This is a genomic window from Arthrobacter silvisoli (assembly GCF_003369445.1).
GTDB lineage: Bacteria > Actinomycetota > Actinomycetes > Actinomycetales > Micrococcaceae > Arthrobacter > Arthrobacter silvisoli.
In genome coordinates, this window is the sequence record NZ_QRCU01000059.1 from 1 (window position 1) to 56,109 (window position 56,109).

Annotated in this window: 52 protein-coding genes, 1 tRNA gene, 1 other RNA gene and 1 pseudogene; 34 read left to right on the forward strand and 21 right to left on the reverse strand. The window is 67.0% G+C overall.

All coding sequences use genetic code 11. The features are described 5' to 3' along the window. Positions 1 to 58 precede the first annotated feature (58 nt). On the reverse strand, positions 59 to 763 hold the full coding sequence (locus DWV11_RS13340) for a FadR/GntR family transcriptional regulator (protein WP_115789414.1): 705 nt from the start codon (positions 761 to 763) through the stop codon (positions 59 to 61). A gap of 184 nt (positions 764 to 947) precedes the next feature. On the opposite strand from DWV11_RS13340, the gene DWV11_RS13345 reads away from it, so the two are divergent. The 3 genes from DWV11_RS13345 (at position 948) to DWV11_RS13355 (ending at position 3,452) form a co-directional block, all read left to right on the forward strand. After that, complete coding sequence (locus DWV11_RS13345; protein WP_115789415.1) at positions 948 to 1,475, forward strand: gluconokinase; 528 nt, start codon at positions 948 to 950, stop codon at positions 1,473 to 1,475. A gap of 131 nt (positions 1,476 to 1,606) precedes the next feature. Continuing rightward, positions 1,607 to 3,013, forward strand: coding sequence for a GntP family permease (locus tag DWV11_RS13350; RefSeq protein ID WP_115789416.1), 1,407 nt, complete (start codon positions 1,607 to 1,609; stop codon positions 3,011 to 3,013). A gap of 103 nt (positions 3,014 to 3,116) precedes the next feature. Further along, a complete protein-coding gene (locus tag DWV11_RS13355; protein WP_168404699.1) occupies positions 3,117 to 3,452 on the forward strand; it encodes a hypothetical protein in 336 nt (111 codons plus the stop codon). Between the two features lie 18 nt (positions 3,453 to 3,470). Here DWV11_RS13355 and DWV11_RS13360 read toward each other — a convergent pair whose 3' ends face one another. Beyond that, positions 3,471 to 4,910: a purine-cytosine permease family protein gene (locus tag DWV11_RS13360; RefSeq protein WP_115789417.1), complete on the reverse strand. Its 1,440-nt coding sequence runs from the start codon at positions 4,908 to 4,910 to the stop codon at positions 3,471 to 3,473. Between the two features lie 371 nt (positions 4,911 to 5,281). Between DWV11_RS13360 and DWV11_RS13365 the strand changes: the two genes are divergently transcribed. The 11 genes from DWV11_RS13365 (at position 5,282) to DWV11_RS13415 (ending at position 14,329) form a co-directional block, all read left to right on the forward strand. Next, on the forward strand, positions 5,282 to 6,571 hold the full coding sequence (locus DWV11_RS13365) for an adenylosuccinate synthase (RefSeq protein WP_115789418.1): 1,290 nt from the start codon (positions 5,282 to 5,284) through the stop codon (positions 6,569 to 6,571). 468 nt (positions 6,572 to 7,039) lie between these two features. Next, positions 7,040 to 7,594, forward strand: a complete 555-nt coding sequence (locus DWV11_RS13370; RefSeq protein WP_115789419.1) for an RNA polymerase sigma factor — start codon at positions 7,040 to 7,042, stop codon at positions 7,592 to 7,594. Beyond that, on the forward strand, positions 7,591 to 8,394 hold the full coding sequence (locus tag DWV11_RS13375; RefSeq protein WP_115789420.1) for a hypothetical protein: 804 nt from the start codon (positions 7,591 to 7,593) through the stop codon (positions 8,392 to 8,394). The genes DWV11_RS13370 and DWV11_RS13375 overlap by 4 nt, the downstream gene beginning before the upstream one ends. Positions 8,395 to 8,488: 94 nt before the next feature. After that, entirely contained in the window at positions 8,489 to 8,914 is a 426-nt protein-coding gene (locus tag DWV11_RS13380; RefSeq protein WP_115789421.1) for a CoA-binding protein, read from the forward strand. A gap of 19 nt (positions 8,915 to 8,933) precedes the next feature. Beyond that, positions 8,934 to 9,329, forward strand: a complete 396-nt coding sequence (locus tag DWV11_RS13385; protein ID WP_115789422.1) for an MmcQ/YjbR family DNA-binding protein — start codon at positions 8,934 to 8,936, stop codon at positions 9,327 to 9,329. A gap of 82 nt (positions 9,330 to 9,411) precedes the next feature. Further along, positions 9,412 to 10,041, forward strand: coding sequence for a tetratricopeptide repeat protein (locus tag DWV11_RS13390; protein WP_115789423.1), 630 nt, complete (start codon positions 9,412 to 9,414; stop codon positions 10,039 to 10,041). Between the two features lie 232 nt (positions 10,042 to 10,273). Next, positions 10,274 to 11,677, forward strand: coding sequence for an N-acetylglucosamine/diacetylchitobiose ABC transporter substrate-binding protein (ngcE, locus tag DWV11_RS13395; RefSeq protein ID WP_115789424.1), 1,404 nt, complete (start codon positions 10,274 to 10,276; stop codon positions 11,675 to 11,677). Positions 11,678 to 11,769: 92 nt separating this feature from the next. Further along, complete coding sequence (locus DWV11_RS13400; protein ID WP_115789588.1) at positions 11,770 to 12,669, forward strand: carbohydrate ABC transporter permease; 900 nt, start codon at positions 11,770 to 11,772, stop codon at positions 12,667 to 12,669. Positions 12,670 to 12,674: 5 nt separating this feature from the next. After that, entirely contained in the window at positions 12,675 to 13,553 is an 879-nt protein-coding gene (locus DWV11_RS13405) for a carbohydrate ABC transporter permease (protein ID WP_245953655.1), read from the forward strand. A gap of 126 nt (positions 13,554 to 13,679) precedes the next feature. Beyond that, positions 13,680 to 14,000 carry a putative quinol monooxygenase gene (locus DWV11_RS13410; protein ID WP_115789589.1) on the forward strand — a complete coding sequence of 107 codons (321 nt, stop codon included), beginning with the start codon at positions 13,680 to 13,682 and terminating at the stop codon, positions 13,998 to 14,000. 35 nt (positions 14,001 to 14,035) lie between these two features. Next, positions 14,036 to 14,329, forward strand: a complete 294-nt coding sequence (locus tag DWV11_RS13415) for a DUF503 domain-containing protein (RefSeq protein WP_115789426.1) — start codon at positions 14,036 to 14,038, stop codon at positions 14,327 to 14,329. Between the two features lie 78 nt (positions 14,330 to 14,407). Here the strand turns inward: DWV11_RS13415 and purL are convergent, their stop codons facing one another. The 3 genes from purL to purS are packed head-to-tail and all read right to left on the reverse strand — an operon-like array spanning position 14,408 to position 17,722. Then, the gene (purL, locus tag DWV11_RS13420; RefSeq protein ID WP_115789427.1) at positions 14,408 to 16,717 is read right to left on the reverse strand and encodes a phosphoribosylformylglycinamidine synthase subunit PurL; all 2,310 of its coding nucleotides are present in this window, start codon (positions 16,715 to 16,717) and stop codon (positions 14,408 to 14,410) included. Next, complete coding sequence (gene purQ, locus DWV11_RS13425) at positions 16,714 to 17,469, reverse strand: phosphoribosylformylglycinamidine synthase subunit PurQ (RefSeq protein WP_115789428.1); 756 nt, start codon at positions 17,467 to 17,469, stop codon at positions 16,714 to 16,716. The genes purL and purQ overlap by 4 nt, the downstream gene beginning before the upstream one ends. A gap of 1 nt (position 17,470) precedes the next feature. Continuing rightward, positions 17,471 to 17,722, reverse strand: a complete 252-nt coding sequence (gene purS, locus DWV11_RS13430; protein ID WP_074590667.1) for a phosphoribosylformylglycinamidine synthase subunit PurS — start codon at positions 17,720 to 17,722, stop codon at positions 17,471 to 17,473. 219 nt (positions 17,723 to 17,941) lie between these two features. On the opposite strand from purS, the gene DWV11_RS13435 reads away from it, so the two are divergent. The 4 genes from DWV11_RS13435 to DWV11_RS13450 all read left to right on the forward strand — a co-directional run bounded on the left by DWV11_RS13435 (position 17,942) and on the right by DWV11_RS13450 (position 24,328). Further along, positions 17,942 to 18,148, forward strand: coding sequence for a hypothetical protein (locus DWV11_RS13435; protein WP_115789429.1), 207 nt, complete (start codon positions 17,942 to 17,944; stop codon positions 18,146 to 18,148). 115 nt (positions 18,149 to 18,263) lie between these two features. Beyond that, positions 18,264 to 18,554: a DUF1540 domain-containing protein gene (locus DWV11_RS13440; protein WP_115789430.1), complete on the forward strand. Its 291-nt coding sequence runs from the start codon at positions 18,264 to 18,266 to the stop codon at positions 18,552 to 18,554. Between the two features lie 285 nt (positions 18,555 to 18,839). Then, positions 18,840 to 21,992 carry a S8 family serine peptidase gene (locus DWV11_RS13445; protein ID WP_425452062.1) on the forward strand — a complete coding sequence of 1,051 codons (3,153 nt, stop codon included), beginning with the start codon at positions 18,840 to 18,842 and terminating at the stop codon, positions 21,990 to 21,992. A gap of 197 nt (positions 21,993 to 22,189) precedes the next feature. Then, entirely contained in the window at positions 22,190 to 24,328 is a 2,139-nt protein-coding gene (locus DWV11_RS13450) for an elongation factor G-like protein EF-G2 (RefSeq protein WP_115789431.1), read from the forward strand. Between the two features lie 39 nt (positions 24,329 to 24,367). On the opposite strand, the gene DWV11_RS13455 is transcribed toward DWV11_RS13450, so the two are convergent. From DWV11_RS13455 to DWV11_RS13470, 4 genes are read right to left on the reverse strand one after another with little or no spacing between them, the layout of a single operon-like run. Beyond that, positions 24,368 to 24,727, reverse strand: coding sequence for a subtilase-type protease inhibitor (locus DWV11_RS13455; RefSeq protein WP_115789432.1), 360 nt, complete (start codon positions 24,725 to 24,727; stop codon positions 24,368 to 24,370). Further along, positions 24,724 to 25,683, reverse strand: coding sequence for a 3-methyladenine DNA glycosylase (locus tag DWV11_RS13460; RefSeq protein ID WP_115789433.1), 960 nt, complete (start codon positions 25,681 to 25,683; stop codon positions 24,724 to 24,726). The genes DWV11_RS13455 and DWV11_RS13460 overlap by 4 nt, the downstream gene beginning before the upstream one ends. Continuing rightward, a complete protein-coding gene (locus DWV11_RS13465) occupies positions 25,667 to 26,269 on the reverse strand; it encodes an SSI family serine proteinase inhibitor (protein WP_115789591.1) in 603 nt (200 codons plus the stop codon). Before DWV11_RS13465 ends, DWV11_RS13460 begins: the two co-directional genes overlap by 17 nt. Positions 26,270 to 26,294: 25 nt before the next feature. After that, positions 26,295 to 26,759 carry a MarR family winged helix-turn-helix transcriptional regulator gene (locus DWV11_RS13470; protein ID WP_115789434.1) on the reverse strand — a complete coding sequence of 155 codons (465 nt, stop codon included), beginning with the start codon at positions 26,757 to 26,759 and terminating at the stop codon, positions 26,295 to 26,297. Positions 26,760 to 26,875: 116 nt separating this feature from the next. On the opposite strand from DWV11_RS13470, the gene DWV11_RS13475 reads away from it, so the two are divergent. Together DWV11_RS13475 and DWV11_RS13480 are read left to right on the forward strand one after the other, a co-directional pair. Continuing rightward, positions 26,876 to 27,100, forward strand: coding sequence for a hypothetical protein (locus DWV11_RS13475; RefSeq protein WP_115789435.1), 225 nt, complete (start codon positions 26,876 to 26,878; stop codon positions 27,098 to 27,100). Between the two features lie 167 nt (positions 27,101 to 27,267). Then, complete coding sequence (locus tag DWV11_RS13480; RefSeq protein ID WP_425452064.1) at positions 27,268 to 27,468, forward strand: hypothetical protein; 201 nt, start codon at positions 27,268 to 27,270, stop codon at positions 27,466 to 27,468. Positions 27,469 to 27,523: 55 nt separating this feature from the next. On the opposite strand, the gene DWV11_RS13485 is transcribed toward DWV11_RS13480, so the two are convergent. Continuing rightward, entirely contained in the window at positions 27,524 to 28,870 is a 1,347-nt protein-coding gene (locus tag DWV11_RS13485; protein ID WP_115789437.1) for an aspartate kinase, read from the reverse strand. A gap of 241 nt (positions 28,871 to 29,111) precedes the next feature. Here DWV11_RS13485 and DWV11_RS13490 point away from each other — a divergent pair, with 241 nt between their 5' ends. The 3 genes from DWV11_RS13490 to DWV11_RS13500 are packed head-to-tail and all read left to right on the forward strand — an operon-like array spanning position 29,112 to position 32,413. Beyond that, positions 29,112 to 30,071 (forward strand): ABC transporter ATP-binding protein, encoded by a 960-nt coding sequence (locus tag DWV11_RS13490; protein ID WP_115789438.1) that lies wholly within the window; start codon positions 29,112 to 29,114, stop codon positions 30,069 to 30,071. Next, positions 30,068 to 31,225: an ABC transporter permease gene (locus tag DWV11_RS13495; RefSeq protein WP_210725752.1), complete on the forward strand. Its 1,158-nt coding sequence runs from the start codon at positions 30,068 to 30,070 to the stop codon at positions 31,223 to 31,225. The genes DWV11_RS13490 and DWV11_RS13495 overlap by 4 nt, the downstream gene beginning before the upstream one ends. A 6-nt stretch (positions 31,226 to 31,231) precedes the next feature. After that, positions 31,232 to 32,413 (forward strand): hypothetical protein, encoded by a 1,182-nt coding sequence (locus tag DWV11_RS13500; protein ID WP_115789439.1) that lies wholly within the window; start codon positions 31,232 to 31,234, stop codon positions 32,411 to 32,413. Between the two features lie 27 nt (positions 32,414 to 32,440). Here DWV11_RS13500 and recR read toward each other — a convergent pair whose 3' ends face one another. The 3 genes from recR to ffs form a co-directional block, all read right to left on the reverse strand. After that, positions 32,441 to 33,040, reverse strand: coding sequence for a recombination mediator RecR (recR, locus tag DWV11_RS13505; RefSeq protein WP_115789440.1), 600 nt, complete (start codon positions 33,038 to 33,040; stop codon positions 32,441 to 32,443). 82 nt (positions 33,041 to 33,122) lie between these two features. Then, positions 33,123 to 36,101 carry a DNA polymerase III subunit gamma and tau gene (locus tag DWV11_RS13510; protein WP_115789441.1) on the reverse strand — a complete coding sequence of 993 codons (2,979 nt, stop codon included), beginning with the start codon at positions 36,099 to 36,101 and terminating at the stop codon, positions 33,123 to 33,125. A gap of 34 nt (positions 36,102 to 36,135) precedes the next feature. Further along, positions 36,136 to 36,232, reverse strand: an RNA gene (gene ffs / locus DWV11_RS13515) — signal recognition particle sRNA small type. A 460-nt stretch (positions 36,233 to 36,692) separates the two neighbouring features. Here ffs and DWV11_RS20560 point away from each other — a divergent pair. Together DWV11_RS20560 and DWV11_RS20565 are read left to right on the forward strand one after the other, a co-directional pair. After that, positions 36,693 to 37,436: pseudogene (locus tag DWV11_RS20560) on the forward strand (DUF222 domain-containing protein); the annotation flags it as partial. Between the two features lie 404 nt (positions 37,437 to 37,840). Continuing rightward, positions 37,841 to 38,311, forward strand: a complete 471-nt coding sequence (locus DWV11_RS20565) for an HNH endonuclease signature motif containing protein (RefSeq protein WP_342767747.1) — start codon at positions 37,841 to 37,843, stop codon at positions 38,309 to 38,311. A gap of 93 nt (positions 38,312 to 38,404) precedes the next feature. Here DWV11_RS20565 and DWV11_RS13530 read toward each other — a convergent pair whose 3' ends face one another. Then, positions 38,405 to 38,728, reverse strand: a complete 324-nt coding sequence (locus DWV11_RS13530; RefSeq protein ID WP_115789444.1) for a YqfO family protein — start codon at positions 38,726 to 38,728, stop codon at positions 38,405 to 38,407. Between the two features lie 342 nt (positions 38,729 to 39,070). Between DWV11_RS13530 and DWV11_RS13535 the strand changes: the two genes are divergently transcribed. Next, positions 39,071 to 39,155 (forward strand) — tRNA-Ser (locus DWV11_RS13535). A 207-nt stretch (positions 39,156 to 39,362) separates the two neighbouring features. Here the strand turns inward: DWV11_RS13535 and DWV11_RS13540 are convergent. Continuing rightward, entirely contained in the window at positions 39,363 to 40,262 is a 900-nt protein-coding gene (locus DWV11_RS13540) for a LysR substrate-binding domain-containing protein (protein ID WP_115789445.1), read from the reverse strand. Between the two features lie 121 nt (positions 40,263 to 40,383). Here DWV11_RS13540 and DWV11_RS13545 point away from each other — a divergent pair, with 121 nt between their 5' ends. Continuing rightward, positions 40,384 to 43,851, forward strand: coding sequence for a proline dehydrogenase family protein (locus DWV11_RS13545; protein ID WP_115789446.1), 3,468 nt, complete (start codon positions 40,384 to 40,386; stop codon positions 43,849 to 43,851). Between the two features lie 67 nt (positions 43,852 to 43,918). On the opposite strand, the gene DWV11_RS13550 is transcribed toward DWV11_RS13545, so the two are convergent. Continuing rightward, positions 43,919 to 44,827 (reverse strand): oxygenase MpaB family protein, encoded by a 909-nt coding sequence (locus tag DWV11_RS13550; RefSeq protein ID WP_115789447.1) that lies wholly within the window; start codon positions 44,825 to 44,827, stop codon positions 43,919 to 43,921. Positions 44,828 to 44,929: 102 nt separating this feature from the next. After that, entirely contained in the window at positions 44,930 to 46,387 is a 1,458-nt protein-coding gene (locus DWV11_RS13555) for an MFS transporter (RefSeq protein ID WP_115789448.1), read from the reverse strand. A gap of 97 nt (positions 46,388 to 46,484) precedes the next feature. Here DWV11_RS13555 and DWV11_RS13560 point away from each other — a divergent pair, with 97 nt between their 5' ends. From DWV11_RS13560 to DWV11_RS13580, 5 genes are all read left to right on the forward strand, one after another. Further along, complete coding sequence (locus DWV11_RS13560; RefSeq protein ID WP_115789449.1) at positions 46,485 to 46,859, forward strand: MarR family winged helix-turn-helix transcriptional regulator; 375 nt, start codon at positions 46,485 to 46,487, stop codon at positions 46,857 to 46,859. A 98-nt stretch (positions 46,860 to 46,957) separates the two neighbouring features. Continuing rightward, positions 46,958 to 48,265: a M23 family metallopeptidase gene (locus tag DWV11_RS20490; RefSeq protein ID WP_115789450.1), complete on the forward strand. Its 1,308-nt coding sequence runs from the start codon at positions 46,958 to 46,960 to the stop codon at positions 48,263 to 48,265. A 122-nt stretch (positions 48,266 to 48,387) separates the two neighbouring features. Continuing rightward, positions 48,388 to 48,873, forward strand: coding sequence for a glutathione peroxidase (locus tag DWV11_RS13570; protein WP_115789451.1), 486 nt, complete (start codon positions 48,388 to 48,390; stop codon positions 48,871 to 48,873). Between the two features lie 107 nt (positions 48,874 to 48,980). After that, entirely contained in the window at positions 48,981 to 49,739 is a 759-nt protein-coding gene (locus DWV11_RS13575) for a nuclear transport factor 2 family protein (protein WP_115789452.1), read from the forward strand. A 143-nt stretch (positions 49,740 to 49,882) separates the two neighbouring features. Continuing rightward, positions 49,883 to 50,815, forward strand: a complete 933-nt coding sequence (locus tag DWV11_RS13580) for a phosphodiesterase (RefSeq protein ID WP_115789453.1) — start codon at positions 49,883 to 49,885, stop codon at positions 50,813 to 50,815. On the opposite strand, the gene DWV11_RS13585 is transcribed toward DWV11_RS13580, so the two are convergent. Continuing rightward, positions 50,782 to 52,365, reverse strand: coding sequence for a stealth family protein (locus tag DWV11_RS13585; protein ID WP_168404701.1), 1,584 nt, complete (start codon positions 52,363 to 52,365; stop codon positions 50,782 to 50,784). The two genes, DWV11_RS13580 and DWV11_RS13585, sit on opposite strands and share 34 nt — an antisense overlap. 56 nt (positions 52,366 to 52,421) lie before the next feature. Next, positions 52,422 to 53,351, reverse strand: coding sequence for a Cof-type HAD-IIB family hydrolase (locus tag DWV11_RS13590; RefSeq protein ID WP_115789454.1), 930 nt, complete (start codon positions 53,349 to 53,351; stop codon positions 52,422 to 52,424). Positions 53,352 to 53,491: 140 nt separating this feature from the next. Between DWV11_RS13590 and DWV11_RS13595 the strand changes: the two genes are divergently transcribed. Both DWV11_RS13595 and DWV11_RS13600 read left to right on the forward strand, forming a co-directional pair. Continuing rightward, complete coding sequence (locus DWV11_RS13595; RefSeq protein ID WP_074590616.1) at positions 53,492 to 53,791, forward strand: type II toxin-antitoxin system VapB family antitoxin; 300 nt, start codon at positions 53,492 to 53,494, stop codon at positions 53,789 to 53,791. Further along, a complete protein-coding gene (locus DWV11_RS13600; protein ID WP_115789455.1) occupies positions 53,784 to 54,449 on the forward strand; it encodes a LytR C-terminal domain-containing protein in 666 nt (221 codons plus the stop codon). Before DWV11_RS13595 ends, DWV11_RS13600 begins: the two co-directional genes overlap by 8 nt. 20 nt (positions 54,450 to 54,469) lie before the next feature. Here DWV11_RS13600 and DWV11_RS13605 read toward each other — a convergent pair whose 3' ends face one another. Beyond that, positions 54,470 to 55,123, reverse strand: coding sequence for a TetR/AcrR family transcriptional regulator (locus DWV11_RS13605; protein ID WP_115789456.1), 654 nt, complete (start codon positions 55,121 to 55,123; stop codon positions 54,470 to 54,472). A 130-nt stretch (positions 55,124 to 55,253) separates the two neighbouring features. Then, positions 55,254 to 55,952: a DsbA family oxidoreductase gene (locus DWV11_RS13610; protein WP_115789593.1), complete on the reverse strand. Its 699-nt coding sequence runs from the start codon at positions 55,950 to 55,952 to the stop codon at positions 55,254 to 55,256. Positions 55,953 to 56,109: the final 157 nt, after the last annotated feature.

Below are 56,109 nucleotides of genomic sequence, written 5' to 3' on the forward strand. Positions count from 1 at the left end.
CGCCCCGCACCAAGAGGTGCGGGGCGCCGTCGCCGTTAAGGCGCCGTCGTCGTTAGTCCTAGTCCAGCCCCATCGCCTGGCGGACTTCCACCACCACGCGGTGCATGGCTTCCTCGGCCTTGTTCGTATCCCCGCGCGAGACCGCTGTGGCAACATCCTCGTGCGCCTTGAGCGCAGCTTCCTCCGGTCGGAACGGCATGAGCCCCTGCTGGGTGCGGCTGGTCAGGACCTCGGCCACCATCTGGTCGATCGCGGCGAACATCTCGTTGCCGCTTGCGTGCAGCAGTAGGCGGTGGAAGGCGATGTCGACGGCGAGGAAGCCCTCCAGGTCCCCGGCCTCGCCCAGGCGCCGCAGCTCCGCGGCCATCGCTCCCAGTTCTCCGCGTTGCGCGTGCGTGGCCCGGCGTGCGGCGGCCGCGGCGGCAATGGGTTCGACGGCGATACGCAGTTCGGTGAGGGAGGCGTACTGGGCTTCGCGGCGCGTGGAGGCCAGCCGCCAGTGCACCAGCTTGGGGTCGAAGACGTTCCAATGCTGCGGGTCCTGGACCACGATGCCTACCCGGCGCCGTGAGTACACAAGGTTCATGGATTCCAGCACGCGCATGGTGTCCCGGGCGACGGTGCGGGAGACGCTGAATTCCTGCTGGAGGTCTTCGAGGGTCAGCCGGGATCCGGGGGCGAGGCGGCCCGAGGCGATCGATTCGCCGAGGGTGTCCAGCATGCGCTGATGCAGGCCGCCGCCATCCGCAGTCGCCGTCGACATATCCCGCCCTTCCCGCGCTGATTCCATCCCCAGCGTAGTGCCTTCGGCGTAAAAGTATGACCAAAAGCACATTAAGTACTACCAGTGACCCTCTAATGGTGTTATCTTTTTCAGGAACACGGCGCATTGGCGCCACCCCGAGCTTCTTCGGAAGCCAACGACGTCTTCCTGCGGAGGTAGGGCAATGGAGTCATCTGCAATCCACGTGGTCGTCATGGGCGTTGCCGGCGCAGGCAAGTCCACGATCGCCGGGGCACTCGCGTCGGCCCTCGGCTGGGACATGGCCGAAGCCGACCGCTTCCACCCTTCGGCCAACATCTCGAAAATGGCCGGTGGCATCCCGCTCACGGACGAGGACCGCTGGCCCTGGCTGCGCAGCATCCGCGACTGGATGACCTCCGAGGCCCGGGCGGGCAACAGCACTGTGCTGACGTGCTCGGCCCTCAAGCGCGGTTATCGGGACCTGCTGTCCGGCGCCGAAGGCCGGGTGGTCTTCGTCCACCTCGACGGCAGCGCGGAACTTCTTGCCGAACGCATGGGCAGCCGCGAGGGCCATTTCATGCCCACCACCCTGCTGCCCAGCCAGCTCGCCACCCTCGAGCCCCTTACGGCGGAGGAATGCGCGGCAGGAAGCATCCGCCTGGACATCGCACAGGACCCGAACACCCTGGTGCGCACCGTCGTCGACGTCCTCGCACTCCAGGCCGCCTGAGCTTCAGCCGCCTCAAAGCCCCCTGAACACCAGGCCGCCTGAACACCGGGCGGCCTGAACACCAGAGCGCCTGAAATCAAGACGGCCTCAACACCCCCCCAACACCGCATCACCTGTTTCAAAGGAGAACCATGACTGCCATCGAAGGATGGACCCAAACCCTCGGCGCCGGCCCGCTGCTGCTCATCGCGGCCGCCGCCATCGCCGTCCTGCTTGTCCTGATCATCCGCTTCAAGATGCATGCGCTGCTTGCACTGATCACGGTCAGCCTGGCCACGGCCTTCGCCACCGGCATCCCCGCCGACAAGGTGGTGGGCGTGCTGGTCGGCGGCTTCGGCACGACGCTCGGCACCGTTGCCCTGCTCGTCGGCCTGGGCACCATGCTCGGCCGGATCGTCGAAACTTCCGGCGGCGCGAAGGTACTGGCCGACTACCTCATCAAGCTCTTCGGTGAGAAACGTGCACCGTTCGCGCTCGGCCTCGCCTCGCTCATCTTCGGCTTCCCGATCTTCTTCGACGCCGGCCTGGTGGTCATGCTGCCGGTCGTGTTCGCAGTCGCCCACCGGCTCGGGGGCGGAGTGCTCCGCTACGCCCTGCCCGCCGTCGGAGCGTTCTCCGTGATGCATGTGTTCCTGCCGCCGCACCCGGGGCCGGTCTCGGCCTCCGCCATCCTCGGCGCGAACGTCGGCTTGGTGACCATCGTCGGCCTCATCGCCGCCATTCCCACCTGGTACCTCACCTGCTACCTCTACGGCCTGTGGACGGGTCGCAAGCTCGAGCTTCCGGTGCCGGAAATCCTTGGCCACGCTTCGGCCGAGGCTGAAGCCCACCCGCCCCGCTTCCGTACCGTCGTGGGCATCCTCCTGCTGCCGCTCGTGCTGATCTTCCTCAACACCGGCCTCAACACCCTGGCCACCTCGCACCTCCTGCCTGACGCCGTGAAGGAACAGCAGTGGTTCCAGATCATCCGTGCACTTGGTGACACGCCTGTTGCCCTGCTCATCTCCGTGTTCGTCGCCGCGCTCGTTCTCGGCATGCGCCGCGGCCTTCACGGCGAGCGGCTCGAAGGCCTCCTCGAGTCCTCCCTCGGCCCGGTCTGCTCGGTCATCCTCATCACCGGTGCCGGCGGCATGTTCGGCGCGGTGCTGCGGATGTCGGGCATCGGCAAGGCGTTGGCCGATGTGCTGGGCGACGCCGGCATCCCGCTGATCCTGGCCGGCTTCCTGATCTCCTCGATCCTGCGCATCGCCCAAGGCTCGGCGACTGTCGCGCTGACAACCACCGCGGGCCTCATCTCCCCGGCCGTTGCGGACGCAGGGATGAACGGACTGCAACTGGCGGCGCTCGTTGTTGCCGTTGCCGCCGGATCAGTGGTGGTTTCCCACGTCAACGACGCCGGATTCTGGCTGGTGGGCCGCTTCATTGGCATGGACGTCAAGACCACCCTTGCCACATGGACCGTCATGGAAACACTCATCGGTGTTACGGGCTTCGGTATCGCGGCAGTGGTGTTCGCCGTCGCTGGAGCGGCCGGATAGAGCACCGGGCCGCCGGATAGCTCCGGAACGGGAAGAGCGCTGCCGGCACCACAAGGTGCCGGCAGCGCTTTGCTAATCTCCCGCCGTCGGGCATGATGCCGCCATGGAGAAGCGCGAGTCGTCCGCTGCAGCTGTTGCCGCCTTCGAGGACCTGGGCGCCGACCTGCTCCACGCCGGGGTGGTGCCGGGGCAGATGTTCGGCGCCCGCTCGCTGCTGCTGGAGAAGAAAGCGATCGCCTGCCTGAACGGGGACATGGTGGCCTTCAAACTCGGCCGCGACAATCCCGAGCATGCGCGGGCCCTCGGGCTGCCCGGGGCCGTGCTTTTCGATCCCTCCGGTATGGGCAGGCCGTTCAAGGACTGGGTGGAGGTTCCGCTCTCGGCTGCCGGTGAGTGGCCGGCGCTGGCGGACGCGGCGCTCGCGGCCGCCCGCCAGTAGCGCTTACGACGCCGGAGGTTACGACGCCGGCACCTGGCTGGGAGTCACGTCCTCGCTCGGGTAGATGGTCTCCAGCGGAGCGCGGTTGGTCGCCTTCGCCCAGGGGTAATAGACCAGCATGGTCACTGCGATGCCGACGATCCAGGAGATGTCCGCGCCACCCAGCCAGTGCGTCACCGGACCGGTGTAAAGGGCCTGCGCCAGGAAAGGGACCTGGACGACGACGCCGATGCCGTAGGACACCAGGGCTGCCACGTTCCACTTTCCGTAGCGGCCGTTCGGGTTGTAGAGCGCCGGGATGTCCAGGCGGTCGCGGGACACCTTGTAGTAGTCCACCAGGTTGATGACCGACCACGGCGTGAACACCATGAGCAGCATCAGCACGAAGTTCTTGAACAGGTTCAGGAAGTCCTTGCTGGCGAACAGGGCGATCAGCACGCTCGCGCCGATCACCACCAGGATGAACGCGATGCGGGCTGCGCGGGACACCGTGTCGCGGCGGTTGACTGCGGTGCCGATCGTCACCGAGCACATGAAGGCGCCGTAGGCGTTCAGGCAGTTCACCGTCAGCTTGCCGCTGACGATCATCAGGTAGATGAAGACGGCGATCAGCCCGCCGCCGGCGAGGTCGCCCATGTAGCCCACCTGGTTCTTCAGGAAGTCCCCGCCAAGGTGCGCGGCGGACAGGCCGCCCGCCAGGGCGCCAATCGTCATGGCCCACTGGGCGCCGCCCACGGAACCGGCGAAGGTGTACCAGAAGGTCCGGCGCTCGCTGGTGTCCTGGGGCAGGTACCGGGAGTAGTCCGCGACGTAGGGGCCGAAGGTCAACTGCCAGCCGGCGCCGAGGGCGATGGCCGTCAGGAAGGTGGGCCATTCGAAACCCTTGAGGAACATGATCTGGCCGATGTCGTACTTCGTCAGCACCACGAAGGTCAGGTACAGGAAGCCGGCCAGGCCCAGTACGGTGGCGATGCGGCCGAGGGCGTGGATGTACTTGTAGCCGAGGATGGCCAGCAAGGCAGTGGTGGCGCCGAAGATCAGGATCCCGACCGCGGGAACGTTGACTCCCAGGATCAGGTTGATGGCCTGCCCGGAGAGCACGGTGCCGGTGGAGGCGAAGCCGACGTACATCAGGATGACGAGGACCAGCGGGATGACCGCCCCGTAGACGCCGAACTGTGCCCGGCTGGAAATCATCTGCGGAAGGCCCAGCTTGGGGCCCTGGGCGGAGTGCAGCGCCATGACGATGCCGCCGAGGACATTGCCCGCCAGCAGGCCGATGATGGCCCAGAAGGCATCGGCGCCGAAGACCACTGCGAGGGCGCCGTCCACGATCGCGGTGATCTGGGCGTTGGCGCCGAACCATAGGGTGAACTGGGACTTCGGGTGGCCGTGCCGCTCGCCGGGCGGGATCATCTCGATCGACCGGGCTTCGACGGCGCTGCTTGCTGCTGCCATGGTGTTACTCCTCATGATGGACGGTCATGTTCCATGTCACAGGAATGCGGGACCCGGAGCGAGGGGATCCGGGGCCGCGGTGTCGCGGATCCCAGACACTTTGGCGCGTGTCGCTGGGCGGTTCCGGTGGTCCGCCGTGTCCACCCGGCCGGCGCCCGGTACCGGGGCCGACCCTGGAGCAGGGTCATGACGCCGTGTAATGGGGCCGGATCGGCTAAACTTGGCTGGTAAGAGCCCCGGAACTCTTGCCCTTCCTGCCCATGAATCTTTGTTGAAGATCGTGGACAGGGCCTGGCTTCGGGGCGTTCTCATGTACGGCGCCAGGTGCGGTGTTCCCGCCCGCCTGCCCGAAAAGAATGGGGGAGGATCCCATGCCCGCTATCGTGATCGTCGGAGCCCAGTGGGGCGACGAAGGCAAAGGCAAAGCGACCGACCTGCTCGGTGGCCGCGTGGACTACGTGGTCAAGCCCAACGGCGGCAACAACGCCGGGCACACCGTCGTCGTCGGCGGCGAGAAGTATGAGCTCAAGCTCCTTCCCGCCGGCATCCTGAGCCCCAACGCCATTCCGATCATCGGCAACGGCTGCGTGGTGAACCTCGAGGCCCTCTTCCAGGAAATCGACGGCCTCGAAGCCCGCGGCGCGGACACCTCCCGCCTGCGCGTCTCCGCCAACGCCCACCTCGTGGCCCCGTACCACCAGGTGCTGGACAAAGTCACCGAGCGCTTCCTCGGCAGCCGCGCCATCGGCACTACCGGCCGCGGCATCGGCCCGGCCTACATGGACAAGGTGGCCCGCCTGGGCATCCGCGTCCAGGACGTCTTTGACGAATCGATCCTCCGCCAGAAGGTGGAAGGCTCGCTGCGCCAGAAGAACGAACTCCTGGTCAAGGTCTACAACCGCCGCGACGTGGTGGCCGAGGAGATCGTGCAGTACTTCCTCTCCTTCGCCGAACGCCTGCGCCCCCTGGTCATCGACAGCACCCTGGAGCTGAACAACGCCCTGGACGAGGGCAAGGTGGTGCTCATGGAGGGCGGCCAGGCCACGTTCCTGGACGTCGACCACGGCACCTACCCCTTCGTGACTTCCTCCAACCCGACCGCCGGCGGCGCCTCCGTGGGCTCGGGCATCGGGCCTACCCGCATCTCGCGCTCCATCGGCATCATCAAGGCCTACACCACCCGCGTCGGCGCCGGCCCGTTCCCCACGGAACTGTTCGACGAAATGGGCATGTACTTGCAGAAGACCGGCGGCGAGTTCGGCGTGAACACCGGCCGCCCGCGCCGCTGCGGCTGGTACGACGCCGTCCTGGCCCGCCACGCTTCCCGCGTGAACGGCTTCACGGACTACTTCGTCACCAAGCTGGACGTGCTCACCGGCATCGAGCAGATCCCGGTCTGCGTGGCCTACGACGTCGACGGCGTCCGCCATGACGAAATGCCCATGACGCAGACCGAGTTCCACCACGCGGTGCCGATCTTCGAGTACTTCGACGGCTGGACCGAGGACATCACGGGCGCCAAGACCCTGGAGGACCTCCCGGAGAACGCCCGCAACTACGTGCTGGCGCTCGAGAAGCTCTCCGGCACCCGCTTCTCCGCGATCGGCGTCGGCCCGGACCGCGACCAGACGATCGTGCTGCACGATCTGATCGAGGACTAAGCCTCAAGAATGCTCGACGACGGCGGGCCGCCCTTTGGTTCCAGGCGAACTTTGCGGGCGGCCCGCCGATTCTTTGTGCGTGCCTTCGCTTTCATCCTGCGGATCAGGCGGGGTGCGCGGCCTGCACTCCCGTGGAGATGGGGGAGGCGCACTGCGCATCCCCCAAAACCTCCTTTGATCTGCGAAAACACTCGTCCAGGAAAAAACTTCGAGATTCGCGTAACCCTTCAGCCGGTCCGGACGATTACTTCAGTGAACGGGCCGAGCTGGAATCTGTCCCCCATCATGTTCCAGCTCGGTCCTTCGTTTTGCCCGCAAGGAGTCCGGCAAAAGGATGCAGACGGCCAGGGTGTGTCTTGGGCTGTGCAGGCGGCGGCGGTTAGGCTGGGGAGTGCCCCGCAGTGAGTCCACCGGGACAATCACGCGCAACGGCAGCAGACCCCAGCATCCACCGAAAGCACCTGAACCGTGACTGACGCCCTGACCGACGAAGCGTTGCAGGCCCTTCAGGGCAACGACTCTGAGCTGTTCAGTGCTGTATACCAGTCCTTCGCAGGCCAGGTGTTCGGCTACCTGAGCGCCAAGGGTGTGCAGGACCCCGAGGCCCTCACCCAAGATGTCTTCCTTGCGGTGCTGCCGAGGATCGACTCCATCTCCGGCGGAGTCAAGGGCCTGCGGACGTTTGTCTTCTCCGTTGCCCACGCCCGGATGGTTGATGACCATCGCAGGCAGGTCCGCTCGCCGGAACACCAGGAGTTCGAAGCCGAGCGGGATACCAGGGAGGTCCTCTCCGCCGAGGCCGAGGCGATGGGCCGGGTGGCCCCCGGAGAAGTGCTGGCACTGCTCGGGTTCCTGCCCGAGGAACAACGGGAGGTCCTGTCATTACGCATCATTGCGGGGCTGACCGTGGAACAAGTTGCCGAAATCATGGGGAAGAGCCAAGGTGCAGTGAAGCAGTTGCAGCGGAGGGCCCTCAAGACCCTCCGCGAACACTCGGCAGTAAAGGAATATGTGGCGCCATGACGCGTTCCGATGCGGATCGTGACAAGCTCGTCTCCGAGCTCATGCTCGACGCCGGCGTGCCCGGTGATCCGTGGCTGTTGGCTGCCCTCGAGTCCGTTGCAAGCCTCTCGGCCTTGCCTGCCCCGATACCCCGTGGTGAACTTGCCGCCCTGCTCGGCGATCCATCAGCAGGGCCCGACGGCGGCTTGAAGCCCGAGGGCGACGAACTCGCCAAGCGCCGCCGCAGGAAACACCGCCCTGCCCTTTTCGCCGGTGTTGTGGTGACGGCGATGGGCCTGGGCGTCGGAGGCGTTGCTGCATCCGGGGGCCTGCCAAACAACCCTCCGGAGTTCGTCAACAAGCTGATCGAGGGATGGGCGCCTCACGCGAACCCTGCGCCGCAGTCACTCCTGCCGGCCGGCCCCCTCCCGGACGCGCCAAAGGTCACCGTTGTCCCGGCGCCCGCCGGCCCACCACCAGCGTCGCAGCCCCCTGCCGGGGCGCCATGGGGCCCGGTATCGCCGTCGCCATCCGCTGTATCGGACCGCGCACCGGTCTCCGCCCCGAAGGGAAAACCGCACGCCGCGGCTGCCACAACGAAAGCGGGGAAAGCGACAAAGGATAAGCCGAAGCAGGCATCGGCCAACCGGAAGTACAACCGGCCGGGCGAAAGCGCAGCTTCCTCGCCTGGTGTTCCCGCCGGGCCTTCCGGCATGAGCTTCAAGGACTCCTTTGACGCAGTGCTGGACAAGCGCGGCCCCGTTGGCAGCACGGTGGAGGACGTCCTCGGGCGGATTGAGCGCCTCGGCATCCGCCTCTGAGCGGCCCGGCCCAAGCTCCTCCCGTGAGGCCCGCCGTGACGCAAGCCCCGCCGCGCCCGAGGGGCCCCGCGGGCCGCGGGCGTAGGCTGGGGACATGACCCACGTGAACGATCCGGCAGTCATCGAACGCCTCATGCGGACCAAAGGCCGCTGGGCCATCGTCGGCCTGACGAAGAACGAGTGGCGCTCCGCGTATGACGTCGCCCTCTACATCCGCGACCGCATGGGCATGGAAATCATCCCGGTGAACCTGCGCGGCGAAGACGTCCACGGCGAAACCGGCTACAGGACGGTCGGCGACATTCCCGCCGAAAAGCAGCCGATCGACGTCGTGGACTGCTTCGTGAACTCCAGCCATGTAGGCGCGGTGATCGACCAGTCGATCGCGGCCGGCGCGAAGGCCGTGTGGCTGCAGCTCGGGGTCAACGATGAGGCCGCCGTCGACCGCGCGAAAGCCGCAGGGCTGGACGTCGTGGTCAACACCTGCCCGGCCCGGGAGGGCTGGCATTACGGTCTGTAGCCTGGGCTAGGCTCGGACCATGGATGCTGCTACCCTCCGCCGGATCTGCCTGGAATTCCCCGGAGCCTTCGAGGACTTCCCCTTTGGCCCGGAAACCTCGGTCTTCAAGGTCCGTTCCGCGGTGTCCGGCGGCCAAGACGCGAAGCTGTTTGCGCTCTCCGCGCTGGACGCCGAACCGCTTACGGTGAACTTGAAATGCGAGCCCGGACTGGCTGCACAATTGCGCGCGGCGCACCCCGAGATCACCGGCGCCTGGCACATGAACAAGACCCATTGGAACGGCGTCCGGCTGGACGGCAGCCTTCCCGATGCCATGATCCGGGACATGGTGGAGGACTCCTACGACCTCGTGGTGGCGAGGCTCAGCAAGAAGCAGCAGGAGCAACTCGGGTGGGCGCGCCTTGCCGGCAAATGAGCTGCCCCGGCATGGCCGCGGTCGGATAGATTGAGAGTGCGCAACACCATTCGATGCCCTTGACGCAATCGGGAGCGGCCAGATGCTGGAGCAAAGAACACTCGACGAGTTGTGGACCTTCGAAGACCCGGCCCTGTCCGAAGCGCGCTTCCGGGAAGCAATGCAGGATCCCCGGTTCGACGATTTCGAACGCTCGGAACTGGCCACCCAGCTTGGCCGCGCCATCGGACTCCAGGGCCGCTACGAAGAGGCCGATGCCCTGCTGGACTCGATTGACACCGAAGAGGAGCCCACGCTCGCGGTCCGGGTCCTCCTGGAGCGCGGGCGGTTGCTGAATTTCTCCGGGCACCCGGCCATGGCCGTGCCGCTGCTCGAGCAGGCCGCGGAGCTCGGCGACCATCTCGGCGAGGAATTCCTCACGGTGGATGCCCTGCACATGCTCGCGATCGCCGACTCCGGACACCAGGAGTCCTGGACGCGCAGCGCGCTCGAGTACGCCTCCGCCGTCGACGATCCGCGCACCAAGCGCTGGATGGTTTCGCTGCACAACAACCTCGGCTGGGCGCTGTACGACGACGGCCGCCGCACCGAAGCGCTGGTGGAGTTCCAGCTTGCCGAGCAATGGGCGGAACGTGTCGGCACTCCGCAGCAGCAGCGCTGGGCTCGGGAAGCCATCGAAGAGTGCGAAAGGTCGCTTAGCGGACGGCCCTGAGCTGCGGTTTCTTTCCTTTTGAAGCCTCCCCGGGGGGCCCGGAGGCGCTTCCTGAGTAGATCACGTTTTGACAAAAGTTGATCGAAACTAGCCAGAAATATTGATTTCCAATCACTTGTGGTGAATTATGTCACACGAGGGTGGCGCTGCTTCGGGCGCCTTCCAGCCGATCCGAAAATCTAGGCACGGGCGCCGTCCGGATCGGTCCTACGAGTCCCTGGAGGGTTTTAGGATGAACGTTCAGCAGTCCTTCGCACGCCGTGGTTTCCTCCGCGGTGCGCTCGCCACCGCCGTATTGGCCCCGATGGGCGGAGCCCTGGCCTCCTGCGCGTCGGGCGGCACTACCACGACTGGTCCCACCGGTACTGTGTCAGACACCAACCCGTTCGGGCTGGCGGACAACTCCACGGTTGACGCCGTGATTTTCAAGGGCGGCTACGGCATCGACTATGTCGATTTCGCCGGCAGCATTTTCAATAAGAACCACCAGGGTTCCACTGCCAAGATCAGCCCTTCGACCGCGATCTCCACGGAACTCCAGCCGCGCTTCGCCGGCGGCAACCCCCCGGACCTCGTGGACAACTCCGGTGCGCAGTCCATCGGCATCAGCACCATTCTTGACCAGCTGGAAGACCTCCAGCCCGTGGTGGACGCCAAGAACCTCGAAGGCACCCCGATCAAGGACACTCTCTACGAAGGCGTGCTGGCACCCGGAACCTTCAACGGCAAGCTCGTGGCCATCAACTACGTGCTCACCCTCTTCGGTGTCTGGTATTCCGCGTCACTCTTCGAGGCCAACGGCTGGGCACCTCCCAAGACCTGGGACGAGGCCTTCGAACTCGGCGAGAAGGCCAAGGCCAAGGGCAAGTACTTGTTCCTCTGGGGCAAGGAAGCTGCGAGCTACTACTTGGAACTGGCACTGTCTTCCGCCATCAAGGAAGGCGGCGACGAGGTCCGGGTAGCACTGGAAAACCTCAAGGAAGACAGCTGGAAGCACCCCGCGCTCACCAAGGTCTTCGAGGCCCTGGACAAGCACGTCAAGGCCGGCCACTTCAAGCCGGGCGGTTCCGGCACGGCCTTCACCGCGGCGCAGGCCCAGTGGAGCAACGGCCAGGAGGCGTTGCTCTACCCCTCCGGTTCGTGGATCGAAAACGAAATGAAGGACCAGACCAAGGCCGACTTCAAGATGACAGGCGCACCGGTGCCCACCCCCAGCAGCAGCCCGAAGATGCCGTACGAGGCGCTGCACTCCGGCGGCGGCGAGCCCTTCATCGTTCCCTCCCAGGCCAAGAACAAGGCAGGCGGCAAGGAAATCCTCCGCATCATGCTCTCCAAGGACGCGGCCGCCAACTTCGCCAAGACCAAGCTGGCTCCCACCGTTGTCAAGGACACCGTCCCCGCGGACGGCTTCGGTTCAACCGCTTTGGTGTCGCAGACCAAGATGCTCGATGCGGCCGGAAAGAACGTCTTCAACTGGCAGTTCCTTGACCTGTACGGCATGAACAAGGACGTCCTGGTTGTCTGGAATGCCTTCCTCGATGGCAAGTCGAACGCTGCCAAGCTGGCCGAGGACATGCAGAAGATGTCGGACAAGATCCGCAACGACAGTTCCATCAAGAAGGTTGAAATCAAGTGAGCCTGCCCCCACCAACTGCGGTTCTGGAAGGCGGCCGCAAGGCCGCCATCCAGAGCCGCCGCAAGAACCTGACCTTTGACAAGGTCTCCTTCATGGCGGTGTTCCTCGGGATACCGCTGGCGATCTACTTGGTCTTCGTGATTTGGCCGTTCCTGCAGGCGTTCGTCTATTCCCTGACGGACTGGTCCGGCTTCAGCCCGAACTACAAATTCATTGGGCTGGACAATTACGCCCGCATTTTCACGGACGACCAGTTCCTGAAGGCGCTCAGCAACAACGTCATCCTGCTGATCATTGTTCCCCTGGTCACTGTGGTCCTGAGCCTCGTCCTGGCCGCGCTCGTCACGGTAGGCGGCAGCAGCAAGGGCCAGGTCAAGGGCCTGAAGAACTCCAGTTTCTACCGCGTAGTTTCCTTCTTCCCCTACACCATTCCCGCCGTCGCCATCGGTATCATGTGGGGCCAGATCTACGACCCCAGCGGCGGCCTGCTGAACGGCGCCCTGAACGCCTTGGGACTTAACTTCAAGGATTATGCCTGGCTGGGCAACACCAACACGGCCATGGCGTGCTCCATCTTCGTCATCATCTGGGGCTTCGTGGGCTTCTACATGGTGCTCTTCATTGCCGGCATCAAAGGCATTCCCGCCGAACTCTTCGAGGCTGCCCGCATTGACGGCGCAGGTCGTTTCCGCACCGCAGTCAGTGTCACTATCCCGATGATCCGCGACAACATCCAGACCGCCTACGTCTACCTGGGCATCTTCGCCCTGGACGCCTTCGTCTACATGGCCTCGCTGTTCCCGAACGCAGGCGGCCCGGAGAACTCCACCCTGGTCATGTCCCAGCAGCTCTTCTTCACCGCCTTCCAGCGCGGCCAGTTCGGCATGGCGACCGCCATGGGCGTCATCCTCGCCGTGGCAACCCTGCTCTTCTCCGGCCTCGTGTTCCTGGTGAACAAGCTGACCGGCGGTACCGATGGAGGCCGGCTGTGACTCTTCTGAAACAAAAGACAGCCCCCGTGGGCCACCTCGAGCGCGAAGCCAAGAGCACGCCGGGTGACCGGGCGGTGGCGGCAACATCACACGTCGTCCTGGCCATCTGGTCCGCCATTGTGGTCCTGCCGCTCCTGTGGACCTTCATGTCCTCCTTCAAGACCTCCAACGAGATCTTCGCATCGCCGTTCGCACTGCCGGGGGCGTGGAAGCTGGACAACTACATCAAGGCGTGGAGCGAAGCCGGCATTGGTGCGGCCTTCATCAACTCGGTGATCGTGGTTGGCGTCTCGCTGGTGCTGGTCATGTTGCTGGGGGCCATGTGCGCCTACGTGCTGGCCCGCTTCAGTTTCCGGGGCAGCAGGGTCATCTACGTCCTGATGCTCGCTGGCCTGACCTTCCCGATCTTCCTTGCCATGGTCCCGTTGTTCGGCGTCCTCAAGGGAATGGGGCTGCTCAACCAGTTGCCGGGCCTGATCATCACGTACGTCGCTTTCGCCTTGCCGTTCACTGTGTTCTTCCTCTTCGCGTTCTTCAAGAACCTTCCGGGTGAGATCGCCGAGGCGGCAGCGATTGACGGCGCCGGGGAGTGGCGGACCTTCTTCCAGATCATGCTGCCCATGGCCAGGCCCGGCCTCGCATCCGTGGCCATCTTCAACTTCCTGGGCCTGTGGAACCAGTTCCTCATCCCGGTGACCATCAACGCCGGCGGCCCCAAGGTCCTCTCCCAGGAGCTGTTCGCCTTTGCCCAGCAGATGGGCTACGCGGTGGACTTCGGCGCCCTGTTCGCAGCCGTCACCGTAACCGTCATCCCGGTGCTCATCGCGTACATCCTGTTCCAGCGCCAGCTGCAGGGCTCGGTGTCGCAGGGCACCTCCCGCTGACCCTTCCAGTACCAAGCGCCCGACGGCGGTTCCCACCTTCAGGTGGGGGCCGCCGTCGTCGTCTTCCCGGCTTGGTGTACCCGTCCCGTTTAGCGCGCCGGTGGACGCGATGACAGGATGGAGTCCGTGATCTTCATCGTCGTCAAATTCAAGACCAAGCCCGACTGGACCGAACGCTGGCTCGACCTCGTGGCCGGCTTCACCGAGGCCACCCGCGCCGAGCCGGGCAATCTGTGGTTCGACTGGTCCCGCAGCGTGGACAACCCCAACGAGTTCGTGCTCGTGGAAGCCTTCAAGGACGACGCCGCGGGTGACCACGTCAACAGCGAACACTTCAAGAGGGCCATGGCGGACATGCCGCAGGCCCTCGCGGAGACCCCGCGGATCGTCAGCCGCCAGATCGAGGGCGAAGGCTGGGACCTGATGGGCGAACTCAGCATCCCGTAGCCCGGCGTCCAGCCCGGCGGAGCCATAATGTCCCCATGTGGATCGGCTGGATCGAGTTCGACATCCTCCTGGGCGAAGTTCACAGCCTGAAGGAGAAACGCTCATTGGTGCGGCCCGTGGTGGCCGAGCTGAAGCGCCGCTTCGAGGTGTCCGCGGCAGAGACGGGCTTCATGGACCAGCATCGGCGGGCGCTCATCGGCGCGGCGGTGGTGGCACCGGACCATGCGCACCTCGTGGAGGTGCTCGACGCCGTCGAACGCCTGGTTGCCGGCCGCCCGGAAATTGAACTGCTCAGCGCCCGCCGCCGCGACCTCCACAGCGAGGATTAAAGCAACGCGGGGTCACTTACGGCCCATCCCGAGGGGAAACATGGGCCGTAAGTGACCCCGCGTTGGGGTCTGAGGGCTCTAGCCGAAGTACTTCGGCAGGGTGCCTTCGTGCGCTTCGCGGAGGGCGTCCAGGGACATGGCCTCCACGCCGTTGATCTCCAGGGCGTTGGAAGCTGCGTCCACCACGCCGATGCGCAGGTGGGCGAAGCCGCGGGCGGTGCACATGTCCTTGAAGCGGACCTCTTCGGAACGCGGCACGGACACGATGGCCCGGGCCTGGGACTCGGAGAACAAGGCCGTGAACAGGTCCACGCCGTCGCGCTCGAGCAGTTCCTCCAAGGCGATCCGGGCGCCGACACCGTAACGCAGTGCGGACTCCACCAAGGCTGCCGCGAGGCCGCCTTCGGAGAGGTCGTGCGCGGAGTCGACCATGCCGTCGCGGCTGGCGTTGATCAGGATCTCGCCGAGCTGGCGCTCCGCGGCAAGGTCCACGCGCGGCGGCAGGCCGCCGAGGTGGCCGCGCAGCTTGGCCCATTCCGAACCGTCCAGTTCAGCCGCCGTGGTACCCAGCAGGTAGATGGCCTGGCCGTCTTCCTTCCAGCCGGAGGGGGTGCGGCGCGCGACGTCGTCGAGCTTGCCCAGCACCGCCACCACGGGGGAGGGGTGGATCGGGGTGGTACCGGTCTGGTTGTACAGCGAGACGTTGCCGCCGGTGACCGGGACACCCAGCTCCATGCAGGCGTCGGACAGCCCGCGGATGGACTCGGCCAGCTGCCACATGACATCCGGGTCCTCGGGGGAGCCGAAGTTCAGGCAGTCGGAGACGGCCATCGGCACGGCGCCGGAAGTGGCCACGTTGCGGTAGGCCTCGGCCAGGGCCAGCTGGGCGCCGTTGTACGGGTCGAGATAGGTGTAGCGGCCGTTGGCGTCGGTGGCCAGGGCCACGCCCAGGCCGGTCTCCTCGTCCACGCGCACCACGCCGGCGTCGTCCGGGAACGCCATGGCGGTGTTGCCCCCGACGTAGCGGTCGTACTGCTTGGTGATCCAGGACTTGTCGCACATGTTCGGCGAGGCGACCAGTTCGGTGACGGCGGCAGCCAGCTCGGACGGGGCCGACGGGCGGCCGGCGTCCTGCACGGAACCGGTGAAGGTGTCCGCCTGCAGGGCATCCTGCCAGGACGGGCGGGCGTAGGGGCGGTCGTAGACCGGACCGTCGTGGGCGACGGTGCGCGGGTCGACGTCGACGATGACCTCGCCTTCCCAGGTGATGATGAGGCGGCCGGTGTCGGTCACCTCGCCCAGCCAGGCGTATTCCACGGCCCACTTGTCCATGACGGCTTCGAACGCCTCGACGTTCTCCGGGGTGACCACGGCCATCATGCGTTCCTGCGACTCGGACATCAGGATTTCGCCCGGGGTCAGGGTGGGGTCGCGGAGCAGCACGCTGGTCAGCTCCACCTGCATGCCGCCGTCGCCGTTGGAGGCGAGCTCGGACGTGGCGCAGGAGATGCCGGCCGCGCCGAGGTCCTGGATGCCTTCGACCAGGGAGCCCTTGAAGAGCTCGAGGCAGCACTCGATGAGGACCTTCTCGGCGAAGGGGTCGCCCACCTGGACGGCGGGGCGCTTGGACGGCTTGGTGTCGTCGAAGGACTCGGAGGCCAGCACGGAGGCGCCGCCGATGCCGTCGCCGCCGGTGCGCGCACCGAAGAGGACCACCTTGTTGCCCTTGCCGGAGGCGTTGGCCAAGCGGATGTCCTCGTGGCGCATGACGCCCACGGCGAGGGCGTTGACCAGCGGGTTGCCCTGGTAGACGGCGTCGAACACCATTTCGCCGCCGATGTTCGGCAGGCCAAGGGAGTTGCCGTAGCCGCCGATGCCGGCCACGGCGCCGTGCATGACGCGGGCGGTGTCCGGGTGGTCGATCTCGCCGAAGCGCAGCGGGTCCATGACGGCCACGGGGCGGGCGCCCATGGAGATGATGTCGCGGACGATGCCGCCGATGCCGGTCGCGGCACCCTGGTAAGGCTCAACGAACGACGGCGAGTTATGGGACTCGATCTTGAAGGTCACGGCCCAGCCGTCCCCCAGGTTGGTGACGCCGGCGTTTTCGCCGATGCCCACCAGCATGTCCTTCTTCATCTCCTCGGTGACCTTCTGGCCGAACTGGCGCAGGTGGTTCTTGGAGGATTTGTAGGAGCAGTGCTCGCTCCACATGACGGAGTACATGGCCAGCTCGGCGCCGGTGGGGCGGCGGCCCAGGACCTTGACGATCTCGTCGAACTCGTTCTGCTTCAGGCCGAGTTCGGCCCAGGGGAGTTCGGTGTCGGGAGTGTTCGCTGCGTTCTCGACGGTGTCGATGTTGAACTTCTTGTTGGTCTCCGTGGTCACTTGGCGCCTCCCACAATCTTGTTCAAAACGGAGGTGAAGAAGCCCAGGCCGTCGGTGCCGGCGTTGGACTCCGGGCCGAAGCCGGGCTCAACCGCGTGTTCGGGGTGCGGCATGAGGCCCACCACGTTGCCGGCAGCGTTGGTGATGCCGGCGATGTCGCGGCGGGAGCCGTTCGGGTTGAAGCCCACGTAGCGGAACGCGACGCGGCCCTCGGCCTCAAGGGCGTCGAGGGTCTTCTCGTCGGCGATGTACTGGCCGTCCTGGTTCTTCAGCGGAACCAGGATCTCCTGGCCGGCCTCGTAGTCGGTGGTCCAGGCGGTGGTGTTGTTCTCCACACGCAGCACCTGGTCCCGGCAGAGGAACTTCAGGTGGTCGTTCTTGATCATCGAACCGGGCAGCAGGTGCGATTCGGTGAGGATCTGGAAGCCGTTGCAGATACCCAGCACCGGCAGCTTGGCGTCCGAGTTGGCGGCGTCGATGATCTTGGACATCAGCGGCGCGAAACGCGAAATGGCGCCGGCGCGCAGGTAGTCGCCGTAGGAGAAGCCGCCCGGGATCACCACGGCGTCGACGTCGGCCAGTTCCGTGTCGGCGTGCCAGAGCGCGACGGCGGTGCCGCCTGCCAGGCGGACGGCACGGGCGGCGTCGCGGTCGTCAAGGGTGCCGGGGAAGGTGACGACGCCGATCTTGGCGCCGTTCAACCGGGATTCGGCGGCCACGGGGGCATCGCCGATCAGGGGAAGTTCAGTCATGTCAGGCCTCGACGACCTCGACGTTGACAACATCTTCGATGACCGGGTTGGAGAGCAGGGTTTCCGCTGCCTCGCGCGCCTGGGCGAGGATGGCGTCGGTCACCTCGCCGTCGACGGTCAGTTCGAAGCGCTTGCCCTGGCGGACTGCGCTAAAGCCGGTGAAGCCGAGGCGGGGCAGTGCTCCCACGATCGCCTTCCCCTGCGGGTCCAGAATCTCGGGCTTGGGCATGACGTCGACGACGATCCGGGGCATCCGGTAACTCCTGTGCGTGAGCGTTGGTTTGAACCTTGTCAAAGGCTGCCGCGGAGTGATGCCGTCTCACGCCGAACCGCGCACAAACAGCGTCCAAGAGGGGTGTCCGGCAACGGTGTTTGGTGCAGCGTCTTACGGATAAGGGGCGCTCCGCGAGCTTGCACGCCCATTCTACCGGCCAGAAGGCCCATACCCTATTTGTGCCGATACCATGGCCGCATGGCACGGAACGTGAAGTCCATGGTGTTGCCGGTGGTGGCTGCGGCGGTGTTTGCCGGTCTGGGCAGGATGGTGATCCAGCGGATCAGGCTGGACCGGGCCGCGCGCGAAAACCACACAGTGGCCCTGCTCGATGCCGCCGCCCGTGCCAGGATCAGTGCGGCCCTGCGCGGCGCCGCCCCGCCGCCCGCGTCCATGGCGGAATAGCGAACGTACAAATGCGCTATTACTGCGGGTTAAAGTCCGGGAAACGGGCGTAGCTTTGGTTCCATGCCGGGTCATTCCCGCTGAACTGAAGCTAGGTATCGAGCCAGGAGGAACCATGACCGAACATGTTGCCGAAGTCTCCGCCTGCAGCGTTGGCAGCTGTGGATTCAACCATGATGGCTGTACCGCATTTGGGATCACCATCGGGGGCACGACGGACCATGCATCCTGCGCCACGTTCATCGACACCACGGCGATGGGCGGCCTTCCCAAGGTCCTGGCCCACGTCGGTGCCTGCCAGCGCAGTGAATGCATCCACAACAACCACCTGATGTGCGAGGCGCACGACGTGAAGGTCGGCCCCGGCGCCGAAGCCGCGGACTGCCTCACATACCAGCACGCCTGACACAGCCTCAACGACGCAACGGGCACGCTCCACACGGAGCGTGCCCGTTTTTCCATGCCCGGGGTTCCCTGAAGCCGGCGTCTCCTGAAGCCGGCGTATGACAAGCGTGAAATCAGATTTTGTGCCCTATGTCATATTCAGCTATCGCTCTGTACTGTATGAAGCGATTGCTTCCGAGCGGTTGACAAGAACTGTCAACCGGGCAGCATTCCAAGTTGGCAGCGTTCCCAGTTGATTGATCCCGGCACGACGGCCCGGATCGCCTGTAGAAAGGTGCAATCACTCGTGAAATCAAGAGGAAAGAGCTTCGTCGGAAGCGGGAGCCTTCGAAGAGCTGCGGCACTGGCCGTGGGTGTGCCGGTGTTGCTGTCGTCCATGGCGCTGGCACCGGCGCAGGCCGCCCCGGCCCAGGGAAGCAACACCGCCGCCACGATCAAGAAGAACCTTGATCCGCAGGCGTACAAGGACGGCCGCTACATTGTGGTGCTTGCGGAGAAGCCCGCCGCCACCTACGACGGCGGCACCCCCGGCTTTGCGGCCACCAAGCCGAAGGCCGGCAAGAAGCTGGACGTGCGCAGGAGCGAAGTCCAGAGCTACCAGGCCCACCTGCAGCAGCAGCAGCGCGAAGTGGCCGCCCAGGAGAACGTCAGCATCAAGCGTGACTTCACCTCGGCGCTCAATGGCTTCAGCGCCACCCTCACGGCGGAGCAGGCCGTCAACCTCGCAAAGAACCCCAAGGTCCTTTTGGTTGCCCCGGACACGCAGCGCGCACCCGATTACTCCACCACCGACTTCCTGAAGCTGAGCGGACCCGGCGGACTCTGGGAGACCCGCTTCGGCGGCAAGGACAAGGCCGGCGCGGGCACGGTAGTAGGCGTCATCGACACCGGCTACACGCCGTCGAGCGCTTTCTTCGCGGGCGAGCCCGTGCAGCCGCTCAGCGGCAATCCCCAGGTGGGCGTCCCGTACCGCACGGACGACGGCAAGATCGCCATGCTGAAGGCCGACGGCGACACCTTCGTGGGCGAATGCCAGGCCGGCCAGGACTTTGACGGCACCGCGTGCAACTCCAAGGTCCTGAGCACCCACTACTTCGCCGACGCCTTCCTCGAGACCGTTCCGGCAGAGCACCGCGCACCGCAGGAGCGCATCTCCCCGGTGGACGTGGACAGCCACGGCACCCACACTGCCAGCACCGCGGCAGGCAACTCCGATGTCGAAGCCACGGTGGACGGCCGCAGCTTCGGCATCACCAGCGGCGCGGCCCCGGCCGCCAAGCTCTCTATCTACAAGGTCTGCTGGGAGGACGACGACCCCAACACGGGCGGCTGCTACGGTTCGGCCTCCGTTGACGCGATCGACCAGGCCATAGCCGACGGCGTCGACGTCCTGAACTACTCCATCTCCGGTTCCACGGACACCACCACCGACCCGGTGTCCCTGGCGTTCCTCTCCGCGGCTTCGGCCGGCATCTTCGTTGCCGTGTCCGCGGGCAACTCCGGACCCACCGCCGGGACCGTCAACCACGGCGCGCCCTGGCTGACCACCGTGGCCGCCAGCAGTTTCTCCCAGGAACTGCAGGGCACCGTGGAATTCTCGGACGGCAGCAAGTACCGCGGTGCCAGCATCATGAACGCGGAAGTGCACGACGCCGGTGTGGTCCTTTCCGCCAACGTCGCCTCCGGCACGGGCAACGCGGCCATCTGCGCGCCAGGTTCGCTGGATCCGGCGAAGATCGCCGGCAAGGTAGTGGTCTGCGACCGCGGCGTGGTTGACCGCGTGGCAAAGAGCGCCGAGGTCAAGCGCGGCGGCGGCGTGGGCATGATCCTGGTGAACCTTGCCAGCTCCTCGCTGGACACGGACAAGCACTCCGTCCCCACGGTCCACGTGAACCCGCCGGCCACCGGCGAAATCAAGCAGAAGGTGGCGGCGAACCCCGCCATCACCGTTTCCCTGATCGATCACGACACCACCGGCCTGCCCCTCGAGGCCCAGCCGCAGATCGCCGGCTTCTCCTCGCGCGGCCCGCTCGCTGCCAGCAACTCGGACCTGCTGAAGCCGGACGTCGCCGCCCCGGGCGTTGCCGTCCTGGCCGGCGTCTCGCCGATCGGCACCGGCGGTGACACCTTCGGGTTCCTCTCCGGCACTTCGATGGCGTCACCGCATATTGCAGGTTTCGGTGCCCTGATCCTGGGCAAGAACCCCACGTGGTCCCCGGCCACCGTGAAGTCGGCCATGATGACCACGGCCTCTGACGTGGTCAAGGCCGACGGCAGCAAGAACACGGACGTCTTCGCCACCGGCGCCGGCCACATCAACGCCGCCCGCGTGCTGGATCCGGGCCTGGTGTACGACGCCGGGATCGAGGACTACCTCAAGTTCATCCAGGGCACCGGCGTGGACCTGGGCATCCCGGGCCTCGGCAGCACCCCGGCACGGAACATGAACCTTCCGTCGTTCGCCCTGGGCAACCTGGCCGGCAAGGTCGAGGTCACCCGCACCCTCACCGCGCTCACCCCGGGCCTGTACCAGGCCAGCGCCAGCGTCCCGGGCATCGATGTGAAGATCACGCCCTCGGTGCTGAACTTCACGGCCGTCGGCCAGAAGAAGTCCTTCAAGGTCACGTTCGAGAACAAGAACGCCGCCCTGGCGAAGTTCGCGATGGGCTCGCTCAAGTGGGAAGGCGCCGGCAAGTCCGTGGTGTCACCGGTGGCGGTCCGACCGCAGTCGGTGATCGCCGGCAAGGACCTCACCTTCACCTCGGACCAGGCGAGCGGTTCCGCCGCGATCGGGATCCTCTCCGGCACCGATTCGCCGACGGCGGTCACCGTGGACGGCCTCTCCAAGGCGAACTCAACGGCCACTGAACTGGTTCCCGGTCCGGCAGCATTCGCGAACAACGCCTCCAACGCGATCGTGGACGCCGAAGTCGGCGAGGGCGCGGCGCTGGCCAGGTTCTCGGTGATCTCCTCCGATGACACCGCGGACTTCGACCTGTACGTGTTCACCCCTTCCGGCGAATTGCTGAGCGCCGCCACCGGAAGCGCCAGTGAGTCCCTCTCCATCGAATCCCCGGAGGCCGGGACGTACACCATCCTGGTCAACCTGTTCGCGAGCAGGGACAACCGGTCCACCAAGGCCAGCGTCGATGCTGCCATCCTGGGCAGCAATGAAGGCAACGCCACGGTGACGCCCAACCCGATCCAGCTCAAGAACGGCAAGAAGGGCCAGCTCACCCTGGGCTGGACCGGCCTGGAACCGGGCTCCTACATCGGCCGGCTGACCTTCGCGGGGACCAGTTCCCCGACCTTCGTCACCGTGATCATCTCGTCCAACGGCGCGGTGGCAGTGGCCCCCGAACAGCAGACGAGCGACGGGACCCCGACCCAGCAGAAGCTGCAGAAGGAAGATCGCCAACTCCCGGGCAATGCGGGCTGACGACCCTTCCTGAATAACAAGAGGCTGCGGCCGGCGGAGAACCCGCCGGCCGCAGCTTTTTCCGTGTCCTGGACGGACCCTGCGCCCGGTCCCTTAGGCGAACCTCAGGCACCTCGTCCGCCACATCCTCTTGCCGCGGGGTGGGCGCTGGGTGTCGAATCGGTGTAAACGCCCGGCGGCAGCTCCAGGAGGCACCGATGTCGGTAAAGAGTGGAAACGGACAGAGCAAAGGAAACGTCCAGGGCAAGGAGCGCAGCGACGCAGCGGCCGGGCTTGCCGTCGAACAACCCGGCATGATCCGCAACATCGCACTCGTAGGGCACTCCGGCGCGGGCAAGACCATGCTTGTCGAGGCGCTGCTCGCCGCCACCGGCGTGATTTCGCGGATGGGTTCGATCGTGGACGGAACCACGGTGGGCGATTCGGACCCGGCCGCCGTCCACCAGCAGCGCTCCGTGGGCCTGTCCGTGGTGCCGGTCCTCCTGGACGGGGTGAAGGTGAACCTGATCGACACCCCTGGCTACGCCGATTTCACGGGCGACCTGCGGGCCGGGCTCCGTGCCGCGGATTCGGCCCTGTTCGTCGTTTCTGCGGTCGACGGCGTCGACGCCTCCACCGTGGCACTCTGGCAGGAATGTGAGCGGACGGGGACGCCGCGTGCGGTGGCGATCAGCCGCCTGGACCATCCGCGCGCGGACTATGACGCCGCCGTCGCGGCCTGCCGGGAGGCGTTCGGTGAGTCGGTGCTGCCGCTGCAGGTGCCGCTCCGGGAAGGCGGGGAGATCACCGGGCTGCTTGACCTGCTGAGCGGAATGGTCTCCGGAACCAGCGACGACGGCGGTAAGCCGCCCAGGCGGGCTGCGGATCCGGCGGAACTCGCCGGCGTCGACGGTTCCCGGGCGGAGCTGATCGAAGGCGTCATTGCCGAAAGCGAGGACGAGACCCTCATGGACCGCTACCTCGGTGGGGAGGAGATCGCGCTCGAAACCCTGCTGGCGGACCTTGAAACCGCCGTCGCCCGGGGCTCCTTCTACCCGGTGCTCGCTGTGTCCGCCGGGACCGGCCTTGGCCTGTCGGAACTGCTGGACCTGCTGCACCGGGCATTTCCCTCGCCCCTGGAACGCGAGGTGCCGGAAACAACGGGACTGGACGGCACACCGCGCAAACGGCTCGGCTGCGACCCGCACGGCCCGCTGCTCGCCGAAGTGGTGCGGACCAGCGTGGATTCCTTCCTGGGGAAAGTGTGCCTGGTGCGTGTCTTCTCCGGGACCCTGCGGGAAGACACCGCCGTGCATGTGGGCGGCAGGGGATTGTCCGAGCGCGGCCACCCGGACCACGACGCCGACGAACGTGCCAGCCACCTGTACTCGCCGTGGGGTGCCGCGCTGAGGGCGGTGCCGTTCAGCGTGGCCGGTGACATCTGCGCGCTCAGTAAGGTGGTCAGCGCCGAAACGGGGGACACCGTGTCCGCCAAGGACGATCCGCTGCTGATCAAGGTCTGGGACATGCCCGAACCGTTGCTGCCGCTGGCCGTCGAGGCCGCCGCCCGCAGCGACGAGGACGCGCTCGCCAAGGGGCTCGCGAAAGTGGCCGCCGGGGATCCGGCGCTGCGGGTGGAGCGCAACTCCGAAACCCACCAGCTGGTGCTTTGGTGCACGGGGCAGGCGCATGCCGACGTCGTCCTGGACCGGCTCCGCGAGCAGGGCGTGAAGCTGCAGACCGTGGACGTCATCACCCCGCTGCGGGAGACCTTCGCCGTTCCGGCCAGCGGCCACGGGCGGTACGTGAAGCAGTCCGGCGGGCACGGCCAGTTCGCCATCTGCGACATCGACGTCGAACCCCTCGAACGCGGCGGCGGCTTCGAGTTCGTGGACAAGGTGGTGGGCGGCGTGATCCCAGGCCCGTTCATCACCTCCGTGGAGAAGGGCGTCCGGGCGCAGATGCAGAAGGGCGTGGCCGAGGGCTTTCCGGTGGTGGACATCCGGGTCACCCTGCACGGCGGCAAGACCCACAGCGTGGACTCCTCCGACGCGGCGTTCCAGGCCGCCGGGGCCCTGGCCTTGCGGGAAGCTGCCGCGGCCGGGCGTATCCAGCTCCTCGAGCCTGTCTCGTCCGTGGTCATCCGGGTGCCCGACGATTACGTCGGCACCGTGATGAGCGACCTCTCCGCGCGTCGCGGCCGCATGACGGGAACGTCATCCGGGGACGGCAATACCGAAATCACCGCTGAGGTCCCGGACCAGGAACTGCTCCGCTACGCCCTCGAACTCCGGGCGTTGACGGCGGGCGGCGGCAGCTTCCGGCGCAGCTACCTCCGGCACGACCCCGTGCCCTGACGGCTGCAGGCGCCTTGAGATCGTGAGGATCGCGAGGCTTCAGATGGCGCCGGTGGAACCCGCGACGCCGCCCAGCAGCGGCGCCATGTTCCGCCACTTCGCGATTTCGCAGCCGTCCGTGCGGCTGAAGCGGCAGTCCACCGGGCGGCCCCGGAAGGTGCCGGTCACGGTGGCCGTCTGCGGGCCGCCGTACTGCTGGGTGCAGCGGCGGTCCGGCCGGGGTACCGGGAAGAAGATCTCTTCGCCGTGCTGCTCGACGGCGGCAAGGGCCGCCCGCGGGTCCGGCACCGTGGATCCGGCGGCAGCTTCACCGTCGGCGGCCAGCAGCACGAACTGCTGTTCCGCGGCACCCGGTGCCTCCAGCAGGGTCACTGTCAGTTCGACGTCGTACCGGCTCATGGCTTGCCTTCCCCGGGGTGTTCAACGGCCTCGAGCAGTTCCAGCAACGGCTGAAGTTCGGCCAGCAGCCGGCCCCGCAGCTCCTGGGCCTCGGCAGCGAAGGCCCGTTGCTGCCCGACGTACTCGTTCTTGCCCTCCGGCGTTTCGATCCGGATGGCCGGATAGCCCCACTCGCTGAGCTCGTAGGGGGAGGCCTGCATGTCCATGGCCCGGATCCGCCAGGACAGTTCGAAGCAGTCCATTACCAACTCGCTGGGCAACGCGGGGACCAGCTTGTACGCCCACTTGTAGAGGTCCATGTTGGCGTGCAGGCAGCCGGGCTGTTCCATGACGCGCTGGTTTTCGCGGGTGGGCGTGATGTCGTTCAGGGGCACGGCATCAGGGGTGTAGAAGCGGAAGGCATCGAAGTGCGAACAGCGGATCCGGTTCTCTTCCACCACCGCGTCCGTGCCCTCCGGGCCCAGCCGCAGGGTGAGGTATTCGTGGCGGAGATCGAACTTGTCCTGCCGGTAGACCATGGCCCATTCGTGGAGCCCGAAGCACGCGAACTGGGCCGGGCGGGCCGAGGTCCCGGACAGGATGATGGCGGCGAAGCGGAGAGCCTCGGCGCGGTCTGCCACAAAGCGGGCGAGGTCGAAGGCTACCGCCGGGCTTCCCGCCGGCAGGCCCACGGCCGCCAGTGCGGCGTCGTCGAGGAGCGTGTAGTACTTCCAGTCCGCGCGTTCGGCGGCCCGCCGGCCGCACAGCACTGTTCCCTCTCCCGGATGCCAACGCAGCAGCTGGCCCGGTTTCTGGGTGTAGTACGTGAAGAGGAAGTCCTCCACCGGGTGCTTCTTGCCGGCGGAACGGCGTTCGAGGTAGGGGTCTGCGTAGCGCCGGACGCGTTCGTGGTGGGCCGCTTCCAGGGGGAGCCACTGCTCTTCCGCAAGCAGCCGCAGCTTACTCGCCAACGCCACTGGAACCGAGCACCGCCTTGGCGCCGTCCCAGGCTGCGATCTCGCAGCCGTCCGTGAGCTTGTAGGAGGATTCGACACCGACGCCGTCCACGGCACCCGTGACCAGCGCGGTCTTCGGGCCGCCGTACTTGGTGTCGCAGGCCTGGTCCTTGGGCCGCGGGGTGCGGGTCAGCAGAGCCGGGTTCGCCTTCAATGCCGCGCAGGCCGCAGCGGCGTCCGGATGCACGCTTTCGGCAGTAGGCACGCCGCCCTGGCAGACCAGGGTGTAACTGGCGGGGCTGGCGCCCGGGGAGGGCGTGATGAGGATCGAGAGTTCGGCGTCGCCCTTGCCAGGGATGGCAGGAACGGCCGACGGCGGGGCCGGGACCGGTTTGGTGCCGGGGGACTCGGTCTCGTCCGGCAGCAGCCCGTCGGAGCTTGGCGTGGTGGGGCTCGCGTCCGGTGCGGCGCTGGAGGGCGCGGTGCTTGAAGGCGCCGAGGTGGTCGGTGTGTTGCCGCCGGTTCCCGGCGAGCAGGCGGCCAGCCCGACGACGGCTCCTCCGACGGCGGCGAGGGCCAGGACGGTGCGGAAGATTCGCGGTCGCATGCGGGGCTCCTTGCTTTCCGCCATTTTATCCCGGGAGGGTTGCCGGGGCAGGGCGTTGCGTGGCGGCGATCAATCCGGTCATGGCCGCATGGAGTTCGGCGACTTCCTCCCGGCTCAGGCCCAGCCGTTCCATGATGGTGCCAGGCACCGCCGTCGCCTGTTCCCGGAGCGCCGCCCCGGCTTCGGTCAGGGTCACCGCGAGGGCGCGCTCGTTGCCGGGGACCCGCTCGCGGGTCAGCAGCCCGGCCTCTTCCAGACGCCGCAGGATGGGCGAGAGGGTGGCGGGTTCGTGCAGGAGGGCGTCGCTGATGTCCTTGAGCGTCCGCGGGCTGCGTTCCCACAGGGCAAGCATCACCAGGTACTGCGGGTGGGTCAGGCCCATGCGTTCCAGGACCGGCTTGTAGATGCCCACGACGCTGCGTGAGGCGACCGTGAGGGCAAAGCAGAGTTGGCGTTCGAGGAGGAGATCGTCCTCGGCAGGCGTGGACATGTTCCTCCTTGCTCGGGCCGTGCTTACCGCACCAGCTTATCTCGTCGCACTAATTATTAGTGCACTAACAATTAGTGTACTGTGGAGCCACAAGGAACCCCACGGAGGGAGCAGTAGTGGCCAAGGAATCATTCGCCCAGCGGTTCATGCGCGCAACCGGGCGGCTGCGCGTCGTGTTCGGCCCGGCGCACAGCAGTGCGCTGGACCACGAAATGACCGAGGCCAACAGGATCCTGCTGCGCCAGCGCCAGGCCGAAACCCTGCAGTGGGAAACCAAGCACCGGGCCGACGGCAGCAGCTACGTGGTCCCGAGGAACCCTGAGGACAAGTCCCTGCGCTGATCCCCGCGCTGATCCCCAGCACCTCACGTGAACCGGGCCTCGCCCGCCCCATTCCGGGGTGCCGGGCGTATCATTGACTCACTTGAACCACTCGGGAACGGCACGCTTGCCGGACCCCGTTGCGGGGAAGGAGGTGGGATGTTGTGGGACGTGTGCTGGACAGTTTCATGCATGTGACGGCGCGCCTGCAGTCTGTTTTCGGACCTGCTACCCAGGGCGATACCGATGCACCCGTTGTTCACAAGCACGACGATTTCGAAAAGGCTTCGGAAGAAGACCTGACGCATTTCGTGGTTGAAACGGATGCCGAGGGCAGGCACTATGCAGTGCGTGATGACCCTGGACCGACAACCACCGACTATGGCTAGGCGAAACAAAAGGACCGGAGCGCAAGCCCCGGTCCTTTCCGTGTTAAGCCTTGTTTCAGCGGCCGGTGCCGCCGTAAACGGTGGCCTCGGATTCGCCGTCGAGCTCAAACGCTGCATGGATCGCACGCACGGCGTCGTCCAGCTTGTCCGCGCTGGTGACCACCGAGATACGGATCTCCGACGTGGAGATCATGTTGATGTTGATGCCGGCATCGGACAGGGCTTTGAAGAAGGTCGCCGAAACGCCGGGGTGCGAACGCATGCCGGCGCCGATGAGGGAGAGCTTGCCGACGTTCTCGTCGTATTCGATGCTCTCAAAGCCGATCTCGCCCTGGGCGGCGCGAAGGGCGGCCAGGGCGTCGGCGCCTTCCACGATCGGCAGGGTGAAGGAAATGTCCGTGTGGCCGGTGCCGTGGGTGGACACGTTCTGGACGATCATGTCGATGTTCGAGTGCGCATCGGCGATGACCTGGAAGATCGCCGCAGCCTTGCCGGGGATGTCCGGGACGCCCACAACGGTGACCTTGGCTTCGGACCGGTCGTGGGCCACGCCGGAGATGATTGGCTGCTCCAAGGCAACTCCCTCTTGAGTGGTGATCTTGTCATCGGCACTGGGCAGGACCCAGGTGCCTTCGTTCTGGCTGAATGAGGAACGCACGTGCAGCGGCACGCCGAAACGACGGGCGTACTCCACGCAGCGCAGGTGCAGGATCTTCGCGCCGGAGGCGGCCAGTTCCAGCATTTCCTCGCTGGAGATGGTGTCGATCTTCTGCGCGGACGCCACCACGCGCGGATCCGCGGTGAACACGCCGTCCACGTCGGTGTAGATCTCGCAGACATCGGCGTCCAGGGCCGCGGCCAAGGCGACGGCGGTGGTGTCCGAACCGCCGCGGCCCAGGGTGGTGATTTCGTTGGTGCTGCGGCTCATGCCCTGGAAGCCGGCCACGATGGCGATGTGCTGCTTGTCCAGGGCGGTGCGGATGCGGTGCGGGTCGACGTCGATGATGCGCGCCTTGCCGTGGATGCCGTCGGTGATCATCCCGGCCTGGGAGCCGGTGAAGGACTGCGCGGACGCGCCGAACTTGTTGATGGCCATGGCGAGCAGGGCCATGGAAATGCGCTCGCCGGCGGAGAGGAGCATGTCCATCTCGCGGGCGGGCGCGGAGTCCGTGACCTGGGCGGCGAGGTCCAGCAGTTCGTCGGTGGTGTCGCCCATGGCGGACACGACGACGACGACCTCGTTGCCGGCCTTCTGCGCGTCGACCACGCGGCGGGCAACACGCCGGATGCCCTCGGCGTCGGCCACGGAGGAGCCGCCGAACTTCTGGACGATCAGCTGTTTGGTCTTGGCAGGCTGCGCGGCCAGTTCGTCGCTTTTCACTTCGGTAGTGGGCATACTCATGCGCGCACCCTCACTGCATCACTTGGGAATCGAAACGCCACACGGCCATTTACGGCATGCCAGCGTGGCTTATTCGGCCAGTTTATCGCCGTGTGTCCCGGGCCCGGGAATTGTGACCAAATCTCGGCCCCTGGGTGGATGTGCGTGACTTTCGCCACGGCGTACGATCAAGGCACGATGCGGCCTGCGGGCATATCCGCCGCGCAGGTTCAAGCTCTGTAGGGGGAAACAGAGGTGGAGTATGTCCGTTGCTGAAATTCCTGAGACCACCCGGGCGCCATTGGCTTCCGGGGTCTCTGCGGTGGGTGTCTCCCGCCGCTTCGGGTCCGTTCACGCCGTCGAGCACATGGACTTCGAGGCCCCGGCCGGGCGGGTCACCGCGCTGATCGGCCCCAACGGGGCCGGCAAGACCACCTTGCTGCTGATGCTCGCCTCGCTGCTCCAGCCGGACAGCGGTGCCATCACGGTGGACGGACTCGACCCGGCGCAGGACAGCGCGGCCGTGCGGCGCCGGCTCGGCTGGATGCCGGACACCCTGGGCGTGTGGGAGTCCCTTACCGCCCGCGAAATCCTGGTGCAGATGGCGCGCTTCTACCGCCTGCCCACATCCGGGATCGATGCGCGGGTGGCCGAACTGCTGGCCCTGGTGCGGCTTGAGGAACTCGCCGACCAGCCTGCCCGCGTGCTTTCCAAAGGCCAGCAGCAGCGGCTCAGCCTGGCACGGGCCCTGGTCCACGACCCCTCCGTGCTGCTCCTGGACGAACCCGCGGCCGGTCTCGATCCCGGCTCCCGGGTGGAGTTGCGGACGCTCCTGCGGAACCTGGCCGCGGCCGGGAAGTCCGTGGTGGTGTCCTCGCACGTGCTCAGCGAACTCGATGAAATCGCCGACGGCGCCGTGTTCGTCAACCAGGGCCGCACCGTCAAGCAACAGACCATTGAAGAAGCCACACGGCAAGGCCGGCGCTACGCGATCACCGCCCTGGACCCGGCCGCGCTCGCCGCGAAGCTCACCGAACTGGGGCTCGAGTTCAAGGCCGGAAGCGGCCGCCGTCCGTCCGTGTCGCTGATGTTGAGCCACGACGCCGGGGCTGCCGCCTTGCTGCGGGACCTCGTCACCGCGGGGATCGGCGTCGTGTCCTTCGGCCCGGCGGGCGGCGCCTTGGAAGAGACGTACATGAGCCTGGAAACGGAGCGGAAATGAGCGCGGAAATGACTCTCCCGGGGCCAGCTTCGGCTCCCGGCCCCGCTGACGGGCGGGGCGCCGTCGCCGGTTATCTCGGCGGGATCCGCGACGTAGTGGTGCTGGAGATGAAGCAGCGGCTGCGTTCGCGCGGCTGGTACATCATGCTGGCCGTCTGGTTCGCGGTGATCGCCTTGGTCACGGCCCTGACCTGGGCCGGCTGGAACGCCGCCATGGAGGTCCGCAACTCGATGCCCGTTCCGGACGGCACGCCCCAGCCAGACGGGCCGGGGTCCGCGATCTTCGAAGTGGTGCTGGCCTTTGTGCTGCTTTTCGCCCTGCTGGTGGCACCGGCGCTGTCCGCCAACGCCGTCAACGGCGACCGGGCCGGCGGCACCCTGGCCATCCTGCAGGTCACCCTGCTCACGCCCGGGCAGATCCTCTGGGGCAAATTCTGCGCCGCCTGGCTGGCGGCGATCGCCTTCCTGGCCGCCAGTTCGCCGTTCCTGATTTTCGCGGTGCTGCTTGGCGGGCTGACACCGGCGCACGTGCTGGTGTCCCTGCTGATGCTGGCGGTCGAGGTGGCCGTGATCTGCGGGATCGGCGTCGGCATTTCGGCGCTCGCCGGCAGGCCGCTGTTCTCGATCGTGGTCACCTACCTCACGGTGGCCGCGCTGGTGGTCGGCTCGCTGATCGCGTTCGGCCTGGGCGTGCAGCTGACCCAAGGAACCGTCAAAGCCAACCAGCCGCAGTACAAGGGGATGGAGTACGGGCCCGGCGCCTATCCGGGCTATCCCGAGTACACGTGCGCGGGCCCGCTGGTGGAGCAGGACGTGTTGCGCACCGAACGGGTCGCCTGGCTGCTGTCGATGAACCCCTACGTGGTGGTGGCCGATGCCATCCCGTACCCGGAACGCCTCGGCTCGCCGTACTACTATTCCGGCGGCATGATCGAGAACATCAGCCAAGGTGCCCGGGCGGCGCTCGCCGGTCCGGAGGGCACGTACCCCTGCGCCAACGGGAAGGTGCAACCGCAATACCTGCAGCAGACCACGCCGCTGTGGCCGCTTGGCCTGTCGCTGCAGCTGGCCTTGGCCGGGCTGCTGCTCTGGCTGGGCTGGCGTTCCCTCCACACACCGGCCCGGCGCCTGGCCCGGGGCACCCGGATCGCCTGAGCCGCCATGGTCGCCGGCCAGCCGCCCGAGGACGAGCCCAGCTACGAGCCGATCGGCCGGGACTTGTACGACGACGGCGGGCGGGCGGCTGGTCCCAGCAGTTCGGTGCCTGGTGTGGGTGGTGCTGCGTCGGAGGACGACGGCGACGGCGGTCCGCCCCGCACGCCGTTCCGGACCGTTGCGGCCGCCGTGGTCCGTGATGCCTGGGCGGACGCGATGGCATCGTTCCGGGCAGTGTCCTTCTGGATCGTGCTTGTGGCCGCCGTGGCGGGGGCAGGTGCCTCCTCCTACCTGCTGCTCGTGTGGTTCGGGGTTGTCAGCTGGGAGACCTCCGGGCCCGTGGCGATGTTCCTCCTGGCCGGCGGCGGGCTCTGCCTGGCGGCGACCATCCTTGGCGCGGTGTGGGGATTCACCCGCGGGCGGTACGGGGCGCTGACCATGCCCGTCAGCCTGCTGGCGTGCTTGCTGCGAGGCCTTGCCCTGGCGGTCCTTGGCGTCGTTCTGCTCCTGGCGCTCCGCTTCCTCCTGGCGGCTCCGGGAACGGTCGAGTTTTCCGTGGACCCCGCCTCAGGGCTGCCGGAATCCCCGGCGGGGAGCATTCCCGCCCCGCCCGGCCTGGAGCTCCTGTCGCTGCTGACTGTGGTCTTCGAGGTGGGTGTTTTCGCGCTGCTTGGCATGGGATTCCGGGCGTGGTTCACGGCCAGGCTTCCCGGGGCCGTATTGACTGTGCTGTCGACAGGCTTGTTCGCCGTCGGGAACTTCGCCGCGGCCTTCCTCCTGCTGCCGGGAACGCTGGTCACCGAGCGGACCTCCATCCCGGTCAACGTGGAGCGGGACCGCATCGGCCGCTACCTGTCCTACGAATGCATCGGGGAACTGGTGCGGAGCGAACCCGTGCTGCACAGTGAACGCGTCATGTGGCTGACCGCCGGGAATCCGGCCTTGCTCTACTGGGCACTTGCCTCGGAGCAGGTGCCCACCGAGGGTGAACTGGGCTGGTTCCTGGTTTCCCTGCAGCGTTCCACGGAGGGGCCCGCCTACGAAGTCGCCTGCATCAACGGGGTGCCCAGCGAAGCGGCCCAGTCCGGGTTCCCTTTGTCCACCATCGGAATCGCCGGACAGCTGGCGGCCGCCGCCGCGGTGACTGGCACCGGTATCCTGGCAGGCCGCCGTCGGGCACGGAGCTGAGGTTCCCTCCCGGCTGCCGGGCCAGTCTCAGGACAGGGCGTTGCGGCGGCCTTCGAAGGCACGGCCCAGCGTGACTTCGTCGGCGTACTCCAAGTCGCCGCCCACGGGCAGCCCGGAGGCGAGACGGGTCACCGTGATTCCGATGGTCTTCAGCATGCGGGCCAGATAGGTGGCGGTGGCTTCGCCTTCGAGGTTGGGGTCGGTGGCGATGATGATTTCCTGGACCTCGCCGTCGTTGAGGCGCGTGAGGAGTTCGCGGATCCGCAACTGTTCCGGGCCGATGCCGGCGATCGGATTGATGGCTCCGCCCAGCACGTGGTACCTGCCGCGGAAAGACCGGGTCCGTTCGACGGCGAGCACGTCCTTGGATTCCTCGACGACGCAGATGACGGAGGGATCGCGCCGCGGGTCACGGCAGATGTTGCACGTTTCCTGCTCAGTGACATTTCCGCAGATGGTGCAGAACTTCACCCGCTCCTTGACCGTGGTGATCGCAGCGACCAGGCGTTTCATGTCCTCGGGGTCGGCCTCAAGGATATGGAAGGCGAGGCGCTGGGCCGACTTCGGACCGACGCCTGGAAGCCGGCCGAGCTCGTCGATCAGCTCTTGAACTGCACCCTCGTACACAATGTCCTCGTTCGTCTAATGGAGTTTCGTTCAGTGGAGTTCGGTCAGGGGCGCTTCTTGTCCGCGGCTTCCCTCGGCGCGGTCAGCGGCGCATCAGGGGAGTGCCGTCCAGGGAACGCTCTTCCAGGAGTCTCCCGCCCAGAATACGCTCCACCGCAGCCCGGCCAAACACGCCCGATTCCTCGATGGTTTCGTCATCGGCGCTTGGAATGTCCTCGACCATTGTGGCCGTTGCCCTTGACGCGCCGGCCGGGGCCTGGATGCGTCCGGCCAGCGCTTCCGGGCTGTTCGAAAGCCGCTGGTACAGGCTCTGTTTGCTGGGCGCGCTGCCCGAAACGTCGGCCGCGGGTGCCGGAACGGTCGCCCAACTCCCCGCCGGGGCGGCGGCCGGTTCCGGAGCCTGCTGGGCGGGCGCGGGAACCTGCTGTGCTGGTGCCTGCTGTGCTGGTGCCTGTGCCGCGGCGGGCTCGTATGCCGGGGCACCGGAACTGCTGCCGGCCGGCGTGGGCACGGCCTGGGCCTGCGCCGGATCTGCCGGTGCGGACCCGGCAGGGACGGTTCCGACATTGCTGCTGGTGCCCACCACCCATGTGCCCGGTGACTGCTCCACCGCGCGCGACCACGGGTCGTTTGAGGTGTCGGCCGCGGGCTCGGTTTGAGAGCTTGTGGCGCCTACCCTGACGGGCGTTGGCGCTGCGACAGCTGCAGGCGCGGGTGCAGCGGTTGCGGCGGGCGCGGACTGCCAGCCGGAGTCCGACGGCGGAACCCAGTCCATGGGCGGTTCTTCGTCCAGCGGCGGGGCGTCTTCGTCGCGAGGGGGACCCCAGTCGTCGTCGGAATAAGAGTAGTCCCCGGACGCCGGCTGATCGGATGCCGGCTGATCGGATGGCGGTTGATCGGATGCCGGCTGCTCGGACGGCGGCACCGCGGCAGGCACGGCGGCAGGCACGGCGGCGCTGGGCTGTGCACCGCGTCCGGCCTGTGCACCGCGTTCGGCCTGTGCGGTGCTTTCAACCGGCGCCGTTGCCGGTTCGACGGCTGACGGAGCGGCCACGGGCGCGAGGCCCCAGGCAGTGTCCACTTCGGAGGGAGCGGGTGCCGTGGAAGCAGTGGGCGGCGTGGCGGCCACGGCCGCCGGCACGTGTGCCGGGGCTTCCGGGCTAGCCGGTGCTTTTGGGTTTGGCGCAGAGCTCCCTGAACTGTTAGCGCCCGCCGTGGCCGTGATCTGGCAGTCGATGCCAATGGTCTTGTGGATGGCCTGGCGCAGGTTTTCGGCGTGGTCGGCCCGGCTGAACGCGGTGGCGAGGCCGTCCGTGGTGAACGCCAGCACCAGCGTCTGGCCATCGAAACGTGCCACCTGCGCGTTGGCGCCAACCAGGGCCCAGCTGCTTCGTTTGATCTTGCTCAGCGTCTGCAGGATGTCCTGCCAGGCACGGCGGACCACTTCGACGTCGGCGCCTCCGGCGGGGGTACTGGCGGCGGGGGCATTGGCGGTAGAGGTACGGGCGGCCGAAGTGCTGGCGGCAGGGGCAGCGGACGGCTGGGCAAGCGGCGCAGCTGCCGGAGCCGCGCCTGGTACAGGAGCCGGGGGCGTCGCAGGTGTTGCAGAAGCGGCGGCGGGCGCGGATGCGTCGGCGGGCGCCTGCGGCCTGTCCTCGACCGGCCAGTCGTTGGTAGTGACCCGGGGCGCGGAGTTCTGGCTCCTGGCCGGAACTGGCTCCGCCGGCTTGGTTTCGGCCGCAGGGGCGGGTTCCACCGGGGCGGGTTCCACTGGGGCGGGCGGAGCGGCCGCTGCTGCGGGCACCCGGGCGGGTTCCGGCGTCGGGCCCTGATCGGCCGGAATCGACGGCGCAGACTGCGCAGGAGCAGTCTCTCCCGCGGGCAGTGCTCCGCCGTAGCTGAGGCGCCGCTCCACGCGGTCGATCCGGGCCGCGATTCCGCGCTCTGTCTGCTCGGCGCCGGGCAGCAGGATCCGTGCGCACAGCAACTCGAGGTGCAGGCGCGGAGAGGTGGCGCCGGTCATCTCGGTGAGGGCGGTGTTGGTGACGTCCGCCGCCCGGGACAGCTCGGCGGCCCCGAGAGCCTTGGCCTGGCCCTGCATGCGGGCGATCTGGTCGTCCGGCATGCCGCGCAGGATGGCGCGGGCGCTTTCCGGCATGGCCTGGACGATGATGAGGTCACGGAAGCGTTCGAGGAGGTCCTCGACGAAGCGGCGGGGATCGTGCCCGGCATGGATGACCCGGTCCACCGCGCGGAAGACGGTGGCGGAGTCGCCGGCGGCAATGGCCTCGACGACGTCGTCCAGCAGCGAAGCGTGCGTATACCCGAGGAGCGCGACGGCGAGCTCGTAGTCCAGTCCGGTGTTGCCGGCTCCGGCCATGAGCTGGTCCAGCACCGAAAGTGAGTCACGGACGGAGCCGCCGCCGGCCCGGATCACGAGCGATAGCACACCAGGCGCTACCGGCACGTTCTCCGCGGCGCAAAGCTGCTCTAGGTAGGCCATGAGCGGTTCCGGCGGCACCAACCTGAAGGGGTAGTGGTGCGTACGGGACCGGATGGTGCCGATGACCTTGTCCGGCTCCGTGGTGGCGAAGATGAACTTGATGTGTTCCGGCGGCTCCTCGACGATTTTCAGGAGCGCGTTGAAGCCGGCCGAGGTGACCATGTGGGCTTCGTCGATGATGAAGATCTTGTAACGGTCGCGCACCGGCGCGAAGGTGGCGCGCTCGCGGAGGTCGCGGGCGTCGTCCACACCGCCGTGGCTGGCGGCGTCGATCTCGATGACGTCAAGGGAACCGGAACCGCCGCGGGCGAGCTCGATGCAGCTGTTGCACTTGCCGCAAGGGGTGTCGGTGGGGCCTTCGGCGCAGTTGAGGCAGCGGGCGAGGATCCGGGCGGACGTGGTTTTGCCGCAGCCGCGCGGGCCGGAGAAGAGGTAGGCGTGGTTGACGCGGTTCTTGCGCAGCGCCGTCATGAGCGGCTCGGTGACATGTTCCTGCCCGATAACGTCCGCGAACGAATCCGGGCGATACCTACGGTAGAGGGCAGTTGTAACAGTCACAGGGGAAACCTAGCGGTAGGGACTGACATTTAAAGTAAGTGACCCCTCATGCACCCGCCAGAGCCCATCTACCCTTGCTACCTTCCGGTCCTGGGGGAGTTCAACAGGATGACGCCACATGAGGGGCCGACGACAAGCTTACCCGAACTTTCAGCGGCACTCGAATCCGCCGTCGGGCACTGGAAACTACAGCAGCCGGGCACTGGAAACCGCAGCGCTGAGACCGTCTCCGGCGCGATGCCGAAGGACGTGGCCACGCCGATTCCGGAGGTCGCGGTGACCATCTTGGTCCGGGAGTCCGCATCCTCCACCTGTCCACCACTGGTCTTGGAACGGCCCGCTAGGAACTCCGAGGTTTCCCGCGGGCCCGTGGACTGTTTCGATGACCAGCCCCGTCTCTTCGAGCACGCGGCCGCCCAGGCACAGGGGCAGGTCATCATTGGGCCCATTGCAGGGAAAACCAAGCCCGGCAGTTTGCCAGCCTTCTTGGGGCAAGCGGAAGGAGTCTACGGGGTGGCTGGCTTGGCACCTTATAAAGTCGGTGCCCGGTGATGTGATGGGTTGATGGAGATCACCAGCAGTTTGGAGGTAATGGCGCCGCGGTCCGCGGGGTCTGATCTGCTGGTGGTGCTGGACGGTTTGGTCTCGACGTTGCAGTCTGTGGAGTCGGCGATCGCGGGCTTGCAGGCCTTGCGGGAATACACCCTCGCCATTGCGTCCCGGGTCGCGGACGTGCTGGCAGAGGAGGACACGCGGGACGGCGGCAAGCACGACGGCGGCAAGAACGACGGCGGCGCGGGGCCGGGCGCGTTCAGGGGCCTGCGGTGGGACGGTGCGGAGCTGGCCCGGCGTGCGGTGGCCGCTGAGATCGCCACTGCGACCCGCGCTAACGACCGGACCGTGCAGCGGCAGATGGGCCAGGCCGTGGAGGTGCTGGACCGTTTCCCTGCGACGTTTCAGGCCCTGGCGCGGGGCCGGATCAGCCTGGCCCACGCCCGGGTGATCCAGGACGCCGGAGCCGTGCTGGACGACCCAGCGGTGTTGGCCCGGTATGAGGCCGTGGTGGTGGCGTGCGCCGAACACCAGGCACCGGGGCGGGTATGGCGCCTGGCGGTCCGGGAGGCCGAGAAGGCGCAGCCCGAGCCCCTGGCCGCCCGGCACGAACGGGCCGGCGCGCAGAGATGCGTCCGCGTCACGCCCCTGCCCGACGGGATGGCCGAACTCGCCGCCACCCTCCCCGCGGCCGTGGCCTACGGCATCCACGACCGCCTCACCCGGATGGCCCGGGCACACGCCGGCCTGGCGCGGGACCACGCAACGGAACCGGGCCCGACCACCGGGCCCGCCTGCAGCACCGATCAGCGCAGCACCGATCAGCGCAGCACCGACCAACGCAGCACCGGGCCTGCCTGCACCACCGGGCCTGCCTGCACCACCGACCAGCGCAGCACCGATCAGCTTCGTGCCGACTTCCTGTCCGAACTGCTGTTGTGCGGTGCTCCCGCCGGGCACGACACCGCGGACGGGCTCCTGGCCGCGATCACCGCCCGGGTGGACGTCACCGTGCCGGTGCTGACCCTGATTGACCGCGACGCCACCGGAGACGCAGGCAACCCGGCCCCAGCCCGGGTTGGCACGGTCGCCGGGGTGAACACCGCAGGCCAGGTCCCGGCCGAGCTGGACGGGCGCCACCCCATCGACCCCGGCACCGCCAGGATCCTTGCCGGGCAGGCCGCCGCGTGGAACAGGGTCCTGACCGACCCCATCACCGGGGCCGTGTTGGCCGTGGACCGGTCCGGCCCGGCGAAGACCTCAAACGCCTCCTCACCGCCCGCGACACCCGGTGCCGCTTCCCCGGCTGCGGCATCCCGGCCCGCGATCTCGACCTGGACCATACCCACGACGCCGCCCAAGGCGGAACGACCGACGCCGGCAACCTCGCCGGACTCTGCCGGCGCCATCACACGCTCAAGCACCACTCACGATGGAAGATCCGGCAAACCGGCGCCGGAAACCTCGAATGGACCAGCCCCACCGGCAGGACCTACAAAGACAGTCCGCCCCTTCCCGCGACCCACATTTCAATTGCCCCCGACGGCTTAGGAGCGCCCCTTCCCGCGACCCACATTTCAATTGCCCCCGACGGCTTAGGAGCGGCCCACGGTCGTGCCCGCGCGCCGGACAACACAATTGACCCGCCACCGTTCTGAGTCTGATCCAGCCACAAGGATCTCCAGCTACAAGGAATCTTGAGTCGGGTACAACATCGCGGCTCCGAGCCGGACCTGCTGCCCCACACCGGACTACCGCCATCCCTCCACGGGCCAGGTCATGAACGCGGGCTCCTCATACGGGTGCGCCGCGCGCAAAGCCCGCACGACGCCGTCGAGCAGTTCCTCCTCCACCACGCACTCGATCCGGAGTTCGGGCACCTGCTCGGGCTCGTTGAGGGAGCCGATGAAGGGTTCAGCCCCTGCCAGGGGAGTGAAACGGCCGGTGCCCGGGGTGGTGAACGCGCAGTGGCCGTAGTCGCCGATCCGGCCCGCGCCGGCGTCTCCGATGGCGGCCAACAGCCCCTCGCTGTGCTGCAGCGGAACGTAGACCACCAGGGCGTGGAGTTGGCTCATCCCACCATCCTGCCAGTGGTCGCGGAAACACGCGGGAAAACAGGTCAAAGGATGGTTTCTAATTTCCATTGCCAAACCAAAGGGTCTTCGCCGAACATTGGTATGTACACCGATTGGGGCAATCTCAAGGTTGTGAGGCGTAGGGCCTGTTGGGGAGACCGGACCCGGCGTCTCAACGGTGTACCGCAGGAATGGGCGCATTGGGGGCGTCCATTTTTTCGTTAAGGCACGACGTACCCGGCGAGGCCCCGAAGTGACGCCGCAGGAGCCGTGCGGATGCCCCGATTGGGAGATGCCGGAAAACTCCGGTACAGTAGGACCTGCTTTTGATTCAAAAGCATTGGAGAATTCGCCTAGCGGCCTATGGCGCACGCCTGGAACGCGTGTTGGGTTAACGCCCTCGGGGGTTCAAATCCCCCATTCTCCGCGTTTTGGCCCCGGTCCTTCGTTTGAAGGGCCGGGGCCTTTTGCGTTCCTGTAGAACCGCCGCCGATCCGGCCGTACCGCACCGCTGACGTGTCCGTCCTGACCCTCTTTGGCCGGGGTGCCGTGCGACGTGCCGGCGACACGCGGCCAGGACGCCTTCATGGTGGCCAAAGAAGGTCAGGAAGGCTGGGGCTCCCTTGCACCGCACTCAGCTCCGCGTGGCCGCCACGCGCTCCAGGACTTCGCGGCAGGCGAGGATGGCCGGGTGGATGCGGCCCGCCTTGCGCGTGGAGGTGAAGATGGTGCGGTGGGGCAGTTCGGGAAGCTCCAGCAGCTGCACCGACTTCTCGCGTCCAGTCCAGACGAGGTCCGGCATGAGCGCGACGGCGTTGCCGGACTCGATCAGCCGGATCTGTGCCTGGAGGTCCGCGGTTTCGTAGCGGACATCGGGTTCGAAGCCTGCGGAACGGCAGGCTTGCTCGGCCCAGTGCCGGGACGCCGCCCCATGAGGTTCCATCACCCACGGCATCTCCGCAGTATCCGCCAGCGAGGTAATCCTCTCACCGCCCAAACCAAGAGGGGGAGTGGCCAGCCGGATGGCGTCACTGGTCAGGGTGGCGCGGTCAAGGCCCGGATGGTGCGGCGCGGCATGGCCCGGGTACTGCTCGGCCACCACAATGTCGAAGTCCCGCGCCCAGGTTTCGTAGAGCGCGGTTTCGGGTTCGCGCTGGGTCATTTCGACGCGTACTTCCGGGTACTCGGCGCGCATTGACGTCAGGAAGTCCGGCATGAGGGCCAGTGCGGCGGACTGGAACACCGCCAGGCGAACGGTCCCGGTGACGGAGGAGAGCGATGCGGCGAGGTCCGTCTCGGCCGCCTCCAGGGTGGCCAGCAGGGATGCCGCGTGCTCCACGAGGATCTCCGCCTGCGGCGTGAGCTGGACCCGGCGGCCGGACTTGCGCAACAGCTCAACGCCGGCTTCCTTCTCCAGCAAAGTCAGCTGCTGGGACACCGACGACGGGCTGTACTTCATCGCGTCCGCCACCTCGGCGAGGGTCCCGCGGATCTTCAGTTCATGCAGCAATCGGAGCCGCCGGACGTCCAGCATGGACCCTCCAAAAATGATCGTTAACACTAACGAATATCGTTCGGAAAAGTTCGCTTTTCCTAATCTGATTGTAGATCCATACTGGTGGAAACGAAGCACCATCCCCTAAGGAAAAACGCGCATGAGCACACCAACCCGGGAATCCCGCGCCGCCGGAAACCATGGCCTTCCGGACGCCGGACACTTCCAGGAACTCGGCAACGAAGCCACCGCCTTGGTCCGCCACTGGCTTACCGAAGCCTCGAAGATTCCCGTCGACATCTCGGCCCAGCGACTGGCCGGAGTCCTGAAGGATCCCAACGGCCTTGACTTCACTGTTGGATTCGTCGACGGCGTCATCCGCCCCGAAGACCTCTCCGTCGCCGGCCGCAATCTGGCCAAGCTCGCCCCGAAGGTCCCGGCCTTCCTTCCCTGGTACATGCGCGCCGCCGTGCGCACCGGCGGCGTCATGGCCCCGGTCCTGCCGCAGGTGGTCATCCCGATCGCCCGCAAGGTCCTGCGGGACATGGTCGGCCACCTGATCGTGGACGCCACCGACGCCAAGCTCGGCCCGGCGATCGCCAAGATCAAGAAGGACGGCGTCCACCTGAACATCAACCTGCTCGGCGAAGCCGTGCTGGGCGAGCACGAAGCCGATCGGCGCCTCGAGGGCACCCTCAAGCTGCTGGCGCGTGACGACGTCGACTACGTCTCCATCAAGGAATCCTCCACCGTGGCCCCGCACCCGCTTTGGGCCTTCGACGAAGCCGTGGACCACGTGGTGGAGAAGCTCACCCCGCTGTACCGCCTGGCCGCGTCCTTCCCCAAGCCCAAGTTCATCAACCTGGACATGGAGGAATATAAGGACCTCAGCCTCACCATGGCTGTGTTCAAGAAGATCCTGGACAAGCCCGAGTTCAAGGACCTCGAAGCCGGCATTGTGCTCCAGGCCTACCTGCCGGACGCCCTGGCCGCCATGCAGGACCTCCAGGAATGGGCCGCCACACGCCGCGCCACCGGCGGCGCCCCCATCAAGGTCCGCGTCGTCAAGGGCGCCAACCTGCCCATGGAACAGGTCCAGGCTTCCATCCAGGGCTGGCCGCTGGCCACCTGGGGCACCAAGCAGGGCTCGGACACCAACTACAAGCGCGTCCTCAACTACGCCCTCACTCCGGAGCGCATCGACGCCGTCCGGATCGGCGTTGCGGGCCACAACCTCTTCGACGTCGCCTTCTCCTGGCTGCTCGCCAAGGAACGCGGGGTCACGCAGGGAATCGAATTCGAAATGCTCCTCGGCATGGCCACCGGCCAGGCGACCGCGGTCCGCAAGGACGTCGGCAGCCTGCTCCTCTACACCCCGGTGGTGCACCCGGGCGAGTTCGACGTCGCCATCGCCTACCTGATCCGCCGCCTCGAAGAAGGCGCCAGCCAGGACAACTTCATGTCCGCCGTCTTCGAGCTCAGCGAAAACGAAACCCTCTTCGAGCGCGAAAAGCAGCGCTTCTTCGCCTCCCTCGCGGAGCTGGACGATTCCGTTCCGGCCCCGAACCGCACCCAGGACCGCTCCAAGGCTCCGGTTCCGGCGCCGCGCCAGGGCTTCGTCAACACTCCGGACACCGATCCCGCACTCCCGGCCAACCGTGCCTGGGGCCGCGCCATTCTCGAGCGCATCCCGGGCTCCACCGCCGGCAACGACGTCGTCGAAGCCACCAAGGTCGCCACGGCCGAAGGGCTGGACCGCATCATCGCCACCGCCGTCGACGCCGGAAAAACCTGGGGTGCCCTGCCCGCCGCCGAGCGCGCCGCCATCCTGCACCGCGCCGGCGACATCCTGGACGCCCGCCGCGCCGAACTGCTGGAGGTCATGGCTTCCGAAACCGGCAAGACCATCGAACAGGGCGACCCGGAAGTCAGCGAAGCTGTCGACTTCGCGCACTACTACGCCGAGCGTGCCAAGGACCTGGAAACGGTCGACGGCGCCACCTTCGTCCCGGCGAAGCTCACCGTGGTGACCCCGCCGTGGAACTTTCCGGTCGCCATCCCCGCCGGCTCCACCCTTGCGGCACTCGCCGCCGGCTCCGCCGTCGTCATCAAGCCCGCAAAGCAGGCCCGCCGCTCCGGTTCCGTCATGGTGGATGCCCTGTGGGAGGCCGGCGTGCCGCGCGAAGTGCTGGCCCTGGTCCAGCTCGAGGAGCGGGAACTCGGCACCCAGCTGGTCTCCCACCCGGATGTGGATCGCGTGATCCTCACCGGCGGCTACGAAACCGCCGAACTGTTCCGCTCCTTCCGCAAGGACCTGCCGCTGCTGGCCGAAACTTCCGGAAAGAACGCCATCATCGTCACACCGCACGCCGACTTGGACCTCGCCGCCAAGGACGTAGTGCAGTCCGCATTCGGCCACGCCGGCCAGAAGTGCTCGGCTGCCTCGCTGGTGATCCTGGTGGGCTCCGTGGCCACCTCCACCCGCTTCCGCAACCAGCTCCTGGATGCCGCCCGCTCCCTGCAGGTCGGTTACCCGGAGCAGGCCACCACCCAGATGGGCCCGATCATCGAACCGGCCAAGGGCAAGCTGCTGCATGCCCTGACTACCCTCGGCGAGGGCGAAAGCTGGGCCGTGAAGCCGGAGAAGCTGGATGAAACCGGCCGGCTGTGGTCCCCGGGCATCCGCTACGGGGTCAAGCGCGGCTCCTACTTCCACCTCACCGAGTTCTTCGGACCGGTGCTCGGTGTGATGACCGCGGCCACCCTTGAGGAAGCCATCGCCATCCAGAACGAGATCGAATACGGCCTCACCGCCGGCCTGCACTCGCTGGATACCGAAGAGATGGGCACCTGGCTGGAGACCATCCAGGCCGGAAACCTGTACGTCAACCGCGGCATCACCGGTGCGATCGTGCAGCGCCAGCCCTTCGGCGGCTGGAAGAAGTCGGCGGTCGGCGCGGGTACCAAGGCAGGCGGCCCGAACTACCTGATGGGCCTGGGCAGCTGGGTTCCCGCCGAGCCCGCCGCCAAGCCGGGAGCCACCCTCACCGGCCCGGCCGCGGCCATCCTCGCCGCAGCCAAGACCACCGTCAGCGCTGACGAGGCCGATACCCTGCAGCAGGCCCTGTACAGCGACGCCGCAGCCTGGGCCGGGGAGTTCGGCACCGCCAAGGACGTCTCCGGGCTGAGCGCGGAACGCAACGTCTTCCGTTACCGGGCCTTCCCGGTGACCGTCCGCCTGTCCGAAGGCGCACCGCTCGCCGAACTGCTGCGCGTTGTCGCAGCCGGCGTGGTGGCCGGCTCGGCCGTCACGGTGTCCTCTGCCGTCGGGCTGCCCGACGCGGTCGTGGCAGCCTTCGCCGGAGCGGGCATCAGCTCCCGGATCGAGAGCGACGCCGACTGGCTGGCATCGGCGGCCAGGATCAACGGCGGACGCATCCGCCTGATCGGCGGGGACTACGCCGCCCTTGCCGCCGCCACCGGTGGCCGGCCCGACGTCGCCGTCTACCACGGCCAGGTCACCCCGGCGGGCCGCATCGAGATGCTGCCCTTCCTGCACGAGCAGGCCGTCAGCATCACGGCGCACCGCTTCGGAACTCCGAACCACCTTTCGGATGGGCTGATCTAGCGTCACCCGCAGCAAGAAGAAGCCCGGCGTCACGGAATCGTGGCGCCGGGCTTCGCGTTCAAGGCGCCTAGGCTATCCCCAGGCGCAGGAGCCTTGCCCGGGCCGCCTTTTCGCTGGAACTCTGCCGTCCCAGGCCGAGGCGGACGACGGCGAGCACCAGCCGCGCGGGCAGCACCGTGGGCAGCGGGATCGGTCCGAGGTGAGGCTTCCGCAGGCCGAGCAACTCGCGAAAGCGCGGGTCCAGGCTTCCGACGGCGGCGTTGAAGAGGATGCGGTACCCCGAACGCAGGGATGGTGCGAGCGGAGGGTTGCGGATGAACTCCACGGTTTCCCGGAGCCGGGCATCGGCACGCAGTTCGCCCGAGGCATACCAGCGGTCCATTTCCTCGGCGACCTCGGCCACAGTCTCCGGGGGGTTGATGACGCCCATCAGCCGCCCGGCCTGCGCCCATTCCCGCACGTAGGCATCGGCGCCGCCGGGGATGGGGCCGCCCCAGATGCGATGGACGGAAACGAAGGTGTCGGCGTAGGTGGCGTGCACCCAGCCGAGCAATTCCGGATCGAGTGCGGAGTAGCTGCGGGGCCTGCCCTGGTTGTCGATGTAGGTGCCGTGCACGAAGCGGTGGACCTTGCGCACCTGTGCCGTGGCCTCCCGGGCCGCAGCCTCGGAACCGTAGCTCACCGTGAAAATCCACCGGATGGTACCGGCCAGCCGGCCCAATGGGTCCTCCCGGAACGCGGAGTGGTCGTAGACTCCCGCGAGAGCGCCGGGATGCAGGGACTGGGTCAGCAGGACCCGGATGCCGGAGATGATCGTGGCCATGGAGCCGTGCACCGCCCACACGGCCGAGCCAGGACGGTGGTAGCCGGGGTCGTTTCCGTTGGCGAGTTCCAGCACCCAGTCAGGGATCGCCTGCGGATCGCCGGTGAAGGTTGTCCGCAGCTCGCCCCGCCATTTCCGGATGAAGCTGGCCATCATTCATTTTGTGCCGGGGGGCGGCCCCATGGCAAAGAAGGCCGAACGCAAAGGCGGCCGTGGCATTTCCATGTCACGGCCGCCTCCGTCATTGACTGCCCGTCAGGCTGCCGGCTGCTCGGTGAGCGCCCGGCGTCGGCGTCCCGGGGATGCTGCCACCAGCAGCGCGGCGATCGCGACGGCGGCACTCAGGATCAGTCCCGGACGGTACTGCTCCAGCATGGCGGCCGCGCTCGCGGTGCCCGTTCCGTGGCCGTGGCCGCTGACGATCGCCGTGGTGACAGCGAGCACCAGGGCCGCCCCTACCTGGGTGCTGGTCTGGATCAGGCCGGCGGCCAGGCCCTGTTCGGAGTCGCGGATCCCCGCGGTGGCCTGCACGTTGATCGACGGGAACGCCAAGGCGAAGCCGATGCCCAGCAGGATCATCGAAGGCAGGATGTCCAGCACGTAGTTGGGGGTGGTTCCCACCCGGAGGAACAGCACGTAGCCAAGGCCCAGGGACACCAGGCCGGTGAGGATCAGCGTGGTGGCTCCGAACCTTTCGATCAGACGGTCCGCGAACGGCGCGCTCGTGGCCACGATCAGGCCTGCGGGGAGCAGGGCCAGGGCCATGCCCAGCGGCGACCAGCCCAGCACCGACTGCAGGAACAGGGTGACGATGAACTGGAAACTCAGGTAGGAACCGAACAGGCCGATCGCGCTCAGATTGGCCTTGGCTACCCAGCCTTCGCGCAGGATGCCGAAGCGGATCAGCGGATGCCTGACCTTGTTCTCGATCACGGCGAACGCCGCCAGCACCGCGGCGGAGACTGCGAACCCGGCGATTGTTGCCACAGATCCCCAGCCCTTTTCCGGAGCCGAAACCAAGGTGTAGACCAGTCCGAGCATGCCCAGGGCGAGAGTCACCGCGCCCCAGATGTCGTGCCCGCTGTTTTCCGACGTCGGCCTGTCCTTCGGGATGTATCGCAGGCCAAGGAGGACGACGGCGACGGCGATCGGCACCGAGACGAGGAACGTCCAGCGCCAGCTGAGGCTGGTCATGAGGCCGCCGACCACCAGGCCGAGCGAGAAACCGCTCGCCCCGAAGGTGGTGAAGATGGACAGTGCCTTGTTGCGTTCGCGGCCTTCCGCGAAGTTGGTGGTGATGATGGAGAAGCCGGTGGGAGCCGTGAAGGCGGCCGCCAGTCCCTTGACGAAGCGGGTGGCGATCAGGACGGTGGGGTCGTTCACGAGGCCGCCCAGCAGGGAGGCGGCGGCGAACACGCTGAGGGCGATCAGGAAGATCCGGCGCCGGCCGAGGAGGTCGGCGAGGCGGCCGCCCAGGAGCAGCAGGCTTCCGTAGCCAAGGACGTACGCGGACACGATCCACTGCAGGGAATCGGTGCCCAGTCCCAGCTCGTGGCCGATGGAGGGAAGGGCGACGCCCACCATGGAAACGTCCAGGCCGTCGAGGGCGAGGACGGTGCACACCACCATCAGCAGGAGCCATTGGGCGCGGGTCCAGCGGACGGCGTCTTGGAGTTTGTCGGCAGATCTTTCGAGGGTGTTCGTCGAAGTCATGCCATCAAGCTATATGACACGTCATTCAATGACAAGGAATATGACGGGGAATATTATGACGTGGCATTTAAACCCCGCGTGAACTAGAATCGAGGGCATGGCAACGACAGACCGCCAGTTGGTTGAGCAATGGCGCAGCATCCAGGACGCCTATTTCCGCACCTCCTGTGCGATCGACCGGGCGCTCGAGGCGAAGTTCGATATCGGCCTCAATGAGTTCGAAATCCTGGACCTCGTGGCGGAGAGTTCCGAGACCGCGTGCCGTATGAAGGCGCTGGGGGAGCGCACTCCCATGACGCAAAGCGCCGTGTCCAAAGTGGTGGACCGGCTCGAAAGGGCAGGGCTCCTGGCCCGCCATTCCTGCGCTGACGACCGCCGCTCCCTGTTCCTCGAACTGACCGACGCCGGCCGCGCACTCCACAAGCAGGCCGCCGTCGAGCATCGTGCTGTGCTGAAGGAAAACCTCAGCTGAGCGGAGCGCTCCCCGCAGGGGTTCCTTTTCCCTTCCCGTGACGTCACAATAGGCGTGTGCGTCCGGGCTAGGAGGGCGCTGCGTTATGGGGAGTGCAAGTGGGTAAACACCACGAAGCCGGCCAGGTGTTCGTCCTGGTGCGGTCCAAGGCTTTCGGACGATCGTTGTTCTGGAGCCTTTTCGGAGTCCTGATGTTGCTGGTCTTTGGAGCCCAGGGCCCTCTACCCGTGGCATCGTCCCAGGCCGAACCTGCTGCAAGCGGCATGGTGGGACCGTACCTGCTCGACGACACAGGGCCGGCCACCCCGACAGCCGGCGCCGAAGCGATCCTCTCCTATGAACGCTCCACGGTGGATACTGTTGCGAAAAGCGGCAAGCGCCACCTCAATGTTGCGTCCCGGGACCTGGACAGGCCGGCCAAGGGCAAGCTCTACGCTCCGCTCGAGCACCTCGTGCCCACCTCCCCTTTTGGCCTCCGTATTGACCCGCTGAGCGGACGGCCCGGTGAGTTCCACTGGGGCCAGGATTTTGCGGCGGCCTGCGGTACGCGCGTTTACGCCGCCGATGCCGGCGTGGTCCGCGCCGTCGGCTGGCACCTGTGGGGCGGTGGAAACCGGGTGGAAATCGACCACGGAAACGGCCTCATCACCACCTACAACCACCTGCAGGGGATCGGGGTCAAGAAGGGCCAGTCGGTCAAGGTGGGGCAGGTTATCGCCAAGGTCGGCACCACAGGATCCTCGACCGGATGCCACTTGCATTTCGAGACGATCGTCAACGGCGTGCACACCGATCCCTCGGCGTGGACCCTCATTCCGATCAGGCAGTCCGACCCGCTCGACAACATCCCGATGGTCAGCTTCGCCCCGGGCTCTGGAACCACGGAGGCGGAGGCGCCTGCCTGGGCCGTTCCGGTGGCCGCGGCGCCTGAACGGGAAGTCATCGGCGGCGAGCAGGAGGCCCGCGTGGTGCCGACACCGACACCTACGGCGACGGCTACGGCGACGCAGAGTCCGACGGCGAGCCACTCGCCAAGCGCCACCGCGACGGCGAGCGGTACTGCTACACCGACCGGTACTGCGACACCGACACCGACCGGTACCCCTGCGACGGCGACACCGACGCCGACGCCGACGGTCACCCCGACACCTACACCGACGCCGACCGGTACCGCTGCGACTGCGACGGCGGCCCCGGCACCGACGCCGACGGTCACCCCGACACAGACCACGGTTCCCGTGCCCGACCCGATCGTGCCCGACCCAGCCGTGCCAGCCCCGACACTGCCAGCTCCGACACTGACCGGGACCACCGTGCCCACGAGCCCGCTGCCGGGTACCACCACGCTCGAGGTGGGCCCCTCTCCGTCTGAAACGGTTCCGGAAACGACGGCTCCAGCCCCCTGAGCGGGCTCCCGGAGCGACGCTGTTTTCGGCCGTATCCTTCCCACGCATTAGACTCGGACCCCGGTGCTGCGCGCGTCTTCGCCGTGCCGAATCCCGGCTCCACCCAGTGCTAAGGAAGTTGCATGCCCTCGCTCCACTCCATCCCGCTTACCTTCAACGACGGCTCGGAAGGGGACTTCGGGCGCTTCGCCGGCAAGGCCGTGCTGGTGGTCAACGTGGCTTCCGCGTGCGGCTACACGAAACAGTATGCGCGGCTGGAGGAACTGTATGGAAAGTACCGCGACCAAGGCCTCGAGATCCTCGGCGTGCCCTGCAACCAGTTCGGCGGCCAGGAGCAGGGCAGCGACGCCGAAATCGCCGAGTTCTGCCAGCGCAACTTCGGAGTCACTTTCCCGCTGATGAGCAAGAGCAACGTGCTCGGCAAGCAGCAGCACCCGCTGTACACCGAGCTCACCCGCCCCGCGGACGGCGCGGAACTTCAGAAGGTGAAGTGGAACTTCGAGAAGTTCCTGGTCGGCCGCGACGGTGAGGTGCTCGCCCGCTTCCCGTCCGCCGTCGAGCCCGATGCCGCGGAACTGATTGAAGCGCTCGAAGAAGCCCTCGCCTGACGCCTCGCCGCCTCCTCGGGCAGTCTCGACATCGCTCCCTCCCGGGAACACACTGGGCTTGACCGCGCGGGCGGCCGCCCGCGCGGAACCCAGGGAGGACGCAGGCGATGAACAACAAGGATCTGGTGCAGAGGGCCGGCAGCGAGCTATTCATTGACCGGGACACCAGCGCGATCGACCGCTGGTGGGCGGCCGACTACCGCCAGCACAGTGCCATGGCCGGTGACGGTCCGGAGGCGCTGCGCGAACTTGTCAGGAATGTGCCCCCGGACTTCCGGTACGAGCCGGTCCGCATGTTCGCCGACGGCGATGTGGTCGCCATGCATGGCATCTACCACGGTTTCGGTCCGGTTCCGCTGGTCGCCTTTGATGTGTTCCGGGTCGCCGACGGAAAACTTGCCGAGCACTGGGACGCACTCCAGCCCGCCGTGGCCGAGACGGCCAGCGGCCGCAGCCAGGTGGACGGCCCGGTGGAGGTCACTGCGCCCGAACAGACCGAGGCAAGCCGCGCCGTCGTCCTGGGCTTCGTTGAGGCCGTGCTCAAAGGCGGGCAGGTCGAACGGATCGGCGAGTTCATCAGTCCAGAGCAGTACCACCAGCACAACCCGTCCGTGCCGGACGGGCTGGACGGGCTCGCCGCGGCCCTCAAGGCCTGGGCTGAGCAGGGCATCACGGTGGAGTACGGAACGGTGCATCGTTCGGTGGCCGAAGGCGAGTTTGTCCTGACCCAGTCCGAGGGGTTGCTGGGCGGCAAACCGACGGCGTTCTATGACCTTTTCCGGGTGGACGGCGGGAAGATCGTGGAGCACTGGGATGTCGTGGCCGGGATTCCGGAGGTGCTGCCGCACGGTAACGGACTCTTCTAGCCGGCCGTTCCGCCGGAATTACCTTAAGTTTTTTCCAATAATCCGGGTGTGGGTCATCCTCTGTTTCCCAAAATTCTGCTTCGATTGTCTTATATGGGGGGCTGACACTGGAGGCGCCGCCTCCTCATGGACCGAAGGCAACCATGGAGTTCATAGAGGCCGAACATCCCCGGCCGGGACACGTCCTTCTGCACCTGAGCGATCCCCATCTGCTGGGCGGTCCGGAACCCTTATACGGAGCGGTTGACAGCGAAGCACGGCTGAGGCACGCCTTCTCCGAGATCCGTGCCTCGGGAATCCGACCCGACGCCGTGATTTTCACCGGCGACCTCGCGGATCAGGGCGAACCCCTGGCCTATGCCAAGCTCCGCGGAATCGTGGAGCCAGCCTGCCGGGACATGGGAGCCCGGGTCATCTGGGCCATGGGCAACCACGACGACCGCGCCAACTTCCGCGCGGGCCTCTTCGACCAGGACGCGAACGACGCTCCGGTGGATCACAGTTACTTCGTCAACGGCCTGCGTATCATCACGCTGGACACCACTGTGCCCGGTTTCCACCACGGTGAGCTTAGCCTCCGGCAACTTGACTGGCTCGCCCGGGAACTGGCCACGCCGGCACCGGATGGCACGATCCTCGCCCTGCACCACCCGCCTGTGCCAAGCGTGCTGGACTTGGCGGTCCTGGTGGAGCTGCGCGGCCAAAGCGAGCTCGCCGCCGTCGTCCGCAATTCAGATGTCCGTACCATCCTGGGCGGGCATCTCCACTATTCAAGCAGCGCCATGTTCGCCGGCATCCCGGTCTCGGTGGCCTCGGCCACTTGCTACACCCAGGACCTCAACGTCGCCCAAGGCGGCACGCGCGGCCGCGACGGGGCGCAGGGCTTCAACCTGGTTCATGTCTACGAGGACACGATTGTGCACTCCGTGGTCCCGCTCGGCAGTTCGCGCACGGTGGGTGAGTACGTCAGCCCCGGGGAAAGCCGACGGCGGCTGGCAGCGGCCGGAATCAGGATTCCGGAGCGCCGGCGTGCCAAAGTCCCTCACTTCTCCCAGGGCGCCTTGATGGGGAAGTAGTCCTCCAGGAAGCCCGTCACCAGCTTGGCCCGTTTCTCCGCGGCCACCTCCGGGAAACTGCCGTCATTGAGGCAGAAGAAGTCCATGTTCCGCTTGGCGAGCAGCGTGGGCAGGTAATGGAGCCCGGACCACATAGTGGTGTCCACGTACTTGACCTTGGCCGCAGTCTGGGTCACCGCGCGCCCGGTGAGGAGCGAGTAGTAGTGGTAAAAGGAGTTGGTCACCGAGATGTTGTCCGCGGCACGGAAAGTGCTTGCGGCGGTCTTGGCGAATTCGGCGGGGAACTCCTGCTCCATCCGGGCTGCGACGCTGCGCCGCAGCGGTGCCGCAGCGTGCTCCAGGTGGCGGGTGGTCACCCTGCCGAAGCGCTCCCACAGCAGCTTCCGGTTCACGCGGGCCGCGTTCTCGAATCCGCTGCGTTCGGCATCGTTTTCGCCCAGGCCGATCCGCGTTTCGGCCTCGATGAACTTCGTGATTCCTCCTGGGGTGAAGAACATGTCAGGGCCTACGGGCCTGCCGAAGAACATGTCGTCGTTGGAGTACAGGAAATGCTCAGAGAGGCCCTCGATGTGGTGCAACTGGCATTCCACGGCCTGGGAGTTGTACGTGGGCAGCACCGAGGGATCGCTGAAGAACTCCACGCTGCGCACTACCTTCACACGGGGATGCTCCGCGAGCCACTCGGGGACCGGGGAATCGGTGGCAATGAAGATCCGCCGGACCCACGGCGCGTACATGTAGACCGAGCGCAGAGCGTACTTGAGCTCGTTGATCTGCCGGAAACGGGCCTCATGCGCGTCCCCTTCACCCAGCACGGCACCCTTCATTCGGGCGCGGCGGGCCGCCACGTATTCGGGGTCGTTGCCGTCCACCCAGGAAAAGACGATGTCGACGTCGAAGTCGATGTCCGATGCATGGTCCGCGAACATGTTCTCGATGGTCGGCCAGCTCAGTCCGTGCCGCTCAACGGTGCCCCGTACGGCGTCCTGGCGCAGCATGGTGCGGCGGGTCAGCGAGTTTTCCACCGGGAGGATGAGCTGCTCGCCGTCGAACTCCCAGAGTTCCAGCTGGACCCCGAACGATGGTCCGTAACTCAGTCCGCCCTCGGGCACCACCCGCGGCCGGAAGAGCCGGAAGATCCGGGCCTTGCGGTTCGTCGAGAGCTCGCCGTCGGCCACCAGCAGCGTGGACTTCTTGCGGGCATCAACCGCCATGGCATAGAACGGTTCGTTCCGGCAGGCCGCCGCCAGTGCAGCACGCAGCTTCTTGCGCACCCGCCAGTCGACGGCGATCACAGGCCGGTGGTCATTGCCTCGGACCAGGATGAAATCCAAGCCCGCGGAATCCAACACCGCACGGATAAACAGGAGATCTTCCACCATGGCTTGCTGCGGCGTCCGGTCATGGTTCAGCAGGGCGTACCGCCCTCGGTGGCGGACGACGTCGGGCCGGTTCTTCAGGCGCGCAACGAGCGCCGGGGACGTGGGCTCGGGAACAACAGCCTCGTCCTCCGCGGCGGGACTACCGAAATAGCTGACGTGCTGGTTCATTTCTGTAATGGAGTACTCCGAGCTTTTGGTTGATGGGAAATCGGGAGGGCCCGGACTCAGCCGGCGTGCTCCTGGCGCCACCTGCGCAGGAAGGCTCCGCCGGCGTCGTCGTGGATGACGTCATCGCCAAGGCCGAGGTCCACTGCGGTCAGGATACTGTACGGTTTGGCGGGGACGCCGTCCGCGGGGCGGACGTCCAAGTGCTGGACCTCGTGGTCGTTGTGGTGGAGCCAGTCAGCCATGGCGTAGTCGGTGCGGGAATCGCCCACGGTGCGCCACGCCTGCGGGGTGATGCCCTGGGCTGCCAGCAGTTCCACGGCCCGGCTGGCGCCCAGGTCCTTGCCGAGGCGCACGGATTCGATGTCCGTGGAGATGATGGTGGGATCCAGGCGGTAGTCCCCGGTGTCGTCTGACTGCGGCGAGTGGTGGTCCAGGATCGCGGCGGAGAGGCCATGCCGGCCCAGGAGTTCCAGGGCGTCGGCGTCGAACAGCTTCTGCTCGGCCAAGTAGTCCTCGCTGGGGACGTCCACGTGCTGTTCCACGGACACCATGGCCCTCTTCGTCTCGTCGAAGAACATGTGGGCCGAGTAGTCCTCGGCCACCATGCGGCGGATGTCATCCCCGTAGGCCTTCGGCACCGCGAGCTCGTGGTCGACGTGCACGGGGCCGGCGCCCGCGGACGTGTAGCTGAACCACACGGCGCCCTTTTCGCAGATCGCGTGGACCACGGTGTCGGCGGGCATCCCGGCGGCGATCATCGGCTCCATGACCTGCTCGCGGATGAAGGCATCGGAACGGCCGGTGTTGAAGATGATAGGGATTCCTGCCGCGGCCAGCGCCACCAGATCGGCGATGATGCCCGGCTTCACTTCACGGGTGACCGGGCTTGCCACCGGGCCGTCGACGTCGAGAAGCAGCGCGAGGGCCGGGGTTGCCGGGTGGGTGGTGCCGGAGCTGTGTCCAGTGCCGGTGTGGGGAACAGTCATAGCTCTATTTTGTCGCAGCCGCCGCCCGGATGCTGCGGTGTGACGGGACAGCGGCGGCGATGGTCACCGTTTGGCCACAAAGCGGCAGGCACGGGGACGCGAAAGTTTCATTGGCCGCCGTCGTTATTTAGGCTTGCAACGTGATCTTCAAAGCCGTGGGCGAGGGACGCCCGTACCCCGACCATGGTTTTTCGACGCCCAAGGACTGGGCCTCGCTGCCCCCTCGCCCCGTGCGGCTCGACGAGCTCGTCACCACCAAACGCACGCTGGATCTCGAGGCCCTGCTGGCTGAAGACTCGACCTTCTTCGGCGACCTGTTCCCGCACGTCGTGCAGTACCAGGGGGTCATGTATCTCGAGGACGGGCTCCACCGGGCCGTCCGCACGGCCCTGCACCAGCGCACCGCAATCCACGCCCGGGTACTGGTCATAGATGGCTAGGAAGCCAAAGGACCTCACCCGCCTGCACGGCCACCACGTGGTCACCGGTTCTGAGCTGCGCGCCACCTTCTCCGAAGAGCCGGACCCCGGGCATCCCGGACGCTTCCGCCGCCGGCTGTTCCACGGGGTCATCCTCACCGTGCTGCTCGGGCTGATCATTGCCGGCATCGTCGGCGCCTGGGCGGTGATGAGCGGGGTGGTGAAGTTCCCCGATGCCGTCGCCAGCAAGACCCCGCAGGCCACGTGCCCCACCACGAGCTACCACTACCTCCCGAACAGCAAAGTGACCGTCCACGTCTACAACGCCACCGGCCGCACCGGCCTGGCCAAGAGCATCGCGGACCAGTTGAAGGCCCGCGGGTACAAGGTGGGCAAGGTGGACAACGCGCAGACCCGCTACAGCGGTTCCGCCCAGGTCATCTCGGGGTCCGCCGGCCAGGCCGCGGCGTTCAACATCCAGCGCAACGTCGCAGGAACGGATTACTACCGGGACGACCGCTCGGACGCGTCCGTGGACCTGGTGCTTGCTCCCGGGTTCAAGGAACTCGTGAAGCCGGGCCTGGTGGACCAGACGCCGGGGAAACTCAGCTGCCCGAGGGAGACCCGCCGGGTCGCCGACGACGCCGTGCAGCCGGTGCCGCCGTCCGCGGCACGCTAGGGGCTACTTCAGGCGCAGCGCTACTTCAGGCGCAGCGGCGTGCCGTCGTCGTCGAAGCGGGCGCCCGCGCCGAGCTGGATGAACCGGACGGTCTGCCCGAGCCGGTCCTCAAAGGTGTGCCCGCCGTCGCCGGTGGCGCTGCCGGGCTGTGTGCCCGAGCGTGCCGCGCTGGAGGAGAGCGTGCCATGGATGAGCCGGGCGAGCTGCGGAACGTCGGCTTCGGGCAGGTAACCGGCTGCGACGCCGTCGCGCAGGATGTCCTCGAGCAGCAGGTTCAGCTCGCTGACGTGGTCGGCGAGCTTGGCGAACGAGCCGGGGGAGAGCACGGCGGCCATGGCCGGGCCGGGCGGCAGGTGCCGGCGGCTGAGGTCTTCCACCTGGGCGCGGACGTAGAGCGCGAGCCGGTCCACGGGATTGTCCAGCTCCGCGAGCGACGAGCGCAGGTCCCCGAGGAAGCGCTCGGTCTCGTCCAGGGCGTACGCGATCAGGAGCTGCTCCATGTCGGCGTAGTAGTTGTAGACGGCGGTGCGCCCCACCCCGGCATGCCGGGCGACGTCGGTCATGGTCAGCCCGGGCAGGCCGTGCGTGAAGAGGAGTTCCCCGAAGGCCGTCAGGATCCGGCGTTGGGTCTCGGCGCGCTGTGCCGCGTTGCTTGCGGCGGTGATCCTGGGCATAGAGACACTTTACAGGGATCTGTCAGCAAACTTCCGCTTTTCTCCCGTGCCGGGAGCGCGGACGTACAGTTGGGGCCCGAAACCGCCAGCGGATTTGGGGCCCCAAGTCTACGTTCGCGCCCGCAGGAGGCTAGATGGCGCAGCCGTCCGGGCCGCAGGCCTCGGCGTCGGAGCTGCCGACGGCGACCAACGGGTTCGCTTCCTGCCACGCCTGGTTCAGTGCCTGGGTGAAGACCTCGGCCGGCTGGGCGCCGGAGAGGCCGTACTTGCGGTCGATCACGAAGAACGGCACGCCCGTCACGCCGATGGCCTGGGCCTCGGCGATGTCGCGGCGGACGTCCTCGGCGTACTTGTCGCCCTCGAAGAGTTCGGCGATTTCACTGGCAGGCAGGCCCAGTTCCGAGCCGAGGTCGGTGAGGTAGCCCTGGTTGCCGATGTCCTTGCCGTGCTCGAAGTGGTCGCTGAGCAGGCGTTCCTTGGCGGCGTCCTGCTTTCCGTGCGCGGCGGCGAGGTGGATGAGGCGGTGGGCGGTGAAGCTGTTGGCCACCACGACCGCGTCGAACCGGTAGTTCAAGCCTTCTTCCTTGGCCTGTTCTGCCACGTGCCCGAACATCCGGCTGACCTGCTCCGGGGCCATGCCCTTGCGCTTGCTGAGGTAGTCCAGTTCAGTGCCGTCGTAGTGCTCCGGGATGCTGGGGTCCAGCTGGTAGCTGCGCCACTGCACCTCCACGGAATCACGGTGCGGGAACGCGGCGAGGGCGGACTCAAAGCGGCGCTTGCCGATGTAGCACCACGGGCACGCGACATCGGACCAGATCTCAATCTTCATGAAGGCGGTAACCGCCGCGGCCGGCACGGCATTCCGACATGTGCAGTCGCGTTGCTCACACAGCGCTCCGCTCACGCACGCTGAATGGCCCAGCGCGGCCTGTTGGCACCGCGACCGGGAGGGGATAGCGTCTCAGCCAAGAGGTGCCCACCCAATG

Coding starts and splice junctions, on each gene's coding strand:
- DWV11_RS13355 (WP_168404699.1), top strand. CDS start 3,117: ATGGAGAAGCGCGAGTCGTCCGCTGCAGCTGTTGCCGCCTTCGAGGAC.
- DWV11_RS13605 (WP_115789456.1), bottom strand. CDS start 55,123: ATGCCCAGGATCACCGCCGCAAGCAACGCGGCACAGCGCGCCGAGACC.
- purQ (WP_115789428.1), bottom strand. CDS start 17,469: ATGACTGAACTTCCCCTGATCGGCGATGCCCCCGTGGCCGCCGAATCC.
- DWV11_RS13415 (WP_115789426.1), top strand. CDS start 14,036: ATGTGGATCGGCTGGATCGAGTTCGACATCCTCCTGGGCGAAGTTCAC.
- DWV11_RS13470 (WP_115789434.1), bottom strand. CDS start 26,759: ATGTCCACGCCTGCCGAGGACGATCTCCTCCTCGAACGCCAACTCTGC.
- DWV11_RS13385 (WP_115789422.1), top strand. CDS start 8,934: ATGGATGCTGCTACCCTCCGCCGGATCTGCCTGGAATTCCCCGGAGCC.
- DWV11_RS13590 (WP_115789454.1), bottom strand. CDS start 53,351: ATGACTGTTCCCCACACCGGCACTGGACACAGCTCCGGCACCACCCAC.
- DWV11_RS13575 (WP_115789452.1), top strand. CDS start 48,981: ATGAACAACAAGGATCTGGTGCAGAGGGCCGGCAGCGAGCTATTCATT.
- DWV11_RS13380 (WP_115789421.1), top strand. CDS start 8,489: ATGACCCACGTGAACGATCCGGCAGTCATCGAACGCCTCATGCGGACC.
- DWV11_RS13365 (WP_115789418.1), top strand. CDS start 5,282: ATGCCCGCTATCGTGATCGTCGGAGCCCAGTGGGGCGACGAAGGCAAA.
- DWV11_RS13440 (WP_115789430.1), top strand. CDS start 18,264: ATGACCGAACATGTTGCCGAAGTCTCCGCCTGCAGCGTTGGCAGCTGT.
- DWV11_RS13390 (WP_115789423.1), top strand. CDS start 9,412: ATGCTGGAGCAAAGAACACTCGACGAGTTGTGGACCTTCGAAGACCCG.
- DWV11_RS13580 (WP_115789453.1), top strand. CDS start 49,883: ATGGAGTTCATAGAGGCCGAACATCCCCGGCCGGGACACGTCCTTCTG.
- DWV11_RS13550 (WP_115789447.1), bottom strand. CDS start 44,827: ATGGCCAGCTTCATCCGGAAATGGCGGGGCGAGCTGCGGACAACCTTC.
- DWV11_RS13465 (WP_115789591.1), bottom strand. CDS start 26,269: ATGCGACCGCGAATCTTCCGCACCGTCCTGGCCCTCGCCGCCGTCGGA.
- DWV11_RS13610 (WP_115789593.1), bottom strand. CDS start 55,952: ATGAAGATTGAGATCTGGTCCGATGTCGCGTGCCCGTGGTGCTACATC.
- DWV11_RS13350 (WP_115789416.1), top strand. CDS start 1,607: ATGACTGCCATCGAAGGATGGACCCAAACCCTCGGCGCCGGCCCGCTG.
- DWV11_RS13480 (WP_425452064.1), top strand. CDS start 27,268: ATGCATGTGACGGCGCGCCTGCAGTCTGTTTTCGGACCTGCTACCCAG.
- DWV11_RS13490 (WP_115789438.1), top strand. CDS start 29,112: ATGTCCGTTGCTGAAATTCCTGAGACCACCCGGGCGCCATTGGCTTCC.
- DWV11_RS13545 (WP_115789446.1), top strand. CDS start 40,384: ATGAGCACACCAACCCGGGAATCCCGCGCCGCCGGAAACCATGGCCTT.
- DWV11_RS13485 (WP_115789437.1), bottom strand. CDS start 28,870: ATGAGTATGCCCACTACCGAAGTGAAAAGCGACGAACTGGCCGCGCAG.
- DWV11_RS13585 (WP_168404701.1), bottom strand. CDS start 52,365: ATGAACCAGCACGTCAGCTATTTCGGTAGTCCCGCCGCGGAGGACGAG.
- DWV11_RS13570 (WP_115789451.1), top strand. CDS start 48,388: ATGCCCTCGCTCCACTCCATCCCGCTTACCTTCAACGACGGCTCGGAA.
- DWV11_RS13450 (WP_115789431.1), top strand. CDS start 22,190: ATGTCGGTAAAGAGTGGAAACGGACAGAGCAAAGGAAACGTCCAGGGC.
- DWV11_RS13560 (WP_115789449.1), top strand. CDS start 46,485: ATGGCAACGACAGACCGCCAGTTGGTTGAGCAATGGCGCAGCATCCAG.
- DWV11_RS13495 (WP_210725752.1), top strand. CDS start 30,068: ATGAGCGCGGAAATGACTCTCCCGGGGCCAGCTTCGGCTCCCGGCCCC.
- DWV11_RS13435 (WP_115789429.1), top strand. CDS start 17,942: ATGGCACGGAACGTGAAGTCCATGGTGTTGCCGGTGGTGGCTGCGGCG.
- DWV11_RS13455 (WP_115789432.1), bottom strand. CDS start 24,727: ATGAGCCGGTACGACGTCGAACTGACAGTGACCCTGCTGGAGGCACCG.
- DWV11_RS13375 (WP_115789420.1), top strand. CDS start 7,591: ATGACGCGTTCCGATGCGGATCGTGACAAGCTCGTCTCCGAGCTCATG.
- DWV11_RS13555 (WP_115789448.1), bottom strand. CDS start 46,387: ATGACTTCGACGAACACCCTCGAAAGATCTGCCGACAAACTCCAAGAC.
- DWV11_RS13500 (WP_115789439.1), top strand. CDS start 31,232: ATGGTCGCCGGCCAGCCGCCCGAGGACGAGCCCAGCTACGAGCCGATC.
- DWV11_RS13400 (WP_115789588.1), top strand. CDS start 11,770: ATGGCGGTGTTCCTCGGGATACCGCTGGCGATCTACTTGGTCTTCGTG.
- DWV11_RS13360 (WP_115789417.1), bottom strand. CDS start 4,910: ATGGCAGCAGCAAGCAGCGCCGTCGAAGCCCGGTCGATCGAGATGATC.
- DWV11_RS13530 (WP_115789444.1), bottom strand. CDS start 38,728: ATGAGCCAACTCCACGCCCTGGTGGTCTACGTTCCGCTGCAGCACAGC.
- DWV11_RS13340 (WP_115789414.1), bottom strand. CDS start 763: ATGTCGACGGCGACTGCGGATGGCGGCGGCCTGCATCAGCGCATGCTG.
- ngcE (WP_115789424.1), top strand. CDS start 10,274: ATGAACGTTCAGCAGTCCTTCGCACGCCGTGGTTTCCTCCGCGGTGCG.
- DWV11_RS13540 (WP_115789445.1), bottom strand. CDS start 40,262: ATGCTGGACGTCCGGCGGCTCCGATTGCTGCATGAACTGAAGATCCGC.
- purS (WP_074590667.1), bottom strand. CDS start 17,722: ATGCCCCGGATCGTCGTCGACGTCATGCCCAAGCCCGAGATTCTGGAC.
- DWV11_RS13600 (WP_115789455.1), top strand. CDS start 53,784: ATGGCTAGGAAGCCAAAGGACCTCACCCGCCTGCACGGCCACCACGTG.
- DWV11_RS13345 (WP_115789415.1), top strand. CDS start 948: ATGGAGTCATCTGCAATCCACGTGGTCGTCATGGGCGTTGCCGGCGCA.